Origin of the sequence: Streptomyces sp. NPDC020884 (genome assembly GCF_044333935.1) — a bacterium.
GTDB lineage: Bacteria > Actinomycetota > Actinomycetes > Streptomycetales > Streptomycetaceae > Streptomyces.
In genome coordinates, this window is record NZ_JBIRRY010000005.1 from 457,019 (window position 1) to 513,135 (window position 56,117).

The following is a 56,117-nucleotide window of genomic DNA, read 5'->3' on the forward strand; positions in this document are numbered from 1 at the left end:
CGGTGGGTAGGCACGCCGCGAGACTACGCAGGCCGCCGGAACGCGCGCTCCGGGACTTCGGACGCGAGCAGCTCCAGGGCCTCCGCCCAGGGAAAGGGCTCCGCGTCGCCGCCGGGCGCGGGTGGCTGGGACGTGCGGGAGCCGATCAGGACGCCCATGTCCCGCAGTCCGGCCAGGCTCCGGCCGTACGCGGGGTGTGCGGCGAGGACGGAGTTCACGGCCGGGAGTACGGCGGTGGGGACGCCGAGCCCGTACGCCTCGCAGAGGATGCCGAGGGCCAGGGTGTCCGAGATCCCGGCCGCCCACTTGTTGATCGTGTTGAACGTGGCGGGCGCGACGGCGATGGCGTCCGGATCCGGGAACGGGCGCGGGTCGCCCGGGGAGCGCCAGGCGGAGCGGATCGGGTACCCGGTCTGCGCCTCGACGGCCGCCGTGTCGATGAAGCCGAGCCCCTGCGGGGTGGTGATGACGCCGACATCCCACCCGGCATCCTGCGCGGCGGTGATCAGCCGGCCGACCTCTCGGGCGATCCCGGCCGCGCAGACGACGACGTACAAGAACGGCTTGGGGTCCGGCCGGTCCGGCTGATCGCTCATGGGCTCCTCCGTTGATCGCTGCAGCGGTGCGGCTCAGCAGCGTACGGCGGGCCGACGGCGATAGGGGGAGAGCCCCGGGCGCACGGGCGACACCGATGAGTTTCGGCAGGGCTTGCGGTCTCACCACGGAGAACAATGGGATGACCGGGACTACGGGGATCACCAGGACCACCGTGACCACCGGGATCACCAAGACCACCGGGATCACGGAACACGGACCACGGAACACAGGAGGACGGCGTGGCTCAGCTGCTCAGGGTTCAGAACTTCACGGTGTCGAGTGACGGAGTCGCCGCCGGCGAGGACCAGACGCTGGAGAGGCCGTTCGGCAGTCATGTCGACCCGGCGCGGCTCTTCTCCTGGGCGGGCGCCACGGCGAGCTGGCCGAACCGCACGGACCCGGGCGGAAGCCGGGGCCTGGACGACTACTTCACGCGGGACTTCACGCACAACATCGGGGCCGAGATCATGGGCCGCAACAAGTTCGGCCCGCAGCGCGGCCCGTGGGAGAACCACGAGTGGCAGGGCTGGTGGGGCGATGAACCCCCCTTCCGCACCCCGGTGTTCGTGATGACCCATCACCCGCGCCCCTCGCTCACGCTCTCCGACACCACGTTCCACTTCGTCGAGGGCGACCCGGCGTCGGTCCTCGACCGGGCGAAGGAGGCGGCCGGGGGCAAGGACGTCCGGCTCGGCGGCGGAGTCACCACGGTCCGCGAGTTCCTCGACGCGGGCCTGATCGACGCCCTGCACGTGGCGGTCTCCCCGGTGAAGGTGGGGGCCGGCCTGCGCCTGTGGGACTCGCCGGACGAACTGCTCGACCGGTACCACCTGGAGGCGGTGCCGAGCCCGAGCGGCGTGACACATCACCTGTTCTGGCGGAAGTGACGGCGGTGGGCGGCCGGATTCGCTGAACGCCCGCCGCAGCCACCGAAAAGGACTTCCGCCTTGTCGCCCTTCGAACCTCGGCACGCGCCCGCCGGCGATGTGGGCGCGGCGCTCATGCTGATCGACTCCCGGCTCCGGACCGTCCACGGGGGCAACGCCGGGACCGACACCGAACAGGAGCAGCTGGCCCGGCAACTCATCGCGTCCTTGGGCCCGGAGGGTGTGGACGACCTACTGGACGGGACGTGCACGCTCGTCTACCTGTACACGAAGTGGCTCCGGGAGGCCTACGAGGCGCATGACAAGGACGTCATCGAGTACGTGGTGCCGACCTGCGTCGCCGCCCTGAAGATGATGCCGAGGAGCATTCCGCCCGAGGCCGTCCCCACGATGGCGGGTCTGATCATCGCGAGCGCCACCGACCTGAGTCCCACCCTGTGGCGCAGGCAGTACGGCAACTGGACGGATGCGGAACTGGCCCCGCTGGAGGCGACGGCGTTCCTGCTCGCGGAACACATCAACCGCTTGACGGACGACCCGGACTTCGCGACTCGCATGATCATGGAGGCGCTGTCGCAGGCGGAGGCGCGGTAGGGCGAGGAACGTCGCGGGGCCCGGCTCGGGAACACTCCGGGCCTCGCCGTCCCGGCGGACGCGGACGTCACTGAGGTCGCTGCCGGATGTCGTGACGAGTGTTCGTTCGGCTCACCCGAGGCGAGGTCTCGGTTCATCGGCCCTCGCGGTGTGAATGCCAGGCGCTGGCGGCGGTCGTGAGGCGCAGGGTCCACGGGATGGGGTCGGCGGTGCTGATCTCGGACCAGAGGGTGGCGTTGGCGGCGGCGAAGGCGGTGATGCCTTCGGCGGGGGCGGTGTGCCACGAGGGGATCTCGGCGGCCCACCGCTCGGCGGATTCGGGGGTGTGGCCGGAGGCGATGAGCCAGATGATCCAGTAACCGGCGTCGAGCCAGGCCGCTCCGCGGGTCGCCCAGGCCCAGTCGACCAGGCGGGCCCGATCGCCCTGGGGGGCGTGGTTGTCGACGAGGACGTTGGTGTTGTTCAGGTCGGTGTGCAGCAGGTGGGCGCCGGCGAAGAAGCGGAGGTCGTCCGGCTGGGCGGCACAGTGCTCCAAACGCTGTTCGGCGTGGCGCAGTTCGACGCCGGGGCAGGGGGTCTCTCCGAGGCGGCGTAGGAGGGTTGCGACCTCGGGGAGGTCGGGGGAGCCGGGGGCGTAGTCGGCGTGGTGGCCGTCGAGGGCTTCGAAGCCCAGGAGGTCCCATCCGGCGGTCTCGACCTGCCAGCGGAGGGCGGGGGCCAGGTCGGTGAGGTGGGCGGCGACGGTGGCCTCCCGGCGTTGGGTCCAGGCGCGGGGGTGGCCGGTGCGCAGACCTTTGATGTGCCAGGTGCCGGTGGCGGAGGTGATGCGGGCCGCGATCTCGCTGTTGGAGCCCTCGGTCGTCTCCTCGACCGTGAGGAGGGGGCCGGTGTGCTCTTCGACGGCGGCGCGGGCGGCGGGCGGCAGCTGGTCGAGGCCGATGCGGGTGGTCGCCATGGGGCTTCACTCTCGGAGGCGGGTGCGGGGGCGGGGGCGGGGGCGGGTCGGATCGACGTGGAAGAAGGTGTGGCCGGCCGGGCAGCCTTTGATGACGCTGGTCTTGTCCAGGAATCCGGGCGCTTGCGCCGATGAGTCCCTGGCGGGTGCGTTCTCGAGGTGTGGTCCTCCTCGCGCCTGCGTCGACGCAATCGGTAAGTCACCTGGTCGGGTGGGGTGTTCCGCCGTTTGGTGCTTGCGCCTTCTCGGCTGCGGTACCGTGATCGCGTCATCACGCTCTGTGTGTTCCCGCGCATGGGGCGGCCCCCGGTGGTGTTCGTAGCACCGAGCCGAGGGCCTTCACCCAACTAGTGGAAGCAGAAGGTCCACCGGGATGCTGTGGCATGCTATCGCGCCCTCTCGGCGCTACACGAAGGCTTCGCACGACGTCGTGCGTCATCCGCGTCTGGGCAGTGACGCGAAGGTTCTGATTCTTTACGTTCAGGGGTTGCCGGACGGCTGTACGGATCTGGCGTTGTCCGAGCATGCCCGGAAGCTGGGCCTCAAGGGGCGGGCGTTCCAGCGGGCCAAGGAGCAGTTGGTCATGTGCGGGTTCGTGCATGAGCGGCGGGTCTGCGGGGAGCGGGGCCGTTGGGTCACCCAGCAGCTGTTCTCCAATGCGCCGTTGGCCGAAGCCGAGGTTCTCGGTCTGTGGTGCGATGCCGGAATCGGTGTTTCCTCGTCTCCGAGTGCGCACTCTCCGGCCGTCGGCCGGCCGGGTACTCGGACGGTCGGTCGCCAACTACCGGTAGACGAAGAACGGGAGAAGAACTCTTCCCGCCCACCCACCGAAGACGCCGACCCGGCACCGGCCTTGGGGACGCTGACCCCTGAAGAGGCCGAAGCGGAGCGGGTTTTGCTGTCGCTCCAGCACGTCAGCGCGGATCTGCGGCTCGGTGTTCCCGAGGCTCGTTCGCTGGTCGCGCAGGCCGTGGAGTGGTTGCGGCGCGGGGTTTCCGGGGGTGAGCTGCGGCGGGTGCTGAGCGGCGATCTGCCGCAGAAGAGGGTTCGATACGCCGTGGGGTTCCTGCGCCACCGGCTGGAGGAGAAGATGCCCGAACCTCTCCCGCCCGCACAGGACATCGAGCCGGAGCCGTTGCCCTCGGACCCGCCGCCAGCGCCTCCCGTGCCTCGGTACGTCGCGCCCCTCGTCAGCTGCGCCGGACCCGGGCCCGAGCATGTCTTCCGGGCCATGGCGGGAGAGACCGAGTGCCCCGACTGTCTACAGGCCGCCGCCTGGGCCCGCTGGGCCGAGCGCCGGGCCGCGGACCTCGGCGTCGACTTGGCGGACGACGCGGCGGCCGCCGTGGAGGCCGGGCGGGATCCGGGCGGGTGGCGGGGACGGCTCGCTGCGTCTGCGGCTGCGGCTGTGCCTGCGGCAGGGGTGCCCGGGGGTGCCCGCCACCGGTAGCCCGGAGTGCCCGCGACCAGTAGCCCGGGGGTGCCCGCCACCGGTAGCCCGGGGGTGCCCGCGACCAGTAGCCCGGGGGTGCCCGCGACCAGTCGCCCCGGGGCGCCCGCCATCAGTAGCCCGGGGTGCCCAGCCCGCCCCCCGCCCGCCCCGCCCCGGTCCTCAGGGTCCAGGCAGGCCCGAAGCGGCCGCCAGCCGTGCTGCGGCCGCCTCGCGGACCTCGGGGGCCTCCATCGGGTCGTCGCGCAGGATCGCGATCCGGTCCAGGGCTTCCGGGCTCGCCGGGGCCGCGGCGATTCCGAGCAGGCGTGCGTTCTCCTCGCAGTCCCAGAGGGACTCGGTGTACAGGTCGTTCAGCCGGTCCGGACCGGCCCCGTCGTCGATGGCGGCCAACGCCTCCAGATAGGCGGCCCGTTCGTACGAGTGCGGGGTGCACGACCAGAAGCGGCGCAGGTGCGGCGCGGCGCCGGCGGCCCCGGGCCCGAGGACGGCCAGGCGTCGGGCCGTCCGGTCGGGGCCGCACCAGTTCCGCGTCGTCCACTGTTCGACGAGTTCTTCCACGAGTCCCGGCAGATCCTCCGGGCCGGGATGGTCGGCCAGGATCTCCGCCCCCAGGCGGGCCAGCCAGGGGCGGTCGTCCCGGGCCCAGGCGTGCGCCGCCGGTACGGCGAGGGCGCCCAGGCGTCCGACGGCCCGCCTGAGCAGGGGCAGCGGGCGGCGGCCGTCCGGCGTGCCCAGCGAGGGGACCAGCGGCAGCAGCCCCTCAGCGGGCTCCCGGCCGTTCAGGGCGCGCAGGGCGTCGAACCTCGTGGTGTCCTCGGTCGAGGGGGCGGCGAGCAGGGCGAGGAGCTCCGCGGTGGTGAGCCCGGCCAGGGACGGCCGGGGGGTGTGGGGACGGCCCCGGGTCGCGATCCCGAACCGCGTCCAGGGCTCGAGGAAGTACGGCAGCTCCGTTTCCGCGCGGATCCGGGCGAGTGCGACGCCACGGAGGTCCTCCCACCACTGCGGCGGCCAGCTCGCCGCCACCGATTCCAGTACGGGAACCCAGTGCTCGCCGTTGCGGACGTACGCCCGAAGTCCCTTCCTGGCCTCGTCCGATCCGGCGAGAGCCAGCAGCTCCAGCACCTCGCAGACCCGCAGGCAGGCCTCCTCGTCGCCCGTCAGCATCTCCACGACCGGCGTGGTGGGCAGCTCCAGGTCGCGGACCAGCCGCGCCAGGTACAGGGACCGGTCGTCGGTGCCGTCCCACCGCCAGTCGCGGCGGATCGCGTCGTACACGAACACGGCGGACCCCCGCGGGTCCTGGAGTGCCCGCGTCGCACCCAGGCCCCGTCCGCGTTGCAACAGGCCCTCGGTGGAGTCGGGGTGGGCGTAGGGCATCTCGTAGGAGTCGCTCATCACCCAGCACCCTGCCCGCCCCGGGCACCGGACCGCCAGGGGATATCGGCCGGGCGGCGTCCGACGGACTACCCCCGCCCCACCACCACCCCCGCCCGGTCGACGCAGATCACGTCGACCGCGACCGGTGCACCCCGCAGCACCGCCAGCGCCTCGTCGCGGGCGCGGGCGGCCACCAGGTCGCCCAGCGGCACCCCCGCCGCCTCGCACAGGCGCAGCGCCTCCAGCCCCGTGTTGGCCGTGGAGATCCGGGTGGCCAGCTCCTCGTCCGCCCCGCCCGTCCGGGCCAGCCCGGCCAGGAAGGGCTTGTCGACCTGGGAGCGGGCCGAGTGGAGGTCCAGATGGCCCGCCGCGAGCTTGGAGAGTTTCGCGAAGCCCCCGCAGATCGTGAGGCGGGCGACGGGATGCCGGCGTACGTATTTCAGGACCGCGCCCGCGAAGTCCCCCATGTCCAGCAGCGCGATGTCCGGCAGGCCGTACTCCGCCACCACCGTCTTCTCCGAGGTCGAGCCCGTGCAGCCCGCCACATGCGTCAGACCCGCCGCCCTCGCCACGTCCACGCCCCGGCGGATCGAGTCGATCCAGGCCGAGCAGGAGTAGGGGACGACCACCCCCGTCGTGCCCAGGATCGACAGGCCGCCCAGGATGCCGAGGCGGCCGTTCCACGTCGAGCGGGCGATCTCCTCGCCGTGGTCGACCGAGACCGTGATCTCCACGTCCCCGGACTCACCGTGCTCCGCCGCGACCCGGGCCACGTGCTCGCGCATCAGCTGCCGGGGCACCGGGTTCACCGCGGGCTCCCCGACGTCCAGCGGCAGGCCCGGGAGCGTCACCGTACCGACGCCGGGGCCGGCCCGGAACACCACGCCGGAGCCGGGCGGCAGCCTCCGTACCGTCGAGCGGACCAGGGCCCCGTGCGTCACGTCCGGGTCGTCGCCCGCGTCCTTCACCACCCCGGCCGTCGCCGCACCCCGCCCGGCCGTCAGCTCCTCCACCGCCAGCGCGAACGCCGGTGTCTGGCCCTTCGGCAGCGTGATGCTCACCGGGTCCGGGAAGTCGCCGGTCAGCAGTGCCGTGTACGCGGCCGTCGTCGCCGCCGTCGCACAGGCGCCGGTCGTCCAGCCGGGGCGCAGGCCGGTGTGTTTGAGTTGGGCACTGCGACCGCCCCGCGCCTCAGCGTTCATGAGAGGAGTCCGTTTCGATGCCGGTGCCGCCTGTGCACGTTCTTGTTCTGGGGGGCACGACCGAGGCGCGCCTCCTGGCCGAGAGCCTCGCCGGTGACCAGCGCGTACGTGTCACCAGCTCGCTCGCCGGGCGCGTCTCCGCTCCCCGGCTGCCGCCCGGTGACGTGCGCGTCGGCGGGTTCGGGGGCAGCGGCGGGCTCGCCGCCTGGGTGCGTGAGCACGGTGTGGACGCCATTGTCGATGCCACCCACCCCTTCGCCGCGACCATGAGCCGGAACGCGGCCGAGGCCGCCGCACAGGCCCATGTTCCCCTCCTCGCCCTCCGCCGGCCCGGCTGGGTCGCCCAGGACGGTGACCGCCGGCACGACGCCGGATCGCTCGCCGAGGCCGCCGGGCTGCTGCCCGCACTCGGCGAGCGGGTCTTCCTCACCACCGGGCGGATGGGGCTCGCCGCCTTCGCGGGACCGGGACTGGACGCGCTGTGGTTCCTCGTGCGGTCCGTCGACGCGCCGGAGCCGCCCTGCCCGGCACGGATGGAGGTCCTTCTCGACCGGGGGCCGTTCGATCTCGCCGGGGAGCGGGAGCTCATCCGCCGCCATCGCATCGACGTCCTCGTCACCAAGGACAGCGGCGGTGACGCCACCGCCCCCAAGCTCACCGCCGCCCGCGAAGCCGGGATTCCCGTCGTGGTCGTCGGGCGGCCACCGGTGCCCGAGGGGGTGCCGGTGGCCGGTACGCCCGACGAGGCCGTGCGGTGGGTTCGGCAGCTCTACGCCTCCGGGTAGCGGCGCGGCGTCCAGACGACGCTCCGGCCGTCCTCGCCCCGCTTCACCCACCGCGTCTGCGAGGACCCCACGATCAGCAGCGTCCGCATGTCCACCTCCGCCGGGTCCAGATCGGCCAGCCGTACCGTCCGCACGCTCTCCGTCGGGCCGCCCACATCCCTGGCCAGGACGACCGGGGTGTCCGCCGAGCGGTGCTCCAGAAGCAGGTCGCGGGCCTTGCCCACCTGCCATGTACGGGACTTCGAGCCCGGGTTGTACAGCGCCAGCACCAGGTCCGCCGAGGCCGCGGCACGCAGGCGTTCGGCGATCACCTCCCACGGCTTGAGCCGGTCCGAGAGGGAGATCGTGGCGTAGTCGTGGCCCAGCGGCGCGCCCGCGCGGGCCGCCGCCGCGTTGGCCGCGGTGACGCCGGGCAGCACGCGTACGGGGATGTCCTCGTACGCGTCCTGCGAGGCCACATCCAGCACCGCCGTCGCCATGGCGAAGACCCCGGGGTCGCCGCCGGAGACCACCGCGACGCGGTGGCCGCGCCGGGCCAGGTCCAGGGCGAACTCGGCCCGCTCCGACTCCACCTTGTTGTCGGAGCCGTGCCGCGCCTGACCCGGGCGGACCGGCACCCGGTCCAGATAGGTCGTGTAGCCGACCACGTCGTCCGCCGCCGCCAGCGCCCCGCGCGTCTGTGGCGTCAGCCACAGCGGGCCCGCCGGTCCGGTCCCCACGACCACGACCTCGCCACCGGTCCGCCTGGAGGGGCGCACCGCGTCGATACGACTCGGCAGCACCGCCACCGAGAAGTACGGGACCGACGCCGGGTCGATGTCCGCCAGGTCGCCCGTGCGCTCCCCGGCCATCGTCGCGCGCTCCACGTACCGCGCCTCCGCCAGCCTCCCCGACGCCTCGAACGCTCCGCGCACCGCCGGGAACGTACGGCCCAGCTTCATCACCACCGCCGTGTCCGTGGCGGCGAGACGGGCCGTCAGCTCCTCCTCCGGCAGCGTGCCGGGGAGGATGGTGAGGATCTCCTCGCCCTCGACGAGGGGGGTGCCGAGGCGGGCCGCCGCCGCGCTGACGGACGTCACGCCCGGGATGACCTCGGTCGCGTAACGGTCGGCCAGACGCTTGTGCATGTGCATGTACGAGCCGTAGAACATCGGGTCGCCCTCGGCGAGGACCGCGACGGTCCGGCCCGCGTCCAGATGCGCCGCGAGGCGGGCCGCGGCCTTCTCGTAGAACTCCTCCAGCGCGCCCCGGTAGCCGCCCGGGTGGTCCGTGGTCTCCGTCGTGACCGGGTAGACCAGGGGCTCCTCGATGTGGTCGGGCCGCAGGTGCGCGGCCGCGATGGACCGGGCGATCGAGCGGCCGTGGCGGGCGCTGTGGTACGCGACGACATCGGCCTCGCCGATGGCCTGGACGGCCCGCAGGGTCATCAGGTTCGGGTCGCCGGGGCCGAGCCCGACGCCGTAGAGCCTGCCGCCGCTGCTGCTGAACTCGGTCACTACTCTTCCTCGCTGGCGATGGCGTTGAGCGCGGCCGCCGCTATCGCGCTGCCGCCGCGCCTGCCCCGCACGATCAGGTGCTCCAGGCCCGACGCGTGCGCGGCCAGGGCCTCCTTGGACTCGGCCGCGCCGATGAAGCCGACCGGGACGCCGATGACGGCGGCGGGGCGCGGGGCGCCCTCCTCGATCATCTCCAGCAGCCGGAAGAGGGCGGTCGGGGCGTTGCCCACCGCGACCACCGCTCCCTCCATCCGGTCCCGCCACAGCTCCAGGGCCGCCGCACTGCGGGTCGTGCCCATCTTCGCGGCCAGCTCCGGCACGGACGGGTCGGACAGCGTGCACACCACGTCGTTGTTCGCGGGCAGCCGCTTGCGGGTGACCCCGCTGGCCACCATCGCCACGTCGCAGAGGATCGGCGCGCCCGAGCGCAGCGCGGCGCGGGCGTCGGCCACGGCGTTCGGCGAGAAGGCGAGGTCCGTCACGAGGTCGACCATGCCGCAGGCGTGGATCATCCGGACGGCGACCTGGCTCACGTCGGCGGGCAGCCCGGCCAGATCCGCCTCCGCGCGGATGGTGGCGAAGGACTGGCGGTAGATCGCCGGTCCGTCCTTCTCGTACTGGTGCACAGTGCTGTCGCTTTCTTCTGCCGGTAGGGGGAGGGGAGAGGGGGGTGATGCTCAGGCGCGGGCCGCGGCCACCGCTGCCGCGAGCGCTGCCGGGTCGTTCCGTACGGTCGTCGCCGTCGCCGTCGCCGTCGCTGTTGTTGTTGTTGCCGTCGTCGTCGTTGTCGCCGTCGTCGCCGCCGTTGCCGGGAGGTCCCGGCGTTCGCCCCGCACGTGGGAGATCCGGTGTCCGTCGGGCGTGACGACCACGTCGATCCACTCACCGTGGGGGTGGCCGCAGCGGCGTTCGCACCCGGACCAGTACACAGGCAGCCGCCCGACCGGTCCGACGGCGGCCCCCGCTTCGGCCCGCACATCGGCCAGCGACTTCGCGCAGCCGGGGTGGCCGATGCAGGCCCCCACCCCGGTCCACGGGGAGCCGGGGCCGGCGATCAGCCCTGCCGCGTCCAGGGTGCGCAGGGCCGCCGCCGCGCGCTCCGGCGTGAAGGGGCCGGGGACGACGATGCCGCGCCACGGGGTGAGCCGCAGCTCGTCCCCGTACCGCCGGGCCGTCGCGGTGAGCAGCTCCCACTGGGCGGGGGTGAGCCGGCCGAGCGGTACGCCGATGCTGATCGCCGTCGTGGCGCCGCTGTCCGGGGCGGTGACCGGGCCCGGCTCCGGGGCTCGCACCGCACCCGGGCGGGGGCGGTGCACGGCCGTCGTCGCCGCCGCTCCGACGACCCGGGCGACCTCGCCGGGCAATGCGGTGCGTACGTCGTCGGGCAGGTCCTTCACCCGCCACGCGCCGGAGTCCCGGGCGGCGCGGAGGAACACCCCGGCGGCCAGGAGCGCGGCGCGGGGGCCGTCGGCCGCGGACAGCCGGAACACCTCGTCGGCCGCCCCGACCCGCAGCAGGACCTTCGAGCCCTCCGCTATCAAGGTCACGTCCGCGCCCAGCGCGTCCACGTCACCCCGCCCGGAGTCGAGGGCGAAGAGGAAGCGTCCGGAGAGCGATGCGGCGGCGGCCGACCCGCACACCAGGCGGTCCAGTTCGCTCAGCCACTCCCCGAGCGCGGGCGAACCGTCCAGACCGGCGAGCGGCGAGGCCACGATGTTGCGGGCCCGCTCGTGCGCGGCGGAGGGCAGCAGCCCGGCGGCCGTGAGCAGTTCGGCTAGCTCGCCGCCGCACTGGGCGTCGAGGCCGCGCAGCTGGACGTTGCCCCGCGAAGTGAGATGCAGGTCACCGTCCCCGAACCGGCCCGCCACCGCCGCCAGTGCGTCCGCCCGGTCCGCGCTCAGCACGCCGCCGGGGATGCGTACGCGGGCCAGCGCCCCGTCGTCGGCCCGGTGCAGCCGCAGCGTCCCCGGGCAGGCGTCGCCGCCGCTGCGGGGGGAGACGCCGCCCGCGGAAAGGGGCGAGAGGGCGGAATCGGGCATGGCGGCGAGCATACCGACCACACCGATCCGATCGGCGGGGTCGGTCCTGTGACCTGCGGGACAGAGGGTGGCGGGAGCGCTCCTGCGACCTGGCGGGGCAGAGACCGGCCGGGCTACACCTGTGACCTGCGGGCAGAGACCGGCGGGGTCGCTCCTGTGACCTGCGGGCAGAGATCGGCGGGGCCCACGCGGGACCTGCGTGCAGAGACCGACCGGGCCACACCCGTGACCTGCGGGACAGAAGGTGCGCGGCGCATCGGCGAACAGCCGGAACAGTGATCACCACCGCACCCCCGCCCCCTGCCCCGCGCCCGCCCCGCCGCTTAGGATGCAGGCGGTGGTCCGTTCAGGCCGCCATCGCCAGACGGCGACAGGGGAGGAAGCCCGGTGAGATTCCGGCGCGGTCCCGCCACTGTGAGCACGGCCGCCGCCACCGGCCGGGCGAGTCAGGAACTCCCTTCCCCGAGCGCCCGGTTTCCCACCGGGTGCGGTGCCCGGCCCTCCGCCGGGTGTCCGGGGAGACCCTCCGACACCGCCCGGGGCGTGGACACCCCGAGGAAGGCCTGACGCAGCATGATCCTGCTCCTGTCGACGTCCGACACCGACCTCCTGAGCGCCCGCGCTTCCGAGGGACCCGTCAGTTACCGGTACGCCAACCCCTCCCGCGTCCCCCTCGACGGACTGCCGGAACTGCTGGACGGCGTCGACCTCGTCGTCGTACGCCTCCTCGGCGGTGTCCGGGCCTGGCAGGAGGGGCTGGACGCGGTGCTGGCCACCGGCCGCCCCGTCGTCGTGCTGACCGGTGAGCAGGCCCCCGACGCCCAGTTGATGGCCGCGTCCACCGTGCCGATCGGCATCGCCGCCGAGGCGCACGCCTACCTCGCGCACGGCGGGCCCGCCAACCTGGAGCAGTTGGCCCGGTTCCTGTCCGACACCGTGCTGCTGACCGGCCACGGCTTCGAGCCGCCCGCCCCGGCCCCCGCGTGGGGCCCGCTGGAGCGGGACGCCCGTCCGGTGCCCGAGGGTGCGCCGACCGTCGCCGTCCTCTACTACCGCGCCCACCACATGAGCGGGAACACCGCGTTCATCGACGCGCTGTGCACCGCCGTCGAGGAGGCCGGAGCCCGGCCGCTCCCGCTGTACGTCGCGTCCCTCCGCACCCCCGAGCCGGAGCTGATCGACGCACTCCGCGTGGCCGGCGCCATCGTGACCACCGTCCTCGCGGCGGGCGGCACCAAGCCCGCCGAGGCGTCGGCCGGCGGTGACGACGAGTCGTGGGACGCGGGCGCGCTGACCGGCCTGGACGTGCCGATCCTCCAGGCGCTCTGCCTCACCAGCCCGCGCGCCGCGTGGGAGGAGAACGACGAGGGCGTCTCCCCGCTGGACGCGGCCACCCAGATCGCGGTGCCGGAGTTCGACGGCCGGCTGATCACCGTCCCCTTCTCCTTCAAGGAGATCGACGAGGACGGGCTGCCCGCGTACGTCGCCGACGCCGAGCGCGCGTCCCGGGTCGCCGGGATCGCCGTACGCCACGCGAAGCTGCGGAACATCCCGAACGCGGAGAAGCGCATCGCGCTCGTGCTCTCCGCCTACCCGACCAAGCACTCCCGGATCGGGAACGCCGTCGGTCTCGACACGCCCGCCAGCGCCGTGGCCCTGCTGCGCCGGCTGCGCGCCGAGGGGTACGACTTCGGCCCGGAGGCCGACATCCCGGGGCTGGTCTCCGGCGACGGCGACGAGCTGATCTACGCGCTGATCGAGGCGGGCGGCCACGACCAGGAGTGGCTGACCGAGGAGCAGTTGGCCCGCAACCCGGTCCGGATCCCGGCCGCCGACTACCGCCGCTGGTTCGCCACGCTCCCGGAGGAGCTGCGCACCTCGGTGGAGGAGCACTGGGGCCCGGCGCCCGGCGAGATGTTCGTGGACCGGTCCGCGAACCCGGAGGGCGACATCGTCCTCGCGGCCCTGCGGCGCGGGAACCTCCTCATCCTCATCCAGCCGCCGCGCGGCTTCGGCGAGAACCCGATCGCGATCTACCACGACCCCGATCTGCCGCCCTCGCACCACTACCTGGCCGCCTACCGCTGGATCGCCGCCTCCGCCGACGACAACGGCTTCGGCGCCGACGCCATGATCCACCTCGGCAAGCACGGCAACCTGGAGTGGCTGCCCGGCAAGAACGCGGGCCTCTCCGCCGCCTGCGGGCCGGACGCCGCCCTCGGCGATCTGCCGCTGATCTACCCGTTCCTGGTGAACGACCCGGGCGAGGGGACACAGGCCAAGCGGCGCGTCCACGCCACGCTGATCGACCACCTGGTGCCGCCGATGGCCCGCGCCGACAGCTACGGCGACATCGCGCGCCTGGAGCAACTCCTCGACGAGCACGCCCAGATCGCGGCCATGGACCCGGCGAAGCTCCCGGCCGTCCGCGCGCAGATCTGGACGCTGATCCAGGCCGCGAAGCTCGACCACGACCTCGGCCTGGAGGACCGGCCGGAGGACGAGGGCTTCGACGACTTCATCATGCATCTCGACGGCTGGCTCTGCGAGATCAAGGACGTCCAGATCCGCGACGGCCTGCATGTGCTGGGCAACCCGCCCGCCGGGAACGACCGGGTCAACCTGGTGCTGGCCGTGCTGCGCGCCCGCCAGATCTGGGGCGGTACGGCGTCCCTCCCCGGCCTGCGCGAGGCGCTCGGCCTCGACGAGTCGGCCGCCACCCGCACCGCCGCCGACGCCATCGAGGAGCAGGCCCGCGCGCTGGTCCAGGCGATGGACGACGCCGACTGGGACCCGGCCGCCGTGCCGGGCGTCGCCGCCGGGCTGCCGGACGCGGTCGCCGACATCCTCACCTTCGCGGCCACCGAGGTCGTCCCGCGGATGGCGGCCACGACCGACGAACTCACCCACGCCGTGCACGCGTTGAACGGCGGTTTCGTGCCCGCGGGCCCCTCCGGCTCCCCTCTCCGCGGGCTGGTCAACGTCCTCCCCACCGGCCGCAACTTCTACTCGGTCGACCCGAAGGCCGTCCCGTCCAAGCTCGCCTGGGAGACGGGCCAGGCGCTGGCGGACTCCTTGCTGACCCGCTACCGCACGGACAACGGCGACTGGCCCACCTCGGTCGGCCTCTCCCTCTGGGGCACCAGCGCCATGCGCACGGCGGGCGACGACATCGCCGAAGCGTTCGCGCTGCTCGGCATCCGGCCCGTCTGGGACGACGCCTCGCGCCGCGTGACGGGCCTGGAGCCCATCTCCTACGAGGAGTTGGGCCGCCCCCGCATCGACGTCACGCTGCGCATCTCGGGCTTCTTCCGGGACGCGTTCCCGCACACGATCGGGCTCCTCGACGACGCCGTACGGCTGGCCGCCTCGCTCGACGAACCGGCCGAGCAGAACTACGTACGGGCCCACGCCCAGGCCGACCTGGCCGAGCACGGCGACGAACGCCGGGCCACCACCCGCATCTTCGGCTCCCGCCCCGGCACGTACGGCGCGGGCCTCCTCCAGCTCATCGACTCCCGCGACTGGCGCACCGACGCCGACCTCGCCGAGGTCTACACGGTCTGGGGCGGTTACGCCTACGGCCGCGAGCTCGACGGCCGCCCGGCCCGCGAGGAGATGGAGAGCGCCTACCGGCGCATCGAGGTCGCCGCGAAGAACACCGACACCCGTGAGCACGACATCGCGGACTCGGACGACTACTTCCAGTACCACGGCGGCATGGTGGCGACCGTGCGCGCGCTGAAGGGCAAGGCCCCGGAGGCGTACATCGGGGACTCCACCCGCCCCGAGACGGTCCGCACGCGCACGCTCGTGGAGGAGACCTCCCGCGTCTTCCGCGCCCGGGTCGTCAACCCCAAGTGGATCGAGGCGATGCGCCGCCACGGCTACAAGGGCGCGTTCGAGCTGGCGGCCACCGTCGACTACCTCTTCGGGTACGACGCCACGACCGGAGTCGTCGCCGACTGGATGTACGACAAGCTCACCGAGACGTATGTGCTGGACCCGGAGAACCGCCGGTTCCTCCAGGAGGCCAACCCCTGGGCCCTGCACGGCATCGCGGAACGCCTGCTGGAAGCCGAGTCGCGCGGTATGTGGGCCAAGCCCGACCCGGCGGTGCTGGACGCGCTGCGCCAGGTGTACCTGGAGACGGAAGGGAACCTGGAGGGCGAGGACTGAGCCCGTCCTGACCCTGCCCCGATCCGCTTCCGACCGGCACAATCACGGTCATGGGGACCACGGGGCAGGGGCAGGGGCAGGGCCGTCCGGACGCGGACGAGGCCACCGAGCAGGAGAGCGCCGCGCCCGCGCGGCGCTCCGCGGTGGGAGAGGTCCTGGCCGCTCTGGGCGCGATGGCGATCTCCGGAGTGACCGGCGCGGCGCTCGCCGCCCTCGTGGTCGGCCTGATCCTGAAGGACGCGCCCGTCTACGGCACCGGCGGCGTTGTCCTGGCCGCTCTGATCGTCGTCGCCGCCCTCGGCAGCCGCCGTGGGGAGCCCGAGGAGCCGCCGGCCGGCCGGATCGCCCTGGCCCGGATCGAGGACCTGCGGGCGACGAGCGGCGAAATGGCCGACGTACCGGTCGAGTTCAGGCTGACGGTGGCGCCGGAGGGCCGGTCGGCGTACCGGGTGAAGATCAGCCAGCAGATCAACCTGGTCGACATCCCCTCCTACCGGCCGCGCGGTATCGCGGTCGTGGAGTACCACCCGGAGAAGCCCTGGGACGTGCGGATCATCACCCGGCCGACCCCGGAGTGGAGCCGCCGTGCCGAGGATGCGGAGATCGACTCCGCGCCCGAGTCCACCCTGGTGCACGACCCGGGCCTGGGCGAGGGCTCCTGGTGCATGCTGGTCCTCTTCGCGTTTCTGGCGTGCGCGGCGCTGGTGGTGCTGGTCTTCCGGGGTGAGCTGTTCACGTCGGACGACGAGGGCCCGGCGCAGCCGCCGTCCTCCTCGTCCTCCTCCACCTCCTCCCGTACGTTCTCGACCTCCACCACGGTCTCCGGGCCCTCGTCCTCGCTGCTGATCCTCGGGCGGATGCGGGAGACGGCCACGCAGCTGGAGACCCGGGTGGACACCGCGTACGTCACCGGAATCACCATCGAGGACCACCGCATGGCGGTGCGCGGCGACTCCGCCCGCCCGGTCTCCGAGACGGTGCACCTCCAGACGCTCCCGTACGAACTGTTCCCCGCCCTGGTCCGCGAGGCCCGCACCACCCTGGGCGTGCGCGATCCCAGGTCCTGGCGCATCGACGTCACCCCGGGCGCCGGCGCCGGGGAGGGGCCGAGGGTCCGGGTCACGGTGACCGGCGAGGAGGGCACCGCCCACCTGGACGCGGACGCGACGGCCAGGATCACGGAGCGGCGACCGGTGAGGCGGACGGCCGGAGCCGGCTGACGCGGGGGCTCCCGGGACGTGAACCCGTCTCCACAGGTCATGCGTGACCGGTTTGGTACGTTGCTGCGAAAGACGGCCGGAACGTGGGGGAGACGCTCGTGGCATGGGATGAGTGGGAGCGGCTGAAGGAGGACTCCTCCCAGCGCCAGGACGTGGGGATGCAGCTCAATCAGCACCCGGCGGGGGACGGGCCCGGCCCGGCCACGAGCGGCGTGACCGGCGGGGTGAAGTCCACCAAGAAGGCGTGGAACGACGCCGGCGCGGGCATCGGGTCGCTGCGGGAGGGCATCGACCAGGCGGTGAGCCGGCTGCGGGACGGGCAGCAGGGTCTCGGCGCGGGGGAGGACTGCCTGACCGCGGGAGCGCAGACATCCGTGCACGCGTCGTGGGACCGTTACGTCAAGGCCGTGGGCAAGCGGTGCGACAGCGTCAAGGGAATCCTGGAGAAGACCGGGCACGACCTGCTCCTGACCGACGAGGCCGTGACGGCGGAGCTGGCCAGGATCAAGACGGCGCACGCCGACACGCCCGCCGTCGGCGGCCAGGACGCGGGGCGGTGACGGGCCGGTGAACCTCACGACCCTCAAGCAGCTCAAGCCGTCCGAGTGGGAGGAGGCGGCCGACGGCTACCGCTCCACCGGCGACATGGCCGCGAAGGCCAAGGACCACGTGGAGAACGTGGTCGTCGCCGGGATCCGCACGTCCCTGCGGGGCGAGGCCGCGGACGCCGCCATCGCGGAGCTGAAGCGGGTCGCGGCCAACTTCCACTACACCCAGGTCCAGTGCGGCCTGGTGAGCGCCGCCCTGAACGGGTTCGCGTACGACATGGAAGCCGCCCGCAAGAAGCTCCTGTCGGCCCTCGACGACGCGGAGGCCCGGAAGTTCACGGTCGGCCCCGACGGGAGCGTCGCCTACCCGGCGGCGCAGCCGAAGAACGGCGTCGAGCTGCCGCCCGAGGCCGGTACCACCAACGGGGCGACCGACCCCACCGCGCAGGCGGTCGGCCGCCAGGCGGCGCACCTGAACCCCAACCCGCACGCGGCCGTGGCCCAGGAGATCGCCGACCGGATCGCCGGGGCGCTCACGGCCGCCACGGAGGCGGACGGGAAGTGGGCGCCCAAGGTCCGCGCGCTGACGGCGGACGACGACCTCACCGTCTCGGACGCCGACTGGAAGGACACGCGGTCCGACATGGAGGGCGTGCGGGACGCGGGCAAGGCGTACCTGGACGCGATCGGCGGACCGCCGAAGGACGGCACCCCGCAGGCGAACGCCGCGTGGTGGGCGGGCCTCACCCCCGAGGAGCGAGAGGCGTACCTGTCGCTCGACCCCGCCCTGGTGGGCAGGCTCGACGGCCTTCCCTCCGCCATCAGGGACGAGGCGAACCGGGTCGTGCTCGACGAGACGCAGGCCGATCACCGGCTCCGGCTGAACGCCCTCCCCAAGCCTCCCGCCAACGAGTGGACGTGGATCACCGCGGGCGGCTACCCGTCCAAGGTGCACACCGACGAGTGGATGGACTGGAACAGGAAGCACGGGGACGAGTACCGGCGGCTGGAGACGTCGCTCAAGGGGATGAACGCCCTGCGGACCCGGTTCGACCAGACCGGCGAGCGGGGCCTGCCCGAGGCCTATCTGCTCGGGTTCAGCGCCGAGGGCAACGGGCGGGCCATCGTGGCCACGGGCAATCCGGACACGGCCGAGCACCAGGCGGTGTACGTCCCCGGCACGACGGCGAACCTCGGCAAGGTCGAGGGGGACATCGACCGGATGACGCAGCTGTGGCGCCAGACCCAGGAGGCGGCGCCGGGCGGATCCGTCTCCACCATCACCTGGCTCGGCTACGACGCACCGCAGGACGTGGTGAAGGACGCGCCCTTCGAGCACTACGCCTACGACGGGGCCCCCGCGTACCGGCAGTTCATGGACGGCCTGGAAGCCTCGCACAGCGGCCCCGGCGAACCGCACCGCACGGCCGTCGGACACTCGTACGGCACCACGCTGATCGGGGCGGCGGCGGAGAAGGGCGACCTCAACGCGGACGACGTGATCCTCGCGGGGAGCCCGGGTGTCAAGGTCGGGTCCGCGGAGGAGATGGACGTCCCCGCGGGACATGTGTGGAACCAGGAGGCGGACGGCGACAAGGTCCCCGACATCGGCCGCTGGGGCCACGGCGGAAGCCAGTGGAGCCTGGGCGGCGGCGTCTTCCTCATCCCCAGCGACGAGGCCTTCGGCGCCAACCAGATGAACACCGACGCCGAGGGCGGCGGAGGGCCGGGCGGCACCAAGGGGGTGGAAGGGCACAGCGGCTACTGGGACGAGTCATCGACGGCGCTGAAGAACCAGGCGCTCGTCGTCGTCGGTGAATACGGCGACGTCACGAAGCCCGGGTGACCGCCCCGCCGACTGCCCACACCGCACACACCGCACCGCGCATCCTTGTGCGCCTCCGCATCCGACCGAGGATCTCCGTTGTTCCGACCTCCGCGAACCACCGGGCGTGCTGCTGTCGAGCGCCGCACCCGGGTGCACCGCTCCTTCCGGGGCGGTGTTCCCACCGCCCTCGTCCTGACCGCTCTTCTCCTCAGTGGATGTGGCATGAACGACTCCAGCACCCCCAGCTCGCCCGGCGAGGGATCCTCCGCACCCGGCGACGCCTCCTCGGGCGTGCCGGCTGCCGGCACCGCCACGACCGACGAGGCGGCGGACGCGCTCGAAGCCGTCTCCAGCCAGATCTACCAGTACGCCGGCGTGCCCGGTAAGGCGTCCGAGCCGGGCCCCGGGGTCAAGGAGTGCGAAGGGAAGGACCCGGAGCGGTTCTTCCGGGTGTTCCACCCGTGGAACTTCCAGCCCGGCTCCGCCGCCGACTCCGACCGGGCGATGGAGAACCTCAAGAAGAAGCTGAACACCGGCGGCTGGGTCCTGAAGAAGGAGTACCGGGACAACAGCGAGAACGAGAACCTCAACCTGGTCGCGGACAACGACGCCAAGAAGGTCAGCGTCTGGATCGTCCAGTACCGCGACCGGGCGAAGCCCAGCCTGGGGATCACGACGATGTCCGGGTGCTACGAGGTGCCCGAGGGCACGAAGGTCGAGAAGTTCTGAGACGGCGGCCCACGCGCCCACCGCACCGCGCCGACCGCTCGCACCGCGCCGACCGCTCGCACCGCGCCGACCGCCCGCACCGCGCCGACCGCTCGCACCGCTAAATCGGCTGGCTCCCGCTGTCCGTGCCCCGCAGGGTTGACCGTATGACGACGCACGATCGCGTGTTCCTGCCCGGTCTGGCCCTGTCCCGGATCCTCTACCAGGAGGCCGTGAGGCCGATCCTCGACGCGGAGTGTCCCGGGCTGCGGTATGCCGCGGCCCGGGTCGGCGCCGGCTCCGAGGTGCTCGGCCTGGACACCGCCCGGTCGGCGGACCACGAGTGGGGCCCCCGGCTGGACCTGTTCCTGGAACCGGCGGACGCCGCCGCGCACGGGGAGCGGCTGCACCTCCTGCTCGCGGAGCGGCTGCCCAAACAGGTGCGCGGCTGGCCGACGCACTTCCGGCACGGCGACCCGGCGGACCCGATCGGTCAGATGGACCTGACCGACGGCCCGGTCGACCACCGGGTCTCCGTCGGCGACGTCGCCGGCCTGCTGCGCGATCAGCTCGGACTGGGGCCCGGCCCCGACGGGGAGCCCCCACGCCCCACGGTCCGCGACTGGCTGGCCATGCCGCAGCAGAAGCTGGCGGAGACCACGGGCGGCGCGGTGTTCCACGACGGGGTCGGGGCGCTGACCCGGGCGCGGGAGACGCTGGCCTGGTACCCGGACGAGGTGTGGCGCTATCTGCTGGCCTGCCAGTGGCAGCGGATCTCCCAGGAGGAGGCGTTCGTCGGGCGCTGCGCGGAGGTGGGGGACGAGCTGGGTTCCGCGGTGGTCGCGGGGCGGCTCGTGCGCGACCTGATGCGGCTGTGCCTGCTCCTGGGACGGCGGTATGCGCCGTACGGCAAGTGGCTGGGGAGCGCCTTCGCCCGGCTGCCCGAGGCCGACGGGCTGCTGCCCGCCCTGCGGGGAGCCGTCACGGCCGGGGACCACCCGGCGCGCGAACGGCACCTCTGCGACGCGTACGAGGCCGTGGCCGCGCTGCAGAACCGCACGGGCCTCACGGATGCGGTGGACCCCGGGCGGCGGCCGTACCACAGCCGCCCGTTCCAGGTGCTGCACGCCGAGCGCTTCGCCCACGCCCTGGCCCGGACCATCACCGACCCGGAACTCCGGGCTCTGCCGCTGACCGGGAGCGTGGACCAGTGGGCGGACAGCACGGACTTCCTGGGGCGGCAGGGGGCCGTGCGGGCCGCGGTCGACGCGCTCGGCTGACGCCGAAGGCCCGTTGAGGACGGTCAGCACCAGGACGGACCGCCGGCCCCGGGAAGGTCTCCCGGGGCCGGCGGACGTACGAGAAGGAGCGCGTCAACGCCCCGGACTCCAGCAGGACACGTCAGTTGGCTTCCACCAGGTGATGGGCGGGGACCTTCACCGTGCGGGCGCCCTTCTTGCCGCCGAGGACGACCTTGCGCAGCGCGCTGTTGTTGGCGTGGTTGGTCTCCTGGAGCCGGTTCTCCGGGTTGGCGAGGACCTGGATGTAGTACGTGCCGTTCGGCAGGTCCGTGATGTCGAAGGACTGGCCGGGCAGGTCCTGGGTGTAGGTGTCACCGGAGCCGACGTCGAGCACCTCGCGGACGGAGATCGAGTTCTCCTGGCCGCACGCGGTGGACAGGTCGGTGTTGTCCGGGTGCCAGTTGGCGTTCTTCACCGTGTAGTCGACGGCGTCGGTGTTGGCCAGGCAGAACGCCTCCTTGCCGCTGCGCACCGACTCCTTCTGATCGGCCTTCAGCAGCCGGTAGCTGGCGAAGTCCGTGAAGTGCCAGTGCTCGTGGCCGGGACGCGGGTCCCACTCCATCGTGCCGGTCGGGGTGTAGCCGACCTGCTTGCCGTCGGCGTCGTAGAAGTACTGGTAGGCGTCCATCAGCTCCTTGCCCGGGGAGCGGAAGCCGTCCACGACGAGCTTGGCCGGGCCCGCGTTCCACACATTGGCGCTGAAGGCGAGGTAGTCCTTGTCCGGCTCCTCCTCGTAACCTTCGCTGACGGTGATGCCGTACGCGGGCAGCGAGCGCAGGTCAGGCTTCGGCACGTCGGGCACGGTCGCCTTGCCGGTGGGCCGCTTGGCGTTGGGCTGCGCACCGGGCGCCTGGCGCGACCCGTCGGTCTGCCCGGCGCGGTCGCCGACCGTGGCGGCCGAGAAGGCCTGCCGCTGGAGGGACTCCTTCTTCAGCGCCCAGGGCAGGGCGGGCGGAGCCGGCGGGTAGGGGCCGTGGCCGACGTTGAACGTGGGGCCGGCGCCGGTCGTCCGGGTGGCGGGGGCTTCGGTACGGGCGGGGGCGCCGTGCCCGGCGTGGGCGGAGGGCGCGGCGGGCGCTTCGGCGGCCTGCCCGTGCCCTGCGTGGCCCGCGTGGCCCTCGTGCCCGGAGGCGGCGGACTTCGGAGCCGCGCTGCGGGGCTCGGCGGGAGCGCCCTCGCCCTCGCCCTCCTCCCAACTGCGCTCGCGCACGACGACCTTGACGGTCTGCGGCTTGTCGGCGATGCCGAAGAGGTCGCGGTACTTCTTCGTCACGGAGATCTTGGCGGTGTAGGTGCCGGCGGCCAGCTGGACCGGATCGGAGTAGTACCCGGCGTAGGTGTTGGAGGCCCAGCCGTTCTCGACGCCCCACACCGAGCCGAGGGTGAAGGGGTTCACCGTACAGCTCTGCGGATACTTCGAGTTGGCGGGGGCGTCCGGCCGGATCCGCCCGGAGGCGTTGTTCGGGCAGAAGGCCTCGGTCTTGTTCAGCACGGTCTTGCCCGCCGCGTCGGTGACCGCGATCTGCGCGAAGTCCGGCAGCCCGGAGAAGTCCTTCACGAGCCCGGCGGGAAGCGCCTTGGTCGTGGTCTTCTTCCCGTTCCGGAAGATCTGCGTGGCGACGACCGGGTCCTTGTAGGACTTACGGGTCACCTTGAGCTCGAAGGCGCCGTTCTCGGAGGTGAGATACGTCCCGAGGTCCAGATAGACGCCGGGATCCTCCTTCCACGAGTCGAGCGTCACCGAGGTGGAGGCGGCGACGAGTCCGAGCTTCGGCGTCGGCTCCGCAGTCTTCGCGTCGGGTGCGGCGGCGACGACGCCCGCCGTCACGGCGACGGCCGCGGCGATGGCGATCGAGGGGCGGGTCAGGCGGTGCGTGCGGCCCTGCTGGAATCTGGTCATCATTCCTCGTACTTCCGGGCTTCCGAGTGCGTGATGGAACGTGGACGATCAGCACGGCCCCAACTCACCTGTGGCGACGCTGTGTCCGCACGGTGAGAGGCCATGGGGGGCGGATCGGGTTGTCTGTGCTCACCCGAGTGGCCCACAGTTGTCCGAAAACTCATCTGATACGCCCAGCCCCGAAAGCCCCCGAGGTCCCACAAGTTTCCTCATTTCCCCGGGCCGTTACTGGGCGGCAGCTCTGCTGGACGCCGTCCCCGCACGCTTCTCGGCCCAGGGCGCGAGCAGCGGACCGGCTCGTTTCGTACGTCGCTGGGGCACGGCGCTCTCGATGCCGGTGATGCCGGGCAGCGCGGCCAACTCCCCGGTCACATAAGCGTGCAGCCCGCTCACGCTGCGGCACTCCACCATGGCGAAGACGGAGCTCGCCCCGGTGGTGAGAGCGGCGAACGCGACCTGGGGATGCCCGGCCAGCGCTTCGGACACCGCCCGAAGCCCGGCCGGAGGGACGTCGAGCCACAGGAGCGCCTCGAGGGGATACCCGAAAAGGGCGGGGTCGACCTCCACCTCGAAGGCGAGGACCCCGGATTCCCGCAGCTGTCCGATGCGCCGCCGCACGGTGGATTCCGAGCACCCGGTGGCCGCTGCCAGCCGCCCCAGGTCCGCGCGCGCGTCCTGGGACAGGGCGCGCAGCAGAGCGCGGTCGGCCTGGCTGAGCGCGGGTGTGGGTACGTCCGCGAGGGCGGGTGCCGGTCCCGGCGGCGCTTCCGCGGGCGCGGATACGGGTCCGGGTCCGGGTCCCGGTCCCGGCGGCGCTTCCGCGGTGTCCGCGGTGTCCGCCGGGGGAAGAGAGACGGGCCGCAGCAGGCGTTGCTCCGCCTCGCCGAGGGCGTCGAGCCGCCCCGCCCACCCGCCGACACCGGCGACCGGCCGCAGCACGCAGGCCGCGTCGACCTCACGCACCCCCGCCGTCCGGGCGAGCTGCTCGAAGAACGGGCGCCGGCTGTCCAAGGGACGCCGGCCGTCGAACGGGGGCCGGCCGTCGTCGCCCGGCTGCGGCGTACGGACCATGCAGGTCAGCTCGGTGCCGCCGACCAGCGGCGCGATCCATGACGTGTCGTCCCGCCGGGCGAGGAGGGCGGCGAGCGTCTCCATCGCCTCGGGCGCACAGCGGATCCTGACGATCCAGTCCAGCATCCCGGTCCGGCCGCCGTCGACCAGCCCGACCACCCGCAGGGCGAGCCGCGACCGGAGCCGGTGGTAGCGGCGCGCCACGGTGCGTTCCGGTACGCCGACGGCTGCGGCGATACGGCTGAAGGGCAGGCGGCCGTCGAGTTGGAGGGCGTGGATCAGCCGGCGGTCCAAGGCGTCGAGCGTGACGGTTTCCATCATCAGGGCCCCTCCCCGTGTCCGATTCCCGCAAACTCCGGCCGGACCGCGTCCTGTTCGGCCCGCCCCGGATCGACACTGCCGGTGACCACGGACCCGTACGCCGGACCAGGACGCACGGGAGCGCGGAGAAAGAGCACCCACCACGAGGGAAAGAGGACCCACCACCATGCTGACCGTACTGCCGATCAGATACGTCGCCGACGTGGCCGCGTCACGTCGCTTCTACGAGGGCCTCGGCCTCGCCTTCCGCCCCGACCTGAGCGTAGACGTCTGGGCCCAACTGGCGGCCGGAGCGGGGGAGGTGGGGATCCATGACGCCGCGGTCTCCCAGGGCCGCCCGCCCGGCACCACCGAACTGGGTTTCGCGACCGATGAGCCCCTGGAGGCGGTGGCGGACCGTCTGGCGGCGGCGGGCTACGCCTACGACCTGGTGGACGAGAACTTCGGCCGCAGCATCCGCGTCACGGACCCGGACGGTGTGACCGTGCAGATCCAGGAGATCGACCGGGCCACGGTCCGACGGTCGGCGGAAGGGACGACCGAGCCCCGGCCCTGAGTGCGCAGGGTGGCCCCACCGGATCCGCCATCACGCCCCCTGAAAGGAGCGTCCCCCGTGGAACCCCTCGTGGTTCTCGTCGGCACCACCTGCCTCGCGCTGATCATCGGAGCGTGCGGGGTCCACCGCCTGCGACGGCTGCCCACGGCTCTGCGCGGCGGGCTGGCGGCCATGTTCCTGCTGACCGGCGGTGCTCACTTCATCGGGATGCGGGACGAACTCGTCGCCATGGTGCCGCCGGCCCTGCCGGCCCCCGGTCTGCTCGTCACGCTGACCGGCCTCGCCGAGATCGCGGGTGCCCTGGCCCTGCTGCGGCGCGGGACGACCGCCCCGGCCGCCGGGCTGCTCACGTTCCTGCTGATCGCGATGTTCCCGGCCAACGTGTACGCGGCGGACACCGCCGAGACCTGGTGGGACGAACTGCTCCCGCGCACCCTGACGCAGCTCGTCTTCCTCGCGGCCACGACGACGGTGCTGGTGGACCGGATCCGCGCACGCCGACCGCCGAAGCCGTAGCGGGCCCTGCGGGTGAGCCGTTCACCGGTCCCGATGGACCAGCTGGATCACCTGGATCAGCGCCCCGGGCCGGGCCGGGCAACGGCTCAGGCGCCCCGGGCCCGCAGGATTCCTTCGACGCCCAGGAGGAAGGTCTCGACGATCGGCTTCGGGTCGGAGAGGCAGCCGGCGGCCATGGCGCCGTCGCGGAGCATGACGAGGTGCCGGCCGGCTCCGTCGGCGGGCTGGTCACCGACCTGTGCCAGCAGCTCGGTGACGGTGTCCAGGAACCACTGCCGGTGGGCCAGGACCGCCCGGTGGATGGGGTGGGCGGGGTCGGGGTATTCGGCCACCGCATTGAGGAAGGCGCAGCCGCGGAAGCCGGGCCCCTGAATGCCTTCGGTGATGAACCGGCCGATCGCCCGGACCGCGTCGGCCGGCGACTGTTCGCCCGTCCGCGCGGCCTCGATCCCGCCCCGGATGCCCCGGTCGGCCCGGTCGAGGTAGGCGAGGACGAGCTCCTCCTTGCCGGTGAAGTGCCGGTAGAGCGTGGCGCGGGTGACCTGCGCCTCCGCGATGATCCGGTCGACGCCGACGGAGTGGATGCCCTCCGCGTAGAAGATCTTCGTGGCCGTGTCGAGCAGCCGCTCTCGCGCCGCCGACGTGCCGCCCCTTCCCCTGTCCTCACTCATGCGGCCAGATTACCCCAGACGCGAGGGAGAACGTTCGGTCTTGACAGTGGTGTGCGGATTCCCTTCAATGGATAACGAGACCGAACGTTCTCCCTCTCCGGGTGGTCCTTCTGCCGGCTCTCCCGCCCGCGCCCCACCCTCCGCCCGTTTCCCTGAAAGGAACTTCCGTGGACACCCTCGTCGGTACCGCTCCCGCCAGCGTCCCCACTGCCCTGCGCAAGCTGTACTTCCTGCGCTTCGCGTTCGCCGCGGTGTGGGCCGCCCTGCTGTTCACGACCGCCGACGCGCTGGGCGCGCTCACCGTCGCGCTGCTGGTGATCTATCCCTTGTTCGATGTGGCCTGTGCGGTCATCGACATCAGGTCCGCCCGGACGAACGGCCAACCGGCGCGCGCCCTGTACGTGAACATCGCGCTCAGCGCCCTCACCGGCATCGGCCTCGCCGTAGCCGCCACCTCCGGCATCCCCGCCGTCCTGCGGGTCTGGGGCGTCTGGGCGGTCACCGCGGGCATCGTCCAGCTCGTCGTCGGCGCCGCCCGACGCCAACTCGGCGGCCAGTGGGCGATGATCGCCAGCGGAGCCATCTCCACGCTCGCCGGCGCCTCGTTCATCGCCCAGGCGGGCAAGGACGACGCCTCCCTGACCGGCCTGGCCGGCTATGCCTTCCTCGGCGGCGTCTTCTTCCTCGTCTCCGCCCTCCGCCTGGGACGCACCCGCCGGGCGTGATGTGCCGCCTCGACAGGGGTCCGGCGCCCACCGGAACCAGGGCTTGGAGTGCCGACGTCGAAGGCCCCCGCAGCAAGCTGCGGGGGCCTTCGACGTGCTGCGCGTTCATTGGCCGGCTTCCGCTCGACAGCTCCCGCACCTCGCTGCTGACCGCGTCGACTCCCGGCTCGAACAACGAATCTATGAATTGCGAAATTCGGCAATTCACTACATGCTGTGTTGGTTGTGTCGGCAGGCGGCCGAGGCCGTAGGCGTGGCCGTGGGCGCAATGCCGAGCGAAGCCCCGGGCCGTCGGGGTGGCGAAGGGGGTCCGTGATCGTGCCGGTTCCGCTGTATCAGGCGAAGGCCGAGTTCTTCCGGATGCTCGGGCATCCCGTGCGGATACGGGTTCTGGAGCTGCTGCAGGACGGCCGGATGCCGGTCCGCGACTTGCTGGCGGCGATCGAGGTGGAGCCCGCGGCGTTGTCCCAGCAGCTGGCGGTGCTGCGACGTTCGGGCATCGTCTCCTCCGCGCGTGAGGGTTCGACGGTCGTCTACGAGCTGGCGGGCGGGGACGTGGCCGACCTGATGCGGGCGGCGCGCCGGATTCTGACCGAGATGCTGGCCGGGCAGCACCAGTTGCTCGCGGAGCTGCGGGAAGCCGAGGTTTCGGCACGGTGAAGGTGTTGGCTGCCCGATCATGGGGCCGGGTCCGGTCGCTGCTGCCTGCCCGCGCGGACTTCGCTGTCATGGCCCGCAATCCGCGCCGCGACCTGCTCGCAGGTCTCACCGTGGCGATCGTGGCGTTGCCGCTGGCGCTCGGCTTCGGGGTCTCCTCCGGCCTGGGCGCCGAGGCCGGACTGGCCACCGCTGTCGTCGCCGGTGCGCTCGCCGCGCTCTTCGGCGGCTCCAACCTCCAGGTGTCCGGGCCGACGGGGGCGATGACGGTGGTGCTGGTGCCGATCGTCGCCCAGTACGGGCCGGGCGGAGTGCTGACCGTCGGGCTGATGGCCGGCGTACTGCTGATCGCGCTGGCCCTGCTGAGGGCCGGCCGGTGCATGCGCTACATCCCGGCGCCGGTGGTGGAGGGCTTCACCCTCGGCATCGCGTGTGTGATCGGCCTGCAGCAGGTCCCGAACGCCCTCGGGGTCCCCACACCCGACGGGGACAAGGTCCTGATGGTGGCGTGGCGGGCAGCCGGGGATTTCGTACACACCCCGAACTGGACCGCGGCCGCCCTGGCCCTCTCGGTGGCGGCGGTGATGCTGCTCGGCGCCCGGTGGCGGCCCACCATCCCGTTCTCGATCGTCGGCGTCGCCGCCGCGACGCTGGTCGCCCAGCTCTTCCACCTGGACGCGGCGGCCCCGATCGGCGACCTGCCGTCCGGGCTGTCCGTGCCGTCGCCGGCCTTCCTGGACCTGTCCGCACTGGGCTCACTGCTCGCCCCGGCCGTGGCGGTCGCCGCGCTCGCGGCGCTGGAGTCGTTGCTGTCGGCAACGGTCGCGGACGGCATGACGGTGGGCCAGAAGCATGACCCGGACAAGGAACTCTTCGGACAGGGCATCGCGAACCTGGCGGCTCCGCTGTTCGGCGGTGTGCCCGCCACCGCGGCGATCGCCCGTACCGCCGTCAACGTCCGCAGCGGCGCTGGATCCCGCCTCGCCGCCCTGACCCACGCCGCCGTCCTCGCGGTGATCGTGTTCGCCGCCGCCCCGCTCGTCTCCAAGATCCCCCTGGCCGCCCTGGCCGGGGTACTGCTGGCCACCGCGATCCGCATGGTCGAGGTCGGCGCCCTGCGGACCATGGTCCGGGCGACCCGCTCGGACGCCATCGTGCTGGTGCTGACCGCCGTGGCCACACTTGCCCTGGACCTCGTCCATGCGGTCGTCATCGGTCTCGTCGTCGCGGGCGCCCTGGCGCTGAGGGAGGTCGCCAACCATGCCCGGATGGACCAGGTCGACTTCACGGCTGATCTGCCGGGCGAGCACGGTGAGGAAGAGCACGCGCTGCTGGCCGAGCACATCGTCGCGTACCGCATCGACGGGCCGGTGTTCTTCGCCGGCGCCCATCGCTTCCTCCTGGAGCTCTCCGAGGTCGCCGACGTCCGCGTGGTGATCCTGCGGATGTCGCGGATCACGACGATGGACGCCACCGGGGCCCTGGTCCTCAAGGACGCCGTGGAGAAGCTGAACCGGCGAGGCATCGCTGTACTGGCCTCCGGCATCTGTCCCGGTCAGCGACGCGCCCTCGAATCGGTCGGCGCGCTGGGCCTGCTCCAGCGGGAGGGGCGCGAGTACGCCACCACCCCGGAGGCGATCGCCGGGGCCCGCACCCACCTGTACCGGGCCGGGTACCTCCGTGGGGCCTCCGGCACCGCATTCGTCACGGAAGAGGCTTCCTGATGTCCACCCCCGTCTCCCGCCGCATGACCGAGCTGCCCGGCACCGAGGCGCTGCGACCGCCCGAAACCGCGGCCCGGGGACAACTGGTGTACGTCCGGGCCGAGGTTCCCGTGCTCCGCCAGGCCGAGGTGATCACCGATCCGGACGGGGCGGGCCACTACCGCCGTGACCTGCGCGGCTGGCCGCACGGGCCGCACGGGCCGCACGCCACGCCGGTACGCGGCCGCCCGCAGACCGTCGCGGGGTTCCGTCCGGCCCACGCCGGGGCCACCCGGTGAACAGACAACTCCAGGCTCTCCCGCTGCGGCACGTCCTGACGCTTCCCGCGGTGGGCTCCGCGGTGCGGATCGTGCGTGAGACCACCGAACAGGTCCTGACCGAGTGGGGTGTCAGCAGACGCCACCCCATGGTCGATCCGGCACTGTTGATCCTGTCCGAACTGGTCACCAACAGCGTCCAGCACGCCGCCGTGCTGTCCCCGAACGTGACGGTGATCTACGCGGCCGGTCCGGACACGTTCGCGTTCGCCGTGCACGACCGGCACCCCTACCAGCCCCCGCACTTCTCGGAGCTCACCAGAACGAGCAGCGGCGGGTTGGGCACCGTCATGGAACTCACCCTCGGCCTCGGCGGCACGGCAGTCGTCCGGGGCGACGCGGACAGCAAGGGCAAAAGCATCTGGATCACCCTCCCCCTGTGAACGATCCACGCACGAAGACCGAGGCAGCAGCCATGACCCTTGAGTGGCGCTGCACCACCCGACCCGACCCGAGCCTGCCGCCCCCGCCACCCACCGGGCGGCGGCCGGGAACCAGCGCCAGTGGAGCAGCGACGCGTGGCCCAGCGCCTGGTCCGGCCCCGCTCAGAGCCCGCCGCAAGAGATGCACACGAACGATCGAGCAAGGAATCACCATGAACGATGTGACCGAGACGCTGCCACCGTGCCCCGAGTGCGCCGGCGTGTACACCTACGCAATGGGTGCGCTCCTGGTCTGTCCCGAATGCGGTCATGAATGGTCGCCCGCGGCCGCCGAACCCGCGAGCGGCACCGAGGACGACGGGCGGATCAGGGATGCCGTCGGCAACGTACTCGCCGACGGGGACACGGTGACGGTGACCAAGACCCTCAAGGTCAAGGGCAGCCCGAGCGGAATCAAGGCCGGCACCAAGGTACGCAACATCCGCCTGGTGGACGGTGTGGACGGCCACGACATCGACTGCAGGATCGACGGATTCGGCTCTATGCAGCTCAAGTCCAGCGTGGTCAAGAAGGTCTGACCGGGCCCCTCGGGACGCGGCGGCGGGACGGGCCGTGCGCCGCCGCGCCGCGGCCTGTCACGAGCGACTCTCCGCATGGGTGACCCCGGCGATTCCCGAGGTTACGACGGTGGAGTGAGGGCGCGATGATGGTCCCCATGGTGAAGTGTTCTGATGTGGATGCGGTGCACGGTACGCGCACGACAGCGACCGTCCGGGCCCCCGGCCGGCCGACGGCCCGGAGCGGGGCGGGGTTCGGTCGGTGAGCGCGCCGCTGTACCAACTGAAGGCCGAGTTCTTCAAGACTCTCGGCCATCCGGTGCGTATCCGTGTGCTGGAACTCCTCAGCCGGCGCGAGTACGCGGTCTCCGAGATGCTGTCCGAGATCGGCGTCGAAGCGGCCCACCTCTCCCAGCAGTTGGCCGTCCTGCGCCGGGCCAACCTGGTCGTCCCCCGTCGTGAGGGCTCCGCCGTCCACTACTCGCTGACCAACCCACAGGTGGCGGAGCTACTGCGGGTGGCACGGACCATCCTGTCCGGCGTGCTGACGGGCCAGGTGGAACTGCTGGCCGATCTCCAGGCCACCGACACCGACCCCGCGCCCCAGCGGAACAGGCCGACGCCCCAGTGAACGACGGGGACCCTCTTACACGCCGCCGGGCAGTCCTCAACGGGCAGTAGTCGGGAACCGCAACCGCCAACGTCGCCACGGAAGCGGACTACTGTGCGGAGGCCGACCCGTATCGAGCTACGGCTGACCCGGCTGGTCATGCTTAGCGACGTGTTCCAGTGGCGGTTCGGATTTTCTGCCTTATGCCCAGGTGGACTTGGTGCTCGTCAGCAAGCCCTGCAGTTGCTCACCGACGCGATGGTGATCACGAAGGTTACGCAGCACGGGATCGGCGCCGGCATCAAGCCGTGCCTTCGATCCCCCGCAATTCCGATAGCTCCTCGCGCCCCCGCTCGATAACGGCCAGCGTGGCCTGCGTATCCGTGCCCGGAGGGAGCGGGGTGTCGGCGATCAGGTCTCGGAAGGAGTAGGAGGCGGCGAGCCAGCTCTGCAGGGCGTGCCAGTGTTCCGCTTGGTCCCAGCGAAGATGCGGATCCCAGGGGTCGTAGTCGTAGGGAGTGTGGTCAATGCCGAACAGGCCCGCGCGGCGCACCAGGCAGGGGTAGCAATGACCGCAGTTGGCGAGGCCGGAGCCATGCGGGCGGTGCTTGGGAGGGGTGCCGCAGCTCAGGGTGGCGGCGAGGTCGGCAGGGGTGAGGCCCGCATCGAGCGCGGAGTGGCAGACCTGGCGCTTGGTGAGGTGGGCGAGCGGGTTCTTGAGTTGTACGACTGGTCCGTTTGCCACGGCAGCGATCAGCTGGTTCAGCAGGTGCAGCGTCCAGGGGTGGACGGATCGCGTGGAGCAGGCGGCGGCACGGGCGGGGGTCAGGGGCGGATTGATGGAGAGCTGGCCGTTTTCGGGGATATGCGCGGAGGGGGCGCCCTCGGCGGCTGCCGCGCGGACGGCGGTGGTCGCGTAGAGAAAGCCACGAGAGCGGGTGGTGCGCTCCGGGTCCGGGTCCCCTTGGTCCTTGTTCTGGATGCGTACGTTCTGGCTCAGGGTGATGCGGCGGACCGGGCGGGCCCGGCGCCGGCAGATGCCGTCGTATACGGAGTCCTGGAGGTGCCCGAAGTTCTGTTCACCGAAGGAGACGAGCAGTAGTTCCTCGGATGTACGGAAAGAGGCGCGCTGAGCCGCCCAGCTCAGGGAGTCCAGACCTCCGGAGAACAGGACGACCTCTCCGGCCCGGGAGCCGGGGTCGAAGGTGAAGGGCACGTTGGTGGCCAAGTTGGCCTCACGGAATTCCACATCCCACCGGTCGGCGGTCATGGTTCGCAGCAGGGATGTGAGAAGCGGTCGGACGGACTGCCAGCGTTCGTATGCGGCGACGGGTACGGAGAGCCGCATGTGGCGGGTCCAGCGGTCGAAGGAGGTATCACGGCGGGTGTGTTTGTCTGCGGCGAAGACCGCACGGCCGACTCGGTGCAGGTCGTCCGCCCAGGAGGGAGCAGAGCCCAGGAAAGACTGCCATTGCGGGGCACGGGACTTTGCTTCCCAGTAGTTGTGGTCGCTCAGAGGCTGCCATCCGGTGGGTGACTTTGCCCCGCCGGGCTCGATCCAGAAGAAGGGCCGATGGGTAGCCGTCATACGGATGCCTCCGGGGCGCCTTCATGGAGTTCCATTACGTCCTCGACGACCAGACCCAGCACTTTGCCCACCGTGCCGGGGACCAGGCGCCGGGCGATGTCGGGTAGGGAGCCGACCGGGTCTGCGATCACTGTCTCGGCGGACTCGGCCTCCTCCACCAGTTCGGCCGCCTCCTCGCAAAGATTCGGGACCAGCGAGACGACCTTGTCGGCGGCCCAGTCGGCCACGTGATCACCAGGGTCGAGAACATGCAGAACAGGCACGACGAGCTTGACCTTTTCGGCAATGACCGACCGGAGGAACTCGGTGACTATGTCCGCAAAGAACCACTGGTACAGCAGGCACAGCAGATCCCCGGCGAGACCTCCGCCTGCCGCTTCTCCTTCGCCGGCTTCTGCGTTTTGTCGCTCCAAAAGCCGTTCGGCAGTGTCCGTCGCGGCCCGACGTATCGCTGCGTCGGTGATCGTGCTGCCCCTCCCGCCTACTTCGTCGGTGAATCGGGCCAGGAAGTCGTCCGCGGAAGCCGTTGGGCCGTCGCGAGCCATCACGGCCATGGCGTCGGCAAGGCGATAGCCGGCCTCGGTTGCGGCGTCGACGAGGCCGAAGGCGGACTGGTCTTCGCGCATGGTTCGGTGCAGTACACCCAGATAGTCATCGAGGATCTTGTCAAGAAGCCGTTCGGCCTGCGGTCCTTCGCTGTCCCATCTGGACAGCCGACTGCTTATGGCGCTCCACTCGGCTGCCGTACCTGACCGGCCTCCCGGACCCAGCCAGCGTGTGGATGTGCCCATGCCAAATGCCTCCTCGGCTTGATGGCCTCTCCTTGCTATGGGAGCAGGAACACAAGGGCGCAGATAGAACGCAAATCGGCCATACTCGTTGCCAGTTCAGGGGGCGCTTCCCGGCCGACTACCTTGGGCTACGGAGCCCAGGTGTTCTTCGGCCGCGTCAACGCGGCTTCGGGAGCCCATCCGCCCAGGGCGTTGCGCGGCGCATTACCCTGCCGAGCATGATTCGCGCTGTGGCGTTCGATGTCAGTGACTGATTTTGGTCCTTGCTGGGCATCGAACGAGCCATGGGCGAAACGATGCTGGAGTGGGCAAAGCGCGTAGCTGAGAAGGAGCTCTGCGACGTGCTTCCCCAACGCTGGGCCCATTCGCAGGGTGTGGCGGCGCGTGCCGCAGGGCTCAGTCCGGCCTTGGCGGGGAACGCTGAGCTGTTGATTGCCGCGGCGGTGCTGCACGACGTGGGCTACGCACCTCGGCTGGCTGGGACGGGTTTTCATCCGCTCGACGGGGCCCGGTTTCTCCGGGACGAGCATGGTGCTGATGAGCGGCTGGTTCGGTTGGTCGCGAACCATTCGTTCGCGCTTTTGGAAGCCGAGGAGCGCGGGCTGATGGAGGTACTGGTACGCGAGTTCCCCTTGCTGGATGAAGGGCTGCTTGTGGACGCGCTTGTGTACTGCGACATGACAACGACGCCCGATGGCGAGACAACCACTGCAGCTGACCGGGTGGCGGAGATCGTAGGTCGCTACGGGGCGAACAGCCTGGTGGGGCGGTTCATTCGCAGGGCGGAGCCGGACATCCGTGCAGCCGTCGGCAGGGTGGAAGCAGCTGTAGCGGCTCAACCCAGGTAGGGGTACGTGCCAGCAAGGTAGTCGCCGATCTGCTGTCGCATGCTGGGGTGGACGTCGTACTGGTCCAGGTCGCCCGGCTGGACGTAGCGGACACCGTCGGCCTCGTCGTTGATCGTGGGCGCGCCACCCACCGGGCGGCCGATGTACGTGTTCTCGTACTGCTGGCGGATCTCGCCATCGGTGTAGGCCACGATGTGGTTCGGGTTCGTGTAGACCCCCAAGAATCCGGTGATCTCGGCGATGATTCCGGTCTCTTCCAGGCATTCACGCACGGCGCACTGGGCGGCGGTCTCGCCGATGTCCTGGGCTCCGCCCGGCAGGGCCCATTGGCCGGTGTCCCGGCGGCGTTGGAGGAGTATGGCGCCGCTGTCGTCGACGACGAGCAGGTTGTTGGCGGGGATGAGCGTGTTCGCCTTGGGGGCCTTGGGGTCGTTGTAGTACTCAGTCCTGCCCATGCGGCGAGGGCCCCTCCTGGTCCGGTGCCCAGGGCCGTGCGGTGGCCCAGACAGCTTCGAAACTCTGAGCGTAGTTGTCGAACCAGCCTGCGGTGTCTGCTCTGCGGAGATGGAGGAGAGGGTTGGCGCTGGCTGGCTGGCCCCAGACGTGCGGGTTGATCAGAAGGTCATCGTCGTACCGGAACATGGAGGTGTAGAGCGTGGTGTCGTGCAGGCGCACCTCGCAGCCGCCCTCGGACAACAGGGGCCGGTAGTAGGTCAGGGAGGCGCGGATTTTGGCGGCGAGTGTGTCGCCGATTCCTTCTTCGTGGCCTCGGATTGCTGCGGCCCGGCCCTTCGAGTCGCCGAAGCAGAGCCGCACTCGCACTCCGCTCGATGCGCGCTCGGCGAGCATCTTGGCAACGTGCGGGTTGGACTGGGCGAAGAAGGTGCCGGAGAAGACGAGGACGCTGATCTGCTCCTGGGTGCCCTTGAGCAGCGACAGCCATGTGTCCCGCGGGACGCTCGCCCGATTCTGGTAGGTCCCGACCAACTCCTGCCCTGAACCGGTGAGTTGCTGCTGAGTGCTCGGCGCCGGTGCGGGCCAGAGGAACAGTTCCTCGACCCGTAAGTGCTTGGCGACACGGAAGCGGTGGCGAGGATGGGGAACGCGCCCACCGAGCCACCGGCCAACGGTCTTGGGGTCCACCTCACAGACTTCGGCGAGTGACTCGGGTGGGATGCCGCGCTGGGCAAGCACGGAGTGCAATCGCTCGTTCACAAGCTTCATCCAAGCCGAGCCGGTCAGGGGCGGCAAGGACGGTTCGGGACGTTCCGCGGTGGGAGGGGCCATGACGGCTGTATTTACGCTGGATGCATGGAGCTCATCGTTCTGTGGGACATCGACCACACCCTCATCGAGAACTCCGGGGTCAGCAAGGAGATCTACGCCGCCGCTTTCACGGCCCTGGCGGGAAGGGCGCCTGCGGGGCCGGCGCGAACGGAAGGGCGTACGGACCGGCTGATCATGCGCGACATGTTCGAGCGGAACGGCCTGGCCGAGCCGGACTGGCCAGCGGTCGAGAAGGCTCTCGCCGACGCCGGGGAGGCCCGTCTCCACGCCCTCAGCCAGCGGGGAACAGCCCTGCCTGGTGTGCGGGAAGTCCTGAAGGAGGTCTCCGTGCGCAGCAGTTGGGTGTCGTCGGTGCTCACAGGCAATATCGCGGACAACGCCCGCGTGAAGGTCGCGGCCTTCGGCCTTGATCCCCTCCTCGACCTGCCGGTTGGCGCCTACGGGGCCGATGCCCTCCAACGCTCCGACCTGGTCGCTGTCGCCCGGGAGCGGGCTCGGCGGCTGCGGGGCGCCCCGGATGGCGTGCCCGTCGTGCTCGTCGGAGACACCCCGAGGGACGTGGAGGCCGCACTCGCCACAGGCTCCGAGATCATCGCGGTCGCCTCCGGCGTCCACAGCTCCGAAGAGCTGGCAGCCGCCGGTGCCCGTACGGTCCTGCCCGATCTGACAGACACCGGCCGTGTACTCGGGATTCTGGAGGCGCTCTCCGCACACTGAAAACGTCCCAGGACGTCCTTGGAGCGTCCCGATACGCGGTGACGAGGTCCGTACCTGTCCCGCCAATATCAGGTCTCCCACCAGGCAAGCGCCTCGAAGGAGACCCTCGTGATCAGCGAAGTCACCGGGATCCGCAGGATCCGGATGCTGTACCTGCAGTTGCTCTACCGCTGCAACTTCGCATGCCTGCACTGCTTCCACGGCAAACGGCTCCAGCACGCCGACGCCTTCACCACGGACGAGGCGGTCAACCTCCTCACGCTGATGCGCGACGAGTACGGCACCGAGGCTGTCACCCTGCTGGGCGGCGAGCCGTTCGTCTACCGAGACCTCGCCCAGGTCGTCCGGTACGCCAAGCGGGACCTGGGCATGCAGGTCGAGATCTGCACCAACGGCTACCGGATCGAGCGCCGGCTGACCGAGATCGCCCCCGACCTGGACCTGCTCCGGGTGTCGCTGGAGGGCATCGGTACGACCAACGACAAGATCCGGAAGTTCGGAAGCTACCGCAGCGCCCTGAGCGCCCTCGAAATCGCCCAGCAGCTCGGCGTCCGCGCCGGCGCGACCATGACGGTCACCTCACGCAACATCGACGAGGTCCTGCCGCTCGCCCGCACACTGCAGCACTACGGGGTGGAGCAGCTGAAACTCCACTGCCTTCGGCCGGTCGGCAACGCAGCGGACCACCCCGAGCTCCTCGTCAACGACGCCACGGCCTACACCCGTCTGCGGGAGTGCCTGGCCTCGGCCGAGCTGGACATCGAGGTGATCCTCGACGAGGACCTGTCCGAGCTCGGTGCACCAGACGCGTGCCTCCCCTCCGGGGGCCCTGTGGAGATCGAGCGGATCGAGGCCGACCCGCGCGGCGCGCTCACCATGTCCTGCAAGGCTGTCGGCAAGGACTCGCACGCCTTCTGGTACGACAAGCTCGCCGATCACATCGACCACCGGCCGTCCGCCACCGACGAGCTCACGCTCGCGGTGCCGGACGTGGTGTACGGACGTGTCTGACCCGGCGTCGCTCGAGAGCGTCGAAGGGCTCCGCGGCACCGGTAAATCCACCCTCGCCCCCATGCTCGCGGCCGCCCGTGGCGCGGTACTGGTCCCGACCGTCCCACCCGCCTACCAGGTACTGCGGCAGGAGGTCGACCGGCTGGGAAACGTAGAGGCGCGCATGTGCTTCTACCTCTCGGCCCTGTTCACCGCCACCGATCAGATCCAGCGGTACCTGTCCGCCGGCATCCCGGTCGTCGTCGAAAGCTACTTCGCACGCTGTCTGGCCAACCACCGCGCTTTCGGAGCCAACCTCTCCGTGTCCCTGCCGCCGGGCATCCCGCGTCCCGTCACCCACTACCTCGTCTGCGCGGAGGACGAGCGCCAGCGCCGACTCGCCCGGCGCGACAAGCCTGTCTCGCGTTGGGACACCCTCGCCGAGATCACCGCAGACAAGATCACCGACGCCTACGCCTCGTTCCCAATGCACCGCGTGAACACCACCGGACTCACCCCTGACGAGGCACTCCGAGCCGTCCTGAGCACCCACTCGCAAGGAGAGCAACCCCGTGCAGACACCCAGCATGTGGCGGCACACCCTCACCTTCTTCCCCCAGTTCCTCGCCGCGCTGAAGGAGCGTACGGGGCCTGACTCCACGGTGACGGTCATCGGCGCGAGCGACGGCAGACTCGTCGTGCCACTGGCCGCGGCCGGCTACCGCGTCGTCGCCATCGAGCGCGACCCGCTCGCCCTCCACGGCGGCGAGGTCCAACTTCCGGGTGGCAGAACCGGTCACGCGATGGGCATGATCGAGCGTCTGAAGCAGGAAGGGCTTCACGACCGTGTCCAGGTCGTGGAGGAGGACTTCCTCGCCTCCGAACCCATCACCGCCCCCTGCGATGCCGTCTGGACGAGCTGCTCGTGGCATTACAGTGCCAACCATCAACGGCCGTTGGGCGAGTTCGTCGACCGCATGCAGCGCCTGGTCCGGCCCGGCGGTCTGTTCGGCGCGGAGTTCATGATGCCCCTCACGCAACGCCACCACGTGCTGGAGCACTACACATCCCCCGAGAAGCTGCGGCGTTACTTCATCGGGGACTGGGACGTCCTGCTCACACTGCGGACCAACGAGTTCACCGAGCAGGCGCACGTCGGACAGCTACAGGACCACAACCACCGCATGGGCCTTCTCCTCGCAGCCCGCGCGTCCACCCCCTCCTAGAGCTACGGGAAGAAGGACATATGAAGCACGAGTACGAGGCCAAGTTCCTCGACGTCGACGTCGACGGCCTCCAGGCCAAACTGACGGCGCTCGGAGCCGTCCAGGCATTTCCGCGCACCCTCCTCACCCGGAAGATCTTCGAGAACGACGCCCTCGAAGGCGGCGCCTGGGTCCGTCTGAGGGACGAGGCCACCCGCTCCACGCTCACGCTGAAGCAGGTCACCGACTCCACGACGATCGACGGCACCACCGAGATCGAGACCGAGGTGTCCGACCTGCACGCCATGGCCGAGATTCTCCGCAACGTCGGCCTGCGCGAAGTCCGCTACCAGGAGAACTACCGCGAGGAGTGGCGCCTGGGCGAAGTCGCCTTCGACTTCGACACCTGGCCGGACCTCCCCACCTTCGTCGAGATCGAAGGACCCGACGAGGCGTCGGTCCGCCAGGCAGCCGCCCTGCTCGACCTCGACTACGCCGAGGCACGATTCGGCAGCGTCGACGAGATCTACAAGAGCGAGGCCGAACGGGACATTCTGGCCGAACCCACGCTCCTCTTCGCTGACGCCTGCAAGCAGGCTTCGGCCAGGGCTGCTGTCCCGAGCGAGTGATCCTGGGGAGAGGGGGCCGTGTCTGGAGAACTGGCCGTTGCTGTACCCGCACCCCGCACCCCGCGGCGGAAGCGGTTCACGGGCCCGTCCGGCCGCAACCACCAACGTCGAAGGCCCCCACTGCAAGCAGTGGGGGCCTTCGACGTATTGCCCGGTGAGAGCAATGGCGGAGGATACGAGATTCGAACTCGTGAGGGGTTGCCCCCAACACGCTTTCCAAGCGTGCGCCCTAGGCCACTAGGCGAATCCTCCGCCGCAAACAATACAAGACGTTGGAGGGTGCTCGCGAACACGTTCCCCGAAGATCGTCCGGAGGGGTCCCACAGGTCGTCCCGCGGGGGTGGGCGGGTGGACCGGAGGGGGTGGGGATCCGCTAAGGTGGGCGTCAGCCCCTCACGTGGCGCTATCTGACTGAACTCCCCCAGGGCCGGAAGGCAGCAAGGGTAGGTCGGCTCTGGCGGGTGCGTGGGGGGCCCTTTGCGTTTCCGGGGGCCCTGGCCGCAGGGGTTGCGCCGGGTGTCGTGTGCGGGCCCGGGGGTGGTGGCTCGGGCGGTGTGGGGCCGGTTGTCGGTGGGCCCCGATAACCTCGTAGGTGTGTCGTCCCTTGCGCTGTACCGCCGCTACCGCCCCGAGTCGTTCGCCGAGGTCATCGGTCAGGAGCATGTCACTGACCCGCTCCAGCAGGCCCTGCGGAACAACCGGGTCAATCACGCGTACCTGTTCAGCGGGCCGCGCGGCTGTGGAAAGACGACCAGTGCGCGCATCCTCGCCCGCTGTCTGAACTGCGAGCAGGGGCCCACACCCACGCCGTGCGGGGAGTGCCAGTCGTGTCAGGACCTCGCGCGCAACGGGCCGGGGTCCATCGATGTGATCGAGATCGACGCCGCTTCGCACGGTGGTGTGGACGACGCCCGTGATCTGCGCGAGAAGGCGTTCTTCGGGCCCGCCTCCAGTCGTTACAAGATCTACATCATCGACGAGGCGCACATGGTCACCCCGGCGGGCTTCAACGCCCTGCTGAAGGTGGTCGAGGAGCCGCCGGAGCACCTCAAGTTCATCTTCGCGACGACCGAGCCCGAGAAGGTCATCGGGACGATCCGGTCGCGTACGCACCACTATCCGTTCCGGCTGGTGCCCCCGGGGACGCTGCGCAGCTATCTCGCCGACGTCTGCGGGCGGGAGAACAGCTCCGTCGAGGACGGCGTCCTGCCGCTCGTCGTGCGCGCCGGGGCCGGATCCGTGCGTGACTCGATGTCCGTCATGGACCAGTTGCTCGCCGGTGCGGGCGACGACGGTGTGACGTATGCCATGGCCACCTCGCTCCTCGGGTACACCGACGGCTCGCTGCTCGACTCGATCGTCGACGCCTTCGCCGCCGGCGACGGGGCCGCCGCCTTCGAGGTCGTGGACCGGGTCATCGAGGGCGGCAACGACCCGCGTCGGTTCGTGGCCGATCTGCTGGAGCGGCTGCGCGATCTGGTGATCCTCGCCGCCGTGCCCGACGCCGGGGAGAAGGGGCTCATCGACGCCCCCGCCGATGTGGTCGAGCGGATGCAGGCCCAGGCCTCCGTCTTCGGCGCCGCCGAGCTGAGCCGAGCCGCCGACCTGGTCAACGACGGGCTCACGGAGATGCGCGGCGCCACCTCGCCGCGCCTCCAGGTGGAGTTGATCTGCGCCCGGGTCCTGTTGCCCGCCGCCTACGACGACGAGCGGTCGCTGCAGGCCCGGCTCGACCGGCTGGAGCGTGGGGCCTCGGCCGCCGCTGCCGCCGCTTCGTTCGCCGCCCCGCCGGCGGCTGTGGCGCCGATGGGGTACGTCCCGGGGGCCGAGGCCCAAGCCCACGCGCCCCAGATCCAAGCGCCCCAGGTCCACGCACCCCAGGTCCACGCACCTCAGGCCCACCCATCCCAGGGCCATGCGCCCCAGGCTGCCTCCGCGGGTCCGGACGCGGCCCGTGTCGCCGTACGGGGCGAAGCGCCCGGCCCCGGGGCACCTGACGCCGCACCGCACGCCGCTCCCGCCCCCGCCGCCGAGCCGGCCCCGCAGGCTCCCGCCGCGGCCCCCGAGGCCGGCCAGCGGCCTGGGTCCTGGCCCGCTGCCGGTGGCGGCGGGGACCAGGCCCGCCGCCCCGGCGGCTGGCCCACCGCGTCCGCCCCGGGCAGCGGCCCGGCCCCCGCCACGGCCCCGCTGGCCGCCGCCGCCCCGGTCGCCCCGGTTCCGGCGGCCCCCGTCGCGCCGGCCGCGCCCCAGGGCGGTCAGAGCATGGGCCAGGGCGCCGCCCAGGTGCAGAGCATGTGGCCCGACATCCTCGAGGCGGTCAAGAACCGGCGGCGCTTCACCTGGATCCTGCTCAGCCAGAACGCCCAGGTCGCCGGGTTCGACGGGACGACACTGCGGATCGCCTTCCTCAACGCGGGCGCCCGTGACAACTTCGCCAGCAGCGGCAGCGAGGAGGTCCTCAAGCAGGCCCTCGTCGAACGCTTCAACGCCCAGTGGCGCATCGAAGCGGTCGTCGACCCCTCCGGCGGCGGGATGCCCCCGCAGTCCGGCGGAGGCGGCGGACGTCCCGCCCCGCAGTACCAGCCCGCCCCGGCGGCACCGGCGGCCCCGGTGGCGTACGAGCCCCGGCCCCAGCACTCCGCCCCCCAGCAGCCCTCGTCCCCGCCGCAGGGGCAGCACGCGCCGTCGGCCCAGCAGCCGCCGCCCTCGTCCGCGCCACCGCAGGGCCGGGAGGCCGCGCCCGCCCCCGAGGCCTCCCACCGTTCGTACGGGGCGGAGCCGCCGCGATCCGTGGCCCCCGAGGACGACACCCCGGAGGCCGACGATCCGGATCTGGTCGACTCCGCCCTCTCCGGCCATGAGCTGATCGTCCGCGAGCTGGGCGCCACGGTGGTCGAGGAGTTCACCAACGAGCAGTGAGCCGATGACGGCGAGGGCGGCGGCGCCAGGACGGAGGCGGGCCGTCCACGGACCGGCGGCCGTCGGGGCCCACCGTGCCCGGCGGCTAGGCTGCACCCCGTGAAGGTCCTCGTCATCGGCGGCGGCGCCCGCGAACACGCCCTGTGCCGCTCTCTGTCCCTCGACCCCGATGTCACCGCTCTGTACTGCGCCCCCGGCAACGCCGGCATCGCAGAGGTGGCCGAACTGCACCCGGTCGACGCGCTCGACGGTGACGCCGTCGCGCGCCTCGCGACCGAGCTGGGCGCCGGGCTGGTGGTCGTCGGCCCGGAGGCGCCGCTCGTCGCCGGGGTCGCCGACGCCGTGCGCGCGGCCGGCATCCCCTGCTTCGGCCCCTCCGGCGAAGCCGCGCAGCTGGAGGGCTCCAAGGCGTTCGCCAAGGACGTCATGGCCGGCGCCGGAGTCCCCACCGCCCGCAGCTACGTCTGCACCACCCCCGCGGAGATCGACGAGGCCCTCGACGCCTTCGGCGCCCCGTACGTCGTCAAGGACGACGGCCTCGCGGCCGGCAAGGGCGTCGTCGTCACCGACGACCTCGCCGCCGCCCGCGACCACGCGCTCTCCTGCGACCGCGTGGTCATCGAGGAGTTCCTCGACGGCCCCGAGGTCAGCCTCTTCGCGATCACCGACGGCACCACCGTGCTGCCGCTCCAGCCCGCCCAGGACTTCAAGCGCGCCCTGGACGGCGACGAGGGTCCCAACACCGGCGGCATGGGCGCCTACTCCCCGCTCCCGTGGGCGGACCCCAAGCTGGTCGACGAGGTCCTGCAGACCGTGCTCCAGCCGACCGTCGACGAGCTGCGCCGCCGGGGCACGCCCTTCTCCGGGCTGCTCTACGCGGGCCTCGCGATCACCTCGCGCGGCGTGCGGGTCATCGAGTTCAACGCGCGCTTCGGCGACCCGGAGACCCAGGTGGTGCTGGCCCGGCTGAAGACGCCGCTGGCCGGTGTCCTGCTCGCCTCCGCCAACGGCGCTCTCGACGTCCTCCCGCCGCTGAACTGGCGCGACGCCGCCGCGGTCACCGTGGTCATCGCCTCGCACAACTACCCGGACACTCCGCGCACCGGCGACCCCATCGACGGGCTCGCGGACGTCGCGGCGCAGGATGCCCCCGACGCGTACGTCCTGCACGCCGGGACCCGCGCCGAAGGCGACGCGGTGCTCAGCGCGGGCGGCCGGGTGCTCTCGGTGACCGCGACCGGCAAGGACCTCACGGCGGCCCGTGAGCGCGCCTACACCGCGCTCGGCCGGATCCGCCTGGACGGGTCCCAGCACCGTACGGACATCGCCCTGAAGGCCTCGCAGGGCTGACCCGGCCGACCCGGCTGACCCGGCCGACAGAGCTGACCCGGCTGACCCGGCGGACACAGCAGCCCCTCCGCCCGCCCCCGTACGCCACCGGCGCACGCGGTAGGCGCGAGGGGCTGACCCCTGTTCGCGACCGCCCCGGCCGCCTGCTTGCCCATGGACGCGGACACGTCAGCAGCTTTACCCAAAGCCATTCCATCGGGTGACGACTGGGCCATCCGGATGACGGCTGCCGGAGCCCCAACTAGGGTGCGGCGCAAGCGTTCCGGCACTTGGCCCACCGGCATTGCGATGTCGGTGACGGGTGCCACAGTGGGGGAGTGAGCAACACCGTCGCGGGGCAGAGGGGGTGACGTCCGGTCGTGTCCGGTATCGATGTGGGTGAGGAGCTGGGTGCGCGGGCCGCACAGGCCCGAGCGCTCTCCCTGCTGCGGATCCGCAGCAGGGCACTGGCCGTGGCGATCCTGCCCGCGGCCGTCGCCGTCGTGCTGTTCGCCGCGGGCGCGCAGGGCCACCTGGCCGGTCCGGCCTGGGACGCCGTGCGCTGGACGGTCCTGGGCGTCGCGGTCGCCGTGCTGCTGGTGACCGTCCTGGTCGCCGTCTCCGTGGCCCGCGCGCGGCCCGCCATGAGCCCGACCGTCCCGGTGCCGGAGCGAGGGGCCCCCGACCTCTACCGTCTGGTCCGGGACCTGGCCGACCGGCTCGATGTGCCCGCGCCCTCGGCCGTGGCGCTGACCCCGGACTGCGACAGCTGGCTGGAGGACCGGACGCACCGCGCGCTCCGGAGGGGCCCGGGGGCCTCGGCGGAGGCCGGGGACACCGCCCCCGTCCTGGTCATCGGCTCGCCGTTCCTGTGGTGGATGCGGGTCGCCGAACTCCGCGCGGTCCTCGCCCCCGTCGTGGCGGGCACCGGCCCGTCCGCGCACCCCGACATAGCCGCCGCCCGCCGCTTCGTACGCGGGCTGGACGCCGCGATCGCCGATGCCGCCGGCCCAACCCGGGGCGTGGTGCGCGGGGCGCCGCTCGCCTTCATCGGCTGGGTCGCCCGGCTGCTGCTGCGGGCCTGCCGGGACCATGCCGCCGAGATGGAGCGCTGTGTGGCCGCCGCCGCGTCCATGCGGGCCCAGACGGTCGACTACGGGCTGCGCATCGCCGCCCAGGAACAGGTCGGCCTCGCCTACGCCGGCTGGGACCGGCTGCTGACCCGGGTGGCTCTGCCCGCCTGGCGGATGGGCCGCTGGCCCTCCCGGCTGGACGCCGGGGTCGTCTCCGCGCTCACGGAGCTCTCCCGCCGGGACCGGCTGGCCGACGGCTTCGCCCTGCGCCTCGGCGAGCGTCCCGCGTGCGACCTGTTGGAGGAGCCCGGCGTGGCCGACGAGGCGGCGTCCCTGCTCGCCGCCCGGCTCTTCCACGGCGGCCCCGCCGAGAGCGGTCCCGACTGGGCGCCGGTGGACTGGCAGCAGTATCCCGACGAGGTCGTCGACCGGAAGTGGCGCAGCGAGGCGGCCCGGCTGCACAAGGTCCTGGACACCGTGGGCGTCCCCCGGGCCTCCGCCGCAGACCCGGCCGTCCCCACCCTGGCCCGGGTCATGGAGCATCTGTCCGGTTCCGGCGGCCCCGGGGGCCCGGGGGAGGAGCTCGCGGCGGGCATCGGCGCCGCGGTCGCCCGTGAGGAGGCCGAGTCCCCGGGACACGTCGCCCCGGAGCCCGGCGCGGCCGAGGAGGACCCCCTCGACCTCTGGGGACCGGGGCCGCTGCCCCTCTTCCCGCTCCAGCCGCCGCGTACGGGCACCGAGCTGCTCGCCGACCACGTCGCGGCCATGGTCTGCTGCGCGGCCGTGGACACGGCGGGCGCGGCCCCCGGCCTGGACTGGCTGGACGGTCCCGCGCTGCTCGTCGGCGGCGAGCGCCGGGCGGACCTCGCGACTCCCGTCCTCAGCCTGGTCGAGGACGGCGATCCGGACCCGCTGCTGTGCTGGCTCGCCGAGGTGGGTGTGCGCTCGGACAAGCCGGTCCGGCTGGTGTGAGCGCACGCGGACACGGACACGGGCACCGACACAGACCGTTGCTCGAAGTCACGAAGTCACGAAGTCACGAAGTCACGAAGTCACGAAGTCACGAAGTCACGAAGGTTCGAAGTCCCGGAGCCCCGGAGCCCGAGCCCGGATCTCGAGGTCCAGAACCCGGAAGAAAAGCTTCCGTTCCCGTCAATTAGCGACGAAGGGTGACGGGCTGCATGCGTTATGTGATGTGCTGGGGATCGGCGCTGACATCCGGCGCACCAGAGTTGTCCGGGGGATCCCGGGAGCTGTCCGGGGGATCCGAGGGAGGGGCGCGGCATGGGGGCGGAGCAGATTCGCCGGTGGGAGTCGGGCGCCCTCGCGCACGCGGTGAGCGATCCCTTCGGGCAGGGCCCGTTGCCCTGGCTGCGCGGCAGTGAGACCTACTTCGACGACACCGGTCAGGTCGTCCCCTGGTACGCCGACCCGGAGCTCGGCCGGAGCACCGGCGGCGGCACCCGTACCGCCGACGACGTACGCCGCCAGATCAAGGGCTTCGTCTCGCCCGGTGCGGCGGCCCCCGGCGAGGCCATCGACTTCCACATCACCGTGGACCCGCCCCAGCAGTTCTCCGTCGACGTCTACCGGATCGGTCATTACAGCGGCGACGGCGCGGCCAAGATCACCACGAGCCCGCGGCTCTCCGGCATCGTCCAGCCGCCGCCGCTCGCCGCCGACCGGACCGTCTCCTGCCACCACTGGTGGATGTCCTGGCGGCTCCAGATCCCGAGCTACTGGTCGGTCGGCGCGTACGTCGCCGTCCTGACCACCGCCGACGGCTTCCGCTCGCACATCCCCTTCACCGTCCGCCACGACCACCCCGCCGACCTGCTGCTCCTGCTGCCCGACATCACCTGGCAGGCGTACAACCTCTATCCGGAGGACGGCCGCACCGGCGCCAGCCTCTACCACGCGTGGGACGAGCGGGGGCGGCTGCTCGGCGAGGAGGACGCCGCCGTCACGATCTCCTTCGACCGCCCGTACGCCGGGGCCGGCCTCCCGCTCCACGTGGGGCACGCGTACGACTTCATCCGCTGGGCCGAGCGGTACGGCTACGACCTCGCCTACGCCGACGCCCGCGATCTGCACGCGGGCCGCGTCGACCCCAGCCGCTACCGGGGCCTGGTCTTCCCCGGCCACGACGAGTACTGGTCGCTGCCGATGCGCCGGGCCGCCGAGCGCGCCCGGGACTCCGGCACCTCGCTCGTCTTCCTCTCCGCCAACACCATGTACTGGCAGGTGGGCCTCGCCCCGTCCGCCTCCGGCGAGCCGGACCGCCTGCTGACCTGCCGAAAACGCCGGGGGCCCGGAAAGTCGGCCCTGTGGCGCGAGGTGGACCGGCCCGAGCAGCAGCTCCTGGGCATCCAGTACGCGGGCCGGGTGCCCGAGCCCCGCCCGCTGGTCGTGCGCAACGCGGAGCACTGGCTCTGGGACTCCACGGGCGCGGTCGAGGGCGACGAGATCCCGGGCCTGGTCGCCGGCGAGGCCGACCGCTACTTCCCGCGCACCAGCCTGCCCGAGCACGACAACAGGATCCTGCTCGCCCACTCCCCGTACGAGGACTCCGAGGGCGCCACCCGGCACCAGGAGACCTCGCTCTACCAGGCCCCCTCCGGCGCGCTCGTCTTCGCCTCCGGCACCTTCGCCTGGTCACCGGCGCTGGACCGCCCCGGGCACACCGACCCCCGGATCCAGCGGGCCACGGCCAACCTCCTCGACCGGATCTGCAAGCGCGACTGACCGGGATCCGCAGGCAGGGCCGACGGGGAAGGGGCGTGTCCGCGGACCCGCTCCCGCGCCCCGTCCGCGGATACGGGACAATCGGAACCGCTCCTGGATCAATCTACGCGGAGGCACCGTGTCCGGTTTTGTAGAAAAGCCCGAGCCCGTCGAGGTTCCGGGCCTCACCCACCTGCACACCGGCAAGGTGCGTGACCTGTACCGGAACGAGGCGGGCGACCTCGTCATGGTCGCCAGCGACCGTATCTCCGCGTACGACTGGGTCCTGCCCACCGAGATCCCCGACAAGGGCCGCGTCCTCACCCGGCTCTCGCTGTGGTGGTTCGACCAGCTCGCCGACCTGGTCCCCAACCACGTCCTGTCCACCGAGCTGCCGCCCGGCGCCCCGGCCGACTGGGCGGGCCGCACCCTCATCTGCACATCGCTGCGCATGGTCGAGATCGAGTGCGTGGCGCGCGGCTATCTGACCGGCTCCGGGCTCGTCGAGTACGACGCCACCCGTACGGTCTGCGGCATCGGCCTCCCCGAGGGCCTGGTCAACGGATCCGAGCTGCCCGGCCCGATCTTCACCCCGGCCACCAAGGCGGCCGTCGGCGACCACGACGAGAACGTCAGTTACGAGGACATCGCCCGCTCCGTCGGCGTGGAGACGGCCGCCGAGCTGCGGCGCACGACGCTCGACGTCTACCGCCGGGCCCGGGACATCGCGCACGAGCGCGGGATCATCCTGGCCGACACCAAGTTCGAGTTCGGCTTCGCGACCGCCGAGGACGGGACCGAGCGGCTGATCATCGCCGACGAGGTGCTGACCCCGGACTCCTCGCGCTTCTGGCCCGCCGCCACCTGGCAGCCCGGCCGCGCTCAGCCCAGCTACGACAAGCAGTTCGTGCGCGACTGGCTGACCTCGCCGGCCTCCGGCTGGGACCGCGCGAGCGAGCAGCCGCCCCCGGCGCTGCCGCAGGAGATCGTGGCGGCGACCCGCGCCAAGTACATCGAGGCGTACGAGGTGCTGACGGGCACCAACTGGTCCTAGCCCAGAGGGATACGCAGAAGGCCCCGGTCGATGACGACCGGGGCCTTCTCCTCATGGAGCGGACGACCAGGTTCGAACTGGCGACCTCAACCTTGGCAAGGTTGCGCTCTACCAACTGAGCTACGTCCGCAGTGCGCCGCAGCGCGAGGCCTACTATACCCAACCCCGCTCGCGTGCGAGACGCACCGCCGTATGCCGGTTCTCCGCACCGATCTTGGTGGCGGCCGAGGACAGATAGTTGCGCACGGTCCCCTGGGACAGCGAGGCCCGCTCCGCGATCTCCGCGACCGGCGCCCCGTCCGCCGCCAGTTCGAGCACCTCGGCCTCCCGGGCGGTCAGCGGGGAGTCCCCGGCGGAGATGGCGTCGGCCGCCAATTCCGGATCCACGTAACGGTTTCCGGCGTGGACGGTACGGATGATCTCGGCCAGCCGCCGGGCGCTGACCGTCTTCGGGACGAACCCCCTGACGCCGGCGGCCAGGGCCCGCTTGAGGTGTCCGGGGCGGCCGTGGCTGGTCACGATCATGGTGCGGCAGTGAGGCAGTTCGGTCCGCAGCGATGTGGCGACCTTCACACCGTCCGCGCCCGGCATCTGGAGGTCCAGGACGGCGACGTCGGGCCGGTGCGCCAGCGCCATCGCCAGGGCCTCGGGGCCGCTCGCCGCCTCCGCGACCACGACGAGGTCCTCCTCCAGGGCGAGCAGCGCGGCCAGCGCACCCCGGATCAGGTGCTCGTCGTCGGCCAGCAGGACCCGCAGGGGCTGCGCGGTGGTCATCGTTCCTCCGGAAGAGCGGAAGGGGCGTCGGACGTGGAGGAGGGGGCGGCGGGCCCGCGGCGGCCGTTCGGGTGCGGGCGGGGGGTCGTGAGCGGCACCGTCGCCGTCACCCGGAAGAGATCGTCCCCGGCGGCTCCGGCGGTGAGCGTCCCGCCGAGCGCCCCGAGCCGTTCGCGCAGCCCGGCCAGGCCCGAACCGCCGCCGTCGTCCGGGTCGCCGAGCGGACTCGTGGCGCCGGCCCCGTCGTTCTCGACCTCCAGGACCACCGCGTCCCGCGTCCGTGTGAGCCGGATCCAGCAGTGGCGCGGGTCGCCGTGGCGCAGGACGTTCGTCGCCGTCTCGCGCACCACCCAGCCGAGCGCGGCCTGTACGGCGGCCGGAGCTCCGATACCGGCCGAGCCGTCGGCGCCTTCGACCGTGCAGGTGATGCCGGCGGCCTGCAACACGCCCTGCGCGCCCATGAGTTCGGTCGGCAGGTCGGCCTCCCGATAGCCGCGTACGACATCGCGGACCTCCTGCTGGGAGGCACGGGCGATCCGCTGCACCTCGACCATCTGGTCCGTCGCCGTGGGATTGCCCCGCTGGGCCAGCTCCACGGCCAGCTCGCTCTTCAGCGCGATCACCGACAGGTTGCGGCCCAGTACGTCGTGCATGTCCCGGCCGAACCGCAGCCGCTCCTCGGCCACCGCCAGCCTCGCCTGCATGTCCCGCGCCTCCTCCGCCTGCCACATCACGGACAGGCTCCAGATGCTGGGCCGGGTCGAGACGAGGACCAGCAGGAAGACGACGACCAGCGAGACGACTGCCCCGAGCAGCAGCCCGCCGGGCACCCCCACGGCCGCCAGGAGCGCCACGACGGCCGCCGCGTAGCCGGCGGCCTGCAGCAGGAACTTCCGGACCGGGATGATCAGGACGTACGGGATGGCGAACGCCACCGGCAGGTCCAGCACCAGCAGCACCAGTGCCTGGTCCGTGACGCCGCCCGCCCCCGCGAGGGCCACCAGCAGGCCGGTCATCACCACCTGGAGGGCGACGGGCAGCCGCAGCCGGCCCAGGGGGAACGGCTCCGTCCCCCGGTAGTCGTCGCAGGCGGGCCCCAGATTGCGGCAGCTCAGCACGGACTGGACGAGGTTGGCGAGGAGGAACGCCCCGCCGATGGCGATCGCCGTCGGTCCCTCGTCCAGGGTCTTGCCCAGGGGCAGCAGGCCCCAGGACAGGGCGAAGAACCAGGTGATCGAGCAGAGCGTCACCCGTGTGTAGAGGTCGATGCGCTGGAGCTTGCTGCGCTCGTGCCAGCCGCGCCGCCAGCCCCGTACCCGACCGATCACGCCAGTCAGCCCCTTCATGTCAGCCGCGCGGGTCCCAGCGGAACCACCGTCGCACAGCAAACACCCCGAAGGCTGTCCAGGCCAGCGCGGTCACCCCGGCCATGACCAGGTCGCCGCTGCCGACGCCGCCGAGCCAGCCGTGCCGGATCAGGGTCATCACGCCCGTCATCGGCAGCAGCTCCAGTACCGAGGCCAGCTTGTCCGGGAACACCGCCAGCGGGATGAAGAGCCCGGAGCCGAACATCGAGACGAAGAACAGCGGCAGGGTGGTGAGCTGCGAGGTCTGCACCGTCCGGGTGATCACGGCGGTCGCCGCGGCCAGGGCGGTCATCAGTACGAAGCCCAGCAGCAGTCCGGCCAGCAGGAGGTCGGGGCGGTGCGGTGTGCTCAGGTCGAAGGCGATCGCGCCGGCCCCCACCAGCAGCACGCACTGGGCGAGCGCCAGGGCGACGGACGGCAGTGCGGTGCCGATGAGGATCTCGCGGTCGGAGATCTCGCCGGTGCGCAGCCGCTTCAGGACCAGTTCCTCGCGCCGGGCGACGTACGCGGAGACGAGGTTCATGTAGACGACCTGGACGAGCACCATGCCGATGCCGCCGGTCAGGGCGGCGCCGGCGACGGTGAGGCCGGTGCCGCCGAGGTCGATCTGTTCGAGCGAGGTCCGCATCGCGAAGATCATCGCGAGGGGCAGCAGCAGGGCCACGACGATCGCGGTCCGGTTGCGCACCAGGAGGATCAGCTCGGCGCGGCCGAGGGCGGTCAGCCGCCGGGCCACGGCCGCCGCGCCCGTGGGGGAAGCGGCGGGCGTCCGGTCGAGGACGGGGGTCGTGGTCGTCATGCCGTCACCTTCTTCGGGCCGCCGGAGCGGGTGGAGCGGTCGGAGGTCTGACGCGGGTCCTGGTCCCGGGGCGCGTGCTGGGTCTTCGCGATGTCGAGGAACGCCTCCTCCAGGGAGGCGGAGCGGGCGTCGAGGCCGTGCAGCCGTACGCCCGACTCCCGGGCCCACGCGAGGAGTTCGTGCAGCGACTCCTGGAGCGCGGGGGTGCGGATCTCGACCCGCTGCCCTTCCGCCGCGGCCCGCAGCGAGAGCGGGAGCCGGGAGGCGGGCACCGCCTCGGGCAGGACGAACCGGATCCTGGCCGGCTGCTGTGCGGTCACTTCGGCGATGGTCCCGGTGGTCACGATCCTCCCCTGATGCATGATCGCCAGGCGGTCGGCGAGCGCCTCGGCCTCCTCCAGGTAGTGCGTGGTCAGCAGCACGGTCGTGCCGTTGTCCCGCAGCGCCCGGACGAGCTCCCAGGTCTCCTGCCGGCCCTCGGCGTCCAGCCCGGTCGTCGGCTCGTCGAGGAAGAGCACCTCGGGCCGGGAGGTCAGGGCGAGCGCCAGGTCGAGGCGGCGCTTCTCGCCGCCGGACAGCTGCTTGACCCGCACGTCGGCCCGGACGGTCAGGCCGACCATCTCCAGGGCCTCGGACGCGGGGCGTGCGCCGGTGGTGCAGGCCGACCACATGCGTACGGTCTCCATGACCGTGAGGTCGGAGGGGAAGCCGCCTTCCTGGAGCATCACCCCGGTACGGGGGCGGACGGCGGCGCGTTCGCGGTAGGGGTCGTGCCCGAGGACCCGGACCGTGCCGTCGGTCGGTGGGGCCAGGCCTTCGAGGAGTTCCACGGTGGAGGTCTTGCCCGCGCCGTTCGTCCCGAGCAGGGCGAACAGTTCGCCGCGGGCCACGGAGAAGGAGATCCCGGACACGGCCTCGAAGCCGCCGGCGTATCGGCGCCGTACCCCGTTCGCCTCGATCACGGGACCGTCCACGCGGTCGCTGAGAATGTCGTCGCTGGTCATGCTTCAAGGTTTCCGCCGGAACAGGCCCGCGAGCAGTGCGCGCTGTCATCACTGCTCATGACAAACGTCATGAGGGGTTCGGGGCGGGGGCCGGGAGCACGACAAAGGCCCTGACCGAGGAGGTCAGGGCCTTTGATGCTGAGCGGACGACCAGGTTCGAACTGGCGACCTCAACCTTGGCAAGGTTGCGCTCTACCAACTGAGCTACGTCCGCAGTGCAGCCACTCGGCTTTCACCGGTGGAGCGAGCACTACTCTACCTGATCCAACGAAGTGGTCCGAAGAGTCGTGCAGAGCGGGTGACAGGAATTGCACACTGCGCCTTCCCCCTGGAAGGGGGATGTTCTACTACTGAACTACACCCGCACGCTGCGTGGGATTCGGCTTTGCGGCCTCGCCCCTCGGCGTGCTCCAGACTCTAGCCGACCTGCGGGGGTGTCGCGCAAGTCGGCTCCCCGCGGGTCCTGCGGACCGGCCCCCGGAGCCCGGTCCGCAGGGCGTCCGGGGCCGCCTGACGGAGCGTCCGGCTCCCCGGTCCGCCGGCGTCGGGAGGGCCGGCCGGCTCTAGACCGGCCCCCGCCGCCACGGCTCAACCGGCCGCCTGGAACGCCTCGTAGACCTTCTTCGGGATGCGGCCCCGGGCCGGCACCTCCATCCGGTGCGAACGGGCCCAGGCGCGGACGGCCGCCGGGTCCGGGGCGAGGGAGGTGTGGTGGTAGGCCGTGGGCGTCCTGCCGTGCTTGCTGGCGTTTGTCTGCTTTCGGCCGGCGGCCACGTAGGGCGCCAGGGTCTTCCGCAGTTTCTTCGCGTTGGCGGGATTGAGGTCGATCTCGTACGTCTTCCCGTCCAGGGCGAAGGACACCGTTTCCGCCGCCGTTCCCCCGTCGATGTCGTCGGAGAGTGTCACCACTACGCGCTGAGCCACGGATATCGGTCCTTTCCTACGGCACCGGCGCGTGTCGCGTGCGCGGATGCCGGCCTTCCGGCTGTCAGGCGGGCGGATGCGGATCGACGAGGCGTCGACTGTTCCGTTGTCCCCGGGGCAATGCTGCTTTCCCCGGTAATCATTTGTACAGCGGTGGGTACCGCATTGTGAAGCCCCGTCAATTGCATCCGCGTGTCCGTGTGCAATCCGTGTGCAATCCGGGCGCGATTTTTCCAGACCTTTTCCGTGCGGTGTCGCGGCCGATATCTCGGCGTGATCTGCGCAGGGCGCTCACCGGGTTCGTTCCGTCCGATATCTACCCGCGTAGAAATTTTGGCCAGGTACGCTGAGTGGACCCGCGGGGGTCTGGGGAACCCCCCGGAGAGACAGCCGCATCACACCACCACACCGGGAGTGCCAGTGGCACGCGTCGTAGTCGACGTCATGCTCAAGCCCGAGATCCTCGACCCGCAGGGACAGGCTGTGCAGCGTGCACTGCCCCGTCTCGGCTTCGAGGGAATCGCGGACGTTCGTCAGGGAAAGCGTTTCGAGCTCGAGGTCGAGGGACCGGTCGACGACGCCGCCCTCGCCCGTATTAACGAGCTGGCCGAGACGTTCCTCGCCAACACCGTCATCGAGGACTTCGTCGTGAAGGTGGAGGAGGAGAAGTGACCACCCGTATCGGCGTCGTCACTTTTCCCGGCACCCTCGATGATCAGGACGCCCTGCGCGCCGTCCGGATCGCGGGCGCCGAGCCCGTATCCCTGTGGCACCGCGACAAGGACCTGCACCAGGTCGACGCGGTCGTCCTGGCCGGTGGTTTCTCCTACGGGGACTACCTCCGCGCCGGAGCCATCTCCCGCTTCTCGCCGGTGATGGAAACGCTCATCGAGCAGGCGAAGGCCGGTATGCCGGTCCTCGGCATCTGCAACGGATTCCAGATCCTGACCGAGGCGCACCTGCTGCCCGGCGCGATGCTGCGCAACAACCACCTCCACTTCATCTGCCGCGACCAGAGCCTGCGGGTGGAGAACGCGGAGACCGCCTGGACCTCGGACTACAGCGCCGGCCAGGAGATCAGGGTCCCGCTCAAGAACATGGACGGCCGGTACACCGCCGACGAGCACACGCTCGACGAGCTGGAGGCCGAGGGCCGCGTCGCCTTCCGCTACCTGGACGGCAACCCCAACGGCTCGCTCCGCGACATCGCGGGCATCACCAACGCCGCGGGCAACATCGTCGGTCTGATGCCGCACCCGGAGCACGCCGTGGAGCCGCTGATCGGCACCGGCCGCACCGACGGCCTCGGTTTCTTCACCTCGATCATCAAGAAGCTGGTCAACGCATGAGCCTGGATACGGTCAAGCACGCGGCCGAGACCCCGGACGCCGAGCAGCCCTGGAAGGAGCTCGGCCTCAAGGAGGACGAGTACGCCCGGATCCGCGAGATCCTGGGCCGCCGTCCCACCGGCGCCGAGCTCGCCATGTACTCGGTGATGTGGTCGGAGCATTGCTCGTACAAGAGCAGCAAGGTCCACCTCAAGCAGTTCGGCGAGAAGGTCCCGGCCAACGACGCCATGCTCGTCGGCATCGGCGAGAACGCCGGCGTCGTCGACGTCGGCCAGGGGTACGCGGTCACCTTCAAGGTCGAGTCGCACAACCACCCCTCGTACATCGAGCCCTACCAGGGCGCGGCCACCGGCATCGGCGGCATCGTCCGCGACATCCTCGCCATGGGCGCCCGGCCGATCGCGGTCGTGGACCCGCTGCGCTTCGGCGCGGCCGACCACCCCGACACCAAGCGCGTCCTGCCGGGCGTCGTCGCGGGCATCGGTGGCTACGGCAACTGCCTGGGCCTGCCCAACATCGGCGGCGAGGTCGTCTTCGACGCCTGCTACCAGGGCAACCCGCTGGTCAACGCCGGGTGCATCGGCGTGATGAAGCACGAGGACATCCACCTCGCGCAGGCGTCCGGTCCCGGCAACAAGGTGATCCTGTACGGCGCCCGCACCGGCGGCGACGGCATCGGCGGCGTCTCCGTGCTGGCGAGCGAGACCTTCGAGTCCACCGGCCCGGCCAAGCGCCCCGCCGTCCAGGTCGGCGACCCGTTCCAGGAGAAGCTCCTCATCGAGTGCACCCTGGAGATCTTCAAGGAGAGGCTCGTCGCGGGCATCCAGGACCTCGGCGGCGCCGGGCTCTCCTGCGCCACCAGCGAGCTGGCCTCGGCCGGTTCCGGCGGGATGCGCGTCGAGCTGGACACCGTGCCGCTGCGCGACTCCTCCCTCTCGCCCGAGGAAATCCTCATGAGCGAGTCGCAGGAGCGCATGTGCGCGATCGTCGAGCCGCAGCACGTGGACCGCTTCCTGGAGATCTGCGAGAAGTGGGACGTCATCGCCACCGTCATCGGTGAGGTGACCGAGGGCTCCCAGCTGGAGATCTTCTGGCACGGCGAGCAGATCGTGGACGTCCCGCCGCGCTCGGTCGCGCACGACGGCCCGGTCTACCACCGCCCGTTCGCCCGCCCGTCCTGGCAGGACGCGCTCCAGGCGGACGACGCCGGCAAGCTCGCCCGCCCGGCGGACGCCGCCGAGCTGCGCGAGCAGGTCCTCAAGCTGGTCGCCTCCCCGAACCAGGCCTCCAAGGCGTGGATCACCGACCAGTACGACCGCTTCGTGCAGGGCAACACCGTCCTCGCGATGCCCGAGGACGCGGGCATGGTCCGCATCGACGCCGAGTCGAACCTCGGCGTCGCGATGGCGACCGACGGCAACGGCCGGTACGCCAAGCTCGACCCGTACACCGGCGCGCAGCTCGCGCTGGCGGAGTCGTACCGCAACGTCGCCGCCTCCGGCGCCAAGCCGCTGGCCATCTCGGACTGCCTCAACTTCGGCTCCCCCGAGGACCCGGACGTCATGTGGC

The 56,117-nt window shown here is 71.7% G+C and carries 53 protein-coding genes, 4 tRNA genes, 1 other RNA gene and 1 riboswitch (2 of these 59 running past the window's edge); of the genes, 34 read left to right on the forward strand and 24 right to left on the reverse strand.

Translation table 11 applies throughout. The features are described 5' to 3' along the window. Positions 1-14: the beginning of a hypothetical protein gene (locus tag ACH4UK_RS18920; RefSeq protein ID WP_398357601.1), read on the reverse strand. 370 nt of this gene lie to the left of the window's left edge; only the first 14 of its 384 coding nucleotides appear in the window; its start codon is at positions 12-14; its stop codon lies beyond the left edge, outside the window. Positions 15-23: 9 nt separating this feature from the next. Beyond that, positions 24-596 (reverse strand): flavoprotein, encoded by a 573-nt coding sequence (locus tag ACH4UK_RS18925; RefSeq protein ID WP_398357602.1) that lies wholly within the window; start codon positions 594-596, stop codon positions 24-26. Between the two features lie 240 nt (positions 597-836). Between ACH4UK_RS18925 and ACH4UK_RS18930 the strand changes: the two genes are divergently transcribed. After that, the gene (locus ACH4UK_RS18930; RefSeq protein ID WP_398357603.1) at positions 837-1,484 is read left to right on the forward strand and encodes a dihydrofolate reductase family protein; all 648 of its coding nucleotides are present in this window, start codon (positions 837-839) and stop codon (positions 1,482-1,484) included. A gap of 114 nt (positions 1,485-1,598) precedes the next feature. Further along, positions 1,599-2,078, forward strand: coding sequence for a hypothetical protein (locus ACH4UK_RS18935; protein WP_398357775.1), 480 nt, complete (start codon positions 1,599-1,601; stop codon positions 2,076-2,078). A 133-nt stretch (positions 2,079-2,211) separates the two neighbouring features. On the opposite strand, the gene ACH4UK_RS18940 is transcribed toward ACH4UK_RS18935, so the two are convergent. Further along, positions 2,212-3,033, reverse strand: a complete 822-nt coding sequence (locus ACH4UK_RS18940; RefSeq protein ID WP_398357604.1) for an aminoglycoside phosphotransferase — start codon at positions 3,031-3,033, stop codon at positions 2,212-2,214. A gap of 373 nt (positions 3,034-3,406) precedes the next feature. Here ACH4UK_RS18940 and ACH4UK_RS18945 point away from each other — a divergent pair, with 373 nt between their 5' ends. Continuing rightward, positions 3,407-4,483 carry a hypothetical protein gene (locus tag ACH4UK_RS18945; RefSeq protein ID WP_398357605.1) on the forward strand — a complete coding sequence of 359 codons (1,077 nt, stop codon included), beginning with the start codon at positions 3,407-3,409 and terminating at the stop codon, positions 4,481-4,483. 162 nt (positions 4,484-4,645) lie between these two features. On the opposite strand, the gene ACH4UK_RS18950 is transcribed toward ACH4UK_RS18945, so the two are convergent. Further along, positions 4,646-5,881: a hypothetical protein gene (locus ACH4UK_RS18950; protein WP_398357606.1), complete on the reverse strand. Its 1,236-nt coding sequence runs from the start codon at positions 5,879-5,881 to the stop codon at positions 4,646-4,648. 68 nt (positions 5,882-5,949) lie between these two features. Beyond that, positions 5,950-7,065 carry a cobalt-precorrin-5B (C(1))-methyltransferase gene (locus ACH4UK_RS18955; protein ID WP_398357607.1) on the reverse strand — a complete coding sequence of 372 codons (1,116 nt, stop codon included), beginning with the start codon at positions 7,063-7,065 and terminating at the stop codon, positions 5,950-5,952. 17 nt (positions 7,066-7,082) lie between these two features. Here ACH4UK_RS18955 and ACH4UK_RS18960 point away from each other — a divergent pair, with 17 nt between their 5' ends. Continuing rightward, positions 7,083-7,850 (forward strand): cobalt-precorrin-6A reductase, encoded by a 768-nt coding sequence (locus ACH4UK_RS18960; protein ID WP_398357608.1) that lies wholly within the window; start codon positions 7,083-7,085, stop codon positions 7,848-7,850. Here ACH4UK_RS18960 and ACH4UK_RS18965 read toward each other — a convergent pair. The 3 genes from ACH4UK_RS18965 to ACH4UK_RS18975 are packed head-to-tail and all read right to left on the reverse strand — an operon-like array spanning position 7,835 to position 11,397. Next, entirely contained in the window at positions 7,835-9,346 is a 1,512-nt protein-coding gene (locus tag ACH4UK_RS18965) for a precorrin-2 C(20)-methyltransferase (protein WP_398357609.1), read from the reverse strand. The two genes, ACH4UK_RS18960 and ACH4UK_RS18965, sit on opposite strands and share 16 nt — an antisense overlap. Next, on the reverse strand, positions 9,346-9,972 hold the full coding sequence (locus tag ACH4UK_RS18970) for a precorrin-8X methylmutase (RefSeq protein ID WP_398357610.1): 627 nt from the start codon (positions 9,970-9,972) through the stop codon (positions 9,346-9,348). The genes ACH4UK_RS18965 and ACH4UK_RS18970 overlap by 1 nt, the downstream gene beginning before the upstream one ends. 51 nt (positions 9,973-10,023) lie before the next feature. Beyond that, positions 10,024-11,397: a cobalamin biosynthesis protein CobG gene (locus tag ACH4UK_RS18975; protein WP_398357611.1), complete on the reverse strand. Its 1,374-nt coding sequence runs from the start codon at positions 11,395-11,397 to the stop codon at positions 10,024-10,026. A 364-nt stretch (positions 11,398-11,761) separates the two neighbouring features. Next, positions 11,762-11,841, forward strand: a riboswitch (cobalamin riboswitch). Between the two features lie 117 nt (positions 11,842-11,958). On the opposite strand from ACH4UK_RS18975, the gene cobN reads away from it, so the two are divergent. The 6 genes from cobN to ACH4UK_RS19005 all read left to right on the forward strand — a co-directional run bounded on the left by cobN (position 11,959) and on the right by ACH4UK_RS19005 (position 21,148). Then, on the forward strand, positions 11,959-15,564 hold the full coding sequence (gene cobN / locus ACH4UK_RS18980) for a cobaltochelatase subunit CobN (protein WP_398357612.1): 3,606 nt from the start codon (positions 11,959-11,961) through the stop codon (positions 15,562-15,564). Between the two features lie 50 nt (positions 15,565-15,614). After that, entirely contained in the window at positions 15,615-16,784 is a 1,170-nt protein-coding gene (locus ACH4UK_RS18985; protein WP_398357614.1) for a hypothetical protein, read from the forward strand. Between the two features lie 98 nt (positions 16,785-16,882). Continuing rightward, positions 16,883-17,344 (forward strand): hypothetical protein, encoded by a 462-nt coding sequence (locus ACH4UK_RS18990; protein WP_398357616.1) that lies wholly within the window; start codon positions 16,883-16,885, stop codon positions 17,342-17,344. A gap of 7 nt (positions 17,345-17,351) precedes the next feature. Then, complete coding sequence (locus ACH4UK_RS18995) at positions 17,352-19,178, forward strand: alpha/beta hydrolase (protein WP_398357618.1); 1,827 nt, start codon at positions 17,352-17,354, stop codon at positions 19,176-19,178. A 204-nt stretch (positions 19,179-19,382) separates the two neighbouring features. After that, a complete protein-coding gene (locus tag ACH4UK_RS19000) occupies positions 19,383-19,889 on the forward strand; it encodes a hypothetical protein (protein ID WP_398357620.1) in 507 nt (168 codons plus the stop codon). A gap of 146 nt (positions 19,890-20,035) precedes the next feature. After that, positions 20,036-21,148 (forward strand): DUF4037 domain-containing protein, encoded by a 1,113-nt coding sequence (locus tag ACH4UK_RS19005; protein WP_398357621.1) that lies wholly within the window; start codon positions 20,036-20,038, stop codon positions 21,146-21,148. Positions 21,149-21,269: 121 nt separating this feature from the next. Here the strand turns inward: ACH4UK_RS19005 and ACH4UK_RS19010 are convergent, their stop codons facing one another. Both ACH4UK_RS19010 and ACH4UK_RS19015 read right to left on the reverse strand, forming a co-directional pair. Next, on the reverse strand, positions 21,270-23,072 hold the full coding sequence (locus tag ACH4UK_RS19010) for a lysyl oxidase family protein (protein ID WP_398357623.1): 1,803 nt from the start codon (positions 23,070-23,072) through the stop codon (positions 21,270-21,272). Between the two features lie 222 nt (positions 23,073-23,294). Further along, complete coding sequence (locus tag ACH4UK_RS19015) at positions 23,295-24,461, reverse strand: Lrp/AsnC family transcriptional regulator (RefSeq protein WP_398357624.1); 1,167 nt, start codon at positions 24,459-24,461, stop codon at positions 23,295-23,297. Between the two features lie 166 nt (positions 24,462-24,627). Here ACH4UK_RS19015 and ACH4UK_RS19020 point away from each other — a divergent pair, with 166 nt between their 5' ends. Both ACH4UK_RS19020 and ACH4UK_RS19025 read left to right on the forward strand, forming a co-directional pair. Then, positions 24,628-25,017, forward strand: a complete 390-nt coding sequence (locus ACH4UK_RS19020; protein WP_398357626.1) for a VOC family protein — start codon at positions 24,628-24,630, stop codon at positions 25,015-25,017. Between the two features lie 57 nt (positions 25,018-25,074). Next, complete coding sequence (locus tag ACH4UK_RS19025; RefSeq protein ID WP_398357628.1) at positions 25,075-25,533, forward strand: hypothetical protein; 459 nt, start codon at positions 25,075-25,077, stop codon at positions 25,531-25,533. Positions 25,534-25,619: 86 nt separating this feature from the next. Here the strand turns inward: ACH4UK_RS19025 and ACH4UK_RS19030 are convergent, their stop codons facing one another. After that, complete coding sequence (locus ACH4UK_RS19030) at positions 25,620-26,204, reverse strand: TetR/AcrR family transcriptional regulator (RefSeq protein WP_398357629.1); 585 nt, start codon at positions 26,202-26,204, stop codon at positions 25,620-25,622. 167 nt (positions 26,205-26,371) lie between these two features. Between ACH4UK_RS19030 and ACH4UK_RS19035 the strand changes: the two genes are divergently transcribed. The 7 genes from ACH4UK_RS19035 to ACH4UK_RS19065 all read left to right on the forward strand — a co-directional run bounded on the left by ACH4UK_RS19035 (position 26,372) and on the right by ACH4UK_RS19065 (position 31,198). After that, positions 26,372-26,929, forward strand: a complete 558-nt coding sequence (locus ACH4UK_RS19035) for a hypothetical protein (RefSeq protein ID WP_398357631.1) — start codon at positions 26,372-26,374, stop codon at positions 26,927-26,929. Between the two features lie 318 nt (positions 26,930-27,247). Continuing rightward, complete coding sequence (locus ACH4UK_RS19040) at positions 27,248-27,589, forward strand: ArsR/SmtB family transcription factor (RefSeq protein ID WP_398357777.1); 342 nt, start codon at positions 27,248-27,250, stop codon at positions 27,587-27,589. Then, a complete protein-coding gene (locus ACH4UK_RS19045; RefSeq protein WP_398357632.1) occupies positions 27,586-29,310 on the forward strand; it encodes a SulP family inorganic anion transporter in 1,725 nt (574 codons plus the stop codon). Before ACH4UK_RS19040 ends, ACH4UK_RS19045 begins: the two co-directional genes overlap by 4 nt. Next, positions 29,310-29,588 (forward strand): hypothetical protein, encoded by a 279-nt coding sequence (locus ACH4UK_RS19050; RefSeq protein WP_398357634.1) that lies wholly within the window; start codon positions 29,310-29,312, stop codon positions 29,586-29,588. The genes ACH4UK_RS19045 and ACH4UK_RS19050 overlap by 1 nt, the downstream gene beginning before the upstream one ends. Continuing rightward, positions 29,585-30,010, forward strand: a complete 426-nt coding sequence (locus ACH4UK_RS19055; protein WP_398357636.1) for an ATP-binding protein — start codon at positions 29,585-29,587, stop codon at positions 30,008-30,010. Before ACH4UK_RS19050 ends, ACH4UK_RS19055 begins: the two co-directional genes overlap by 4 nt. 221 nt (positions 30,011-30,231) lie before the next feature. After that, positions 30,232-30,588 (forward strand): zinc ribbon domain-containing protein YjdM, encoded by a 357-nt coding sequence (locus ACH4UK_RS19060; protein WP_398357779.1) that lies wholly within the window; start codon positions 30,232-30,234, stop codon positions 30,586-30,588. 241 nt (positions 30,589-30,829) lie between these two features. Next, positions 30,830-31,198 (forward strand): ArsR/SmtB family transcription factor, encoded by a 369-nt coding sequence (locus tag ACH4UK_RS19065; protein ID WP_398357638.1) that lies wholly within the window; start codon positions 30,830-30,832, stop codon positions 31,196-31,198. A gap of 280 nt (positions 31,199-31,478) precedes the next feature. Here ACH4UK_RS19065 and ACH4UK_RS19070 read toward each other — a convergent pair whose 3' ends face one another. Then, complete coding sequence (locus ACH4UK_RS19070) at positions 31,479-32,765, reverse strand: 7-cyano-7-deazaguanine synthase (RefSeq protein ID WP_398357639.1); 1,287 nt, start codon at positions 32,763-32,765, stop codon at positions 31,479-31,481. Then, complete coding sequence (locus tag ACH4UK_RS19075; protein WP_398357641.1) at positions 32,762-33,556, reverse strand: hypothetical protein; 795 nt, start codon at positions 33,554-33,556, stop codon at positions 32,762-32,764. Before ACH4UK_RS19075 ends, ACH4UK_RS19070 begins: the two co-directional genes overlap by 4 nt. Positions 33,557-33,840: 284 nt before the next feature. On the opposite strand from ACH4UK_RS19075, the gene ACH4UK_RS19080 reads away from it, so the two are divergent. Next, positions 33,841-34,404 (forward strand): HD domain-containing protein, encoded by a 564-nt coding sequence (locus ACH4UK_RS19080; RefSeq protein ID WP_398357781.1) that lies wholly within the window; start codon positions 33,841-33,843, stop codon positions 34,402-34,404. Here the strand turns inward: ACH4UK_RS19080 and ACH4UK_RS19085 are convergent. Both ACH4UK_RS19085 and ACH4UK_RS19090 read right to left on the reverse strand, forming a co-directional pair. Then, a complete protein-coding gene (locus ACH4UK_RS19085) occupies positions 34,392-34,859 on the reverse strand; it encodes an NUDIX hydrolase (RefSeq protein ID WP_398357642.1) in 468 nt (155 codons plus the stop codon). The genes ACH4UK_RS19080 and ACH4UK_RS19085 overlap by 13 nt on opposite strands. Then, on the reverse strand, positions 34,846-35,619 hold the full coding sequence (locus ACH4UK_RS19090) for an XRE family transcriptional regulator (RefSeq protein ID WP_398357644.1): 774 nt from the start codon (positions 35,617-35,619) through the stop codon (positions 34,846-34,848). Before ACH4UK_RS19090 ends, ACH4UK_RS19085 begins: the two co-directional genes overlap by 14 nt. Before the next feature lie 96 nt (positions 35,620-35,715). Here ACH4UK_RS19090 and ACH4UK_RS19095 point away from each other — a divergent pair, with 96 nt between their 5' ends. The 5 genes from ACH4UK_RS19095 to ACH4UK_RS19115 all read left to right on the forward strand — a co-directional run bounded on the left by ACH4UK_RS19095 (position 35,716) and on the right by ACH4UK_RS19115 (position 39,232). Continuing rightward, positions 35,716-36,408 (forward strand): HAD family hydrolase, encoded by a 693-nt coding sequence (locus ACH4UK_RS19095; RefSeq protein ID WP_398357646.1) that lies wholly within the window; start codon positions 35,716-35,718, stop codon positions 36,406-36,408. A gap of 108 nt (positions 36,409-36,516) precedes the next feature. Continuing rightward, on the forward strand, positions 36,517-37,419 hold the full coding sequence (locus tag ACH4UK_RS19100) for a radical SAM protein (protein ID WP_398357648.1): 903 nt from the start codon (positions 36,517-36,519) through the stop codon (positions 37,417-37,419). Then, entirely contained in the window at positions 37,412-38,053 is a 642-nt protein-coding gene (locus ACH4UK_RS19105; protein ID WP_398357650.1) for a hypothetical protein, read from the forward strand. Before ACH4UK_RS19100 ends, ACH4UK_RS19105 begins: the two co-directional genes overlap by 8 nt. Further along, entirely contained in the window at positions 37,971-38,624 is a 654-nt protein-coding gene (locus ACH4UK_RS19110) for a class I SAM-dependent methyltransferase (protein WP_398357652.1), read from the forward strand. Before ACH4UK_RS19105 ends, ACH4UK_RS19110 begins: the two co-directional genes overlap by 83 nt. Positions 38,625-38,644: 20 nt before the next feature. After that, on the forward strand, positions 38,645-39,232 hold the full coding sequence (locus tag ACH4UK_RS19115; RefSeq protein WP_398357653.1) for a class IV adenylate cyclase: 588 nt from the start codon (positions 38,645-38,647) through the stop codon (positions 39,230-39,232). A gap of 164 nt (positions 39,233-39,396) precedes the next feature. Here the strand turns inward: ACH4UK_RS19115 and ACH4UK_RS19120 are convergent. Beyond that, positions 39,397-39,484: transfer RNA gene (locus tag ACH4UK_RS19120), tRNA-Ser, on the reverse strand. A 133-nt stretch (positions 39,485-39,617) separates the two neighbouring features. Between ACH4UK_RS19120 and ffs the strand changes: the two genes are divergently transcribed. The 6 genes from ffs (at position 39,618) to ACH4UK_RS19150 (ending at position 48,331) form a co-directional block, all read left to right on the forward strand. Further along, an RNA gene (ffs, locus tag ACH4UK_RS19125) (signal recognition particle sRNA small type) lies at positions 39,618-39,712 on the forward strand. A 114-nt stretch (positions 39,713-39,826) separates the two neighbouring features. Next, entirely contained in the window at positions 39,827-42,151 is a 2,325-nt protein-coding gene (locus ACH4UK_RS19130; protein WP_398357655.1) for a DNA polymerase III subunit gamma and tau, read from the forward strand. A gap of 99 nt (positions 42,152-42,250) precedes the next feature. Next, the gene (gene purD / locus ACH4UK_RS19135) at positions 42,251-43,501 is read left to right on the forward strand and encodes a phosphoribosylamine--glycine ligase (protein ID WP_398357657.1); all 1,251 of its coding nucleotides are present in this window, start codon (positions 42,251-42,253) and stop codon (positions 43,499-43,501) included. A gap of 359 nt (positions 43,502-43,860) precedes the next feature. Further along, positions 43,861-45,525 carry a hypothetical protein gene (locus ACH4UK_RS19140; RefSeq protein WP_398357658.1) on the forward strand — a complete coding sequence of 555 codons (1,665 nt, stop codon included), beginning with the start codon at positions 43,861-43,863 and terminating at the stop codon, positions 45,523-45,525. Positions 45,526-45,837: 312 nt separating this feature from the next. Then, on the forward strand, positions 45,838-47,298 hold the full coding sequence (locus ACH4UK_RS19145; protein WP_398357660.1) for a N,N-dimethylformamidase beta subunit family domain-containing protein: 1,461 nt from the start codon (positions 45,838-45,840) through the stop codon (positions 47,296-47,298). Between the two features lie 118 nt (positions 47,299-47,416). After that, on the forward strand, positions 47,417-48,331 hold the full coding sequence (locus ACH4UK_RS19150; protein ID WP_398357662.1) for a phosphoribosylaminoimidazolesuccinocarboxamide synthase: 915 nt from the start codon (positions 47,417-47,419) through the stop codon (positions 48,329-48,331). 54 nt (positions 48,332-48,385) lie between these two features. Here the strand turns inward: ACH4UK_RS19150 and ACH4UK_RS19155 are convergent. From ACH4UK_RS19155 to ACH4UK_RS19190, 8 genes are all read right to left on the reverse strand, one after another. Further along, a tRNA-Gly gene (locus tag ACH4UK_RS19155) sits at positions 48,386-48,461 on the reverse strand. Between the two features lie 23 nt (positions 48,462-48,484). Next, a complete protein-coding gene (locus ACH4UK_RS19160) occupies positions 48,485-49,105 on the reverse strand; it encodes a response regulator transcription factor (RefSeq protein WP_003968028.1) in 621 nt (206 codons plus the stop codon). Further along, positions 49,102-50,451 (reverse strand): sensor histidine kinase, encoded by a 1,350-nt coding sequence (locus ACH4UK_RS19165; protein WP_398357664.1) that lies wholly within the window; start codon positions 50,449-50,451, stop codon positions 49,102-49,104. Before ACH4UK_RS19165 ends, ACH4UK_RS19160 begins: the two co-directional genes overlap by 4 nt. 1 nt (position 50,452) lies before the next feature. Further along, positions 50,453-51,271 carry an ABC transporter permease gene (locus ACH4UK_RS19170; RefSeq protein WP_398357666.1) on the reverse strand — a complete coding sequence of 273 codons (819 nt, stop codon included), beginning with the start codon at positions 51,269-51,271 and terminating at the stop codon, positions 50,453-50,455. Continuing rightward, a complete protein-coding gene (locus ACH4UK_RS19175) occupies positions 51,268-52,275 on the reverse strand; it encodes an ABC transporter ATP-binding protein (RefSeq protein WP_398357668.1) in 1,008 nt (335 codons plus the stop codon). The genes ACH4UK_RS19170 and ACH4UK_RS19175 overlap by 4 nt, the downstream gene beginning before the upstream one ends. Positions 52,276-52,416: 141 nt before the next feature. Continuing rightward, positions 52,417-52,489: transfer RNA gene (locus ACH4UK_RS19180), tRNA-Gly, on the reverse strand. Between the two features lie 79 nt (positions 52,490-52,568). Further along, positions 52,569-52,640, reverse strand: a tRNA-Gly gene (locus ACH4UK_RS19185). 223 nt (positions 52,641-52,863) lie between these two features. After that, entirely contained in the window at positions 52,864-53,199 is a 336-nt protein-coding gene (locus tag ACH4UK_RS19190; RefSeq protein ID WP_398357670.1) for an Lsr2 family protein, read from the reverse strand. Positions 53,200-53,619: 420 nt separating this feature from the next. Between ACH4UK_RS19190 and purS the strand changes: the two genes are divergently transcribed. The 3 genes in view from purS to purL are tightly spaced (each overlapping or abutting the next) and all read left to right on the forward strand, a layout consistent with a single transcriptional unit that may run on beyond the window. Next, a complete protein-coding gene (purS, locus tag ACH4UK_RS19195) occupies positions 53,620-53,871 on the forward strand; it encodes a phosphoribosylformylglycinamidine synthase subunit PurS (protein ID WP_003968034.1) in 252 nt (83 codons plus the stop codon). After that, positions 53,868-54,548, forward strand: coding sequence for a phosphoribosylformylglycinamidine synthase subunit PurQ (gene purQ, locus ACH4UK_RS19200; protein WP_384333487.1), 681 nt, complete (start codon positions 53,868-53,870; stop codon positions 54,546-54,548). Before purS ends, purQ begins: the two co-directional genes overlap by 4 nt. Continuing rightward, positions 54,545-56,117: the 5' portion of a phosphoribosylformylglycinamidine synthase subunit PurL gene (gene purL, locus ACH4UK_RS19205; protein WP_398357672.1), read on the forward strand. Its footprint extends 677 nt past the window's final position; the window shows 1,573 of its 2,250 coding nt (coding positions 1-1,573); the start codon lies at positions 54,545-54,547; the stop codon falls past the right edge of the window. Before purQ ends, purL begins: the two co-directional genes overlap by 4 nt.

What these genes read in the sequence shown, in the direction of transcription:
- ACH4UK_RS19010 (WP_398357623.1), bottom strand. Translation starts at nt 23,072, where the DNA reads ATGATGACCAGATTCCAGCAGGGCCGCACGCACCGCCTGACCCGCCCC.
- ACH4UK_RS18950 (WP_398357606.1), bottom strand. Translation starts at nt 5,881, where the DNA reads ATGAGCGACTCCTACGAGATGCCCTACGCCCACCCCGACTCCACCGAG.
- ACH4UK_RS19075 (WP_398357641.1), bottom strand. Translation starts at nt 33,556, where the DNA reads ATGGGCACATCCACACGCTGGCTGGGTCCGGGAGGCCGGTCAGGTACG.
- ACH4UK_RS18935 (WP_398357775.1), top strand. Translation starts at nt 1,599, where the DNA reads ATGCTGATCGACTCCCGGCTCCGGACCGTCCACGGGGGCAACGCCGGG.
- ACH4UK_RS18945 (WP_398357605.1), top strand. Translation starts at nt 3,407, where the DNA reads ATGCTGTGGCATGCTATCGCGCCCTCTCGGCGCTACACGAAGGCTTCG.
- ACH4UK_RS19095 (WP_398357646.1), top strand. Translation starts at nt 35,716, where the DNA reads ATGGAGCTCATCGTTCTGTGGGACATCGACCACACCCTCATCGAGAAC.
- cobN (WP_398357612.1), top strand. Translation starts at nt 11,959, where the DNA reads ATGATCCTGCTCCTGTCGACGTCCGACACCGACCTCCTGAGCGCCCGC.
- ACH4UK_RS19080 (WP_398357781.1), top strand. Translation starts at nt 33,841, where the DNA reads ATGGGCGAAACGATGCTGGAGTGGGCAAAGCGCGTAGCTGAGAAGGAG.
- ACH4UK_RS19005 (WP_398357621.1), top strand. Translation starts at nt 20,036, where the DNA reads ATGACGACGCACGATCGCGTGTTCCTGCCCGGTCTGGCCCTGTCCCGG.
- ACH4UK_RS18925 (WP_398357602.1), bottom strand. Translation starts at nt 596, where the DNA reads ATGAGCGATCAGCCGGACCGGCCGGACCCCAAGCCGTTCTTGTACGTC.
- ACH4UK_RS18985 (WP_398357614.1), top strand. Translation starts at nt 15,615, where the DNA reads ATGGGGACCACGGGGCAGGGGCAGGGGCAGGGCCGTCCGGACGCGGAC.
- ACH4UK_RS19085 (WP_398357642.1), bottom strand. Translation starts at nt 34,859, where the DNA reads ATGGGCAGGACTGAGTACTACAACGACCCCAAGGCCCCCAAGGCGAAC.
- ACH4UK_RS19160 (WP_003968028.1), bottom strand. Translation starts at nt 49,105, where the DNA reads ATGACCACCGCGCAGCCCCTGCGGGTCCTGCTGGCCGACGACGAGCAC.
- ACH4UK_RS19170 (WP_398357666.1), bottom strand. Translation starts at nt 51,271, where the DNA reads ATGACGACCACGACCCCCGTCCTCGACCGGACGCCCGCCGCTTCCCCC.
- ACH4UK_RS18940 (WP_398357604.1), bottom strand. Translation starts at nt 3,033, where the DNA reads ATGGCGACCACCCGCATCGGCCTCGACCAGCTGCCGCCCGCCGCCCGC.
- ACH4UK_RS19115 (WP_398357653.1), top strand. Translation starts at nt 38,645, where the DNA reads ATGAAGCACGAGTACGAGGCCAAGTTCCTCGACGTCGACGTCGACGGC.
- ACH4UK_RS18955 (WP_398357607.1), bottom strand. Translation starts at nt 7,065, where the DNA reads ATGAACGCTGAGGCGCGGGGCGGTCGCAGTGCCCAACTCAAACACACC.
- ACH4UK_RS19070 (WP_398357639.1), bottom strand. Translation starts at nt 32,765, where the DNA reads ATGACGGCTACCCATCGGCCCTTCTTCTGGATCGAGCCCGGCGGGGCA.
- ACH4UK_RS19030 (WP_398357629.1), bottom strand. Translation starts at nt 26,204, where the DNA reads ATGAGTGAGGACAGGGGAAGGGGCGGCACGTCGGCGGCGCGAGAGCGG.
- ACH4UK_RS19175 (WP_398357668.1), bottom strand. Translation starts at nt 52,275, where the DNA reads ATGACCAGCGACGACATTCTCAGCGACCGCGTGGACGGTCCCGTGATC.
- ACH4UK_RS19015 (WP_398357624.1), bottom strand. Translation starts at nt 24,461, where the DNA reads ATGATGGAAACCGTCACGCTCGACGCCTTGGACCGCCGGCTGATCCAC.
- ACH4UK_RS19000 (WP_398357620.1), top strand. Translation starts at nt 19,383, where the DNA reads ATGAACGACTCCAGCACCCCCAGCTCGCCCGGCGAGGGATCCTCCGCA.
- ACH4UK_RS19165 (WP_398357664.1), bottom strand. Translation starts at nt 50,451, where the DNA reads ATGAAGGGGCTGACTGGCGTGATCGGTCGGGTACGGGGCTGGCGGCGC.
- ACH4UK_RS19020 (WP_398357626.1), top strand. Translation starts at nt 24,628, where the DNA reads ATGCTGACCGTACTGCCGATCAGATACGTCGCCGACGTGGCCGCGTCA.
- ACH4UK_RS18960 (WP_398357608.1), top strand. Translation starts at nt 7,083, where the DNA reads ATGCCGGTGCCGCCTGTGCACGTTCTTGTTCTGGGGGGCACGACCGAG.
- ACH4UK_RS19145 (WP_398357660.1), top strand. Translation starts at nt 45,838, where the DNA reads ATGGGGGCGGAGCAGATTCGCCGGTGGGAGTCGGGCGCCCTCGCGCAC.
- ACH4UK_RS18975 (WP_398357611.1), bottom strand. Translation starts at nt 11,397, where the DNA reads ATGCTCGCCGCCATGCCCGATTCCGCCCTCTCGCCCCTTTCCGCGGGC.
- ACH4UK_RS19050 (WP_398357634.1), top strand. Translation starts at nt 29,310, where the DNA reads ATGTCCACCCCCGTCTCCCGCCGCATGACCGAGCTGCCCGGCACCGAG.